Source organism: Flavobacterium algicola, assembly GCF_022399565.1.
In the GTDB taxonomy this organism is placed as follows: domain Bacteria; phylum Bacteroidota; class Bacteroidia; order Flavobacteriales; family Flavobacteriaceae; genus Flavobacterium; species Flavobacterium algicola.
The window spans coordinates 1,318,707-1,376,377 of record NZ_JAJTUT010000001.1 but is presented as its reverse complement, the minus strand read 5'-3'; the positions used below and the strand labels follow the sequence as shown (position 1 = coordinate 1,376,377).

General features: G+C 34.1%; 56 protein-coding genes (2 of these 56 cut by a window edge). 23 read left to right on the top strand and 33 right to left on the bottom strand.

All coding sequences use genetic code 11. From position 1 onward, the window contains the following. From LXH21_RS05880 to LXH21_RS05870, 3 genes are all read left to right on the top strand, one after another. Positions 1–239: the final stretch of a DNA polymerase III subunit gene (locus LXH21_RS05880; protein WP_239863330.1), read on the top strand. Its footprint begins 910 nt before the window's first position; the window shows 239 of its 1,149 coding nt (coding positions 911–1,149); its start codon lies off the left edge, out of view; it ends in the stop codon at positions 237–239. 6 nt (positions 240–245) lie between these two features. Next, on the top strand, positions 246–629 hold the full coding sequence (locus LXH21_RS05875) for a DoxX family protein (protein WP_239863329.1): 384 nt from the start codon (positions 246–248) through the stop codon (positions 627–629). An 89-nt stretch (positions 630–718) separates the two neighbouring features. Further along, positions 719–1,228 (top strand): acyl-CoA thioesterase, encoded by a 510-nt coding sequence (locus tag LXH21_RS05870; RefSeq protein WP_239863328.1) that lies wholly within the window; start codon positions 719–721, stop codon positions 1,226–1,228. Positions 1,229–1,547: 319 nt separating this feature from the next. On the opposite strand, the gene LXH21_RS05865 is transcribed toward LXH21_RS05870, so the two are convergent. From LXH21_RS05865 to LXH21_RS05820, 10 genes are all read right to left on the bottom strand, one after another. Continuing rightward, complete coding sequence (locus LXH21_RS05865; protein ID WP_239863327.1) at positions 1,548–2,297, bottom strand: reverse transcriptase domain-containing protein; 750 nt, start codon at positions 2,295–2,297, stop codon at positions 1,548–1,550. A gap of 182 nt (positions 2,298–2,479) precedes the next feature. After that, complete coding sequence (locus LXH21_RS05860) at positions 2,480–3,079, bottom strand: REP-associated tyrosine transposase (protein WP_239863746.1); 600 nt, start codon at positions 3,077–3,079, stop codon at positions 2,480–2,482. A 317-nt stretch (positions 3,080–3,396) separates the two neighbouring features. Then, positions 3,397–4,206, bottom strand: coding sequence for a hypothetical protein (locus tag LXH21_RS05855; protein ID WP_239863326.1), 810 nt, complete (start codon positions 4,204–4,206; stop codon positions 3,397–3,399). A 5-nt stretch (positions 4,207–4,211) separates the two neighbouring features. Next, complete coding sequence (locus LXH21_RS05850) at positions 4,212–4,409, bottom strand: hypothetical protein (protein ID WP_239863325.1); 198 nt, start codon at positions 4,407–4,409, stop codon at positions 4,212–4,214. Positions 4,410–4,438: 29 nt separating this feature from the next. Next, a complete protein-coding gene (locus LXH21_RS05845) occupies positions 4,439–4,924 on the bottom strand; it encodes a transposase (RefSeq protein WP_317208780.1) in 486 nt (161 codons plus the stop codon). 690 nt (positions 4,925–5,614) lie between these two features. Further along, positions 5,615–6,127: a hypothetical protein gene (locus LXH21_RS05840; protein ID WP_239863324.1), complete on the bottom strand. Its 513-nt coding sequence runs from the start codon at positions 6,125–6,127 to the stop codon at positions 5,615–5,617. A gap of 536 nt (positions 6,128–6,663) precedes the next feature. Beyond that, complete coding sequence (locus LXH21_RS05835; protein WP_239863323.1) at positions 6,664–7,338, bottom strand: hypothetical protein; 675 nt, start codon at positions 7,336–7,338, stop codon at positions 6,664–6,666. Positions 7,339–7,345: 7 nt separating this feature from the next. Continuing rightward, on the bottom strand, positions 7,346–7,561 hold the full coding sequence (locus LXH21_RS05830; protein WP_239863322.1) for a hypothetical protein: 216 nt from the start codon (positions 7,559–7,561) through the stop codon (positions 7,346–7,348). Positions 7,562–7,590: 29 nt separating this feature from the next. Further along, entirely contained in the window at positions 7,591–8,190 is a 600-nt protein-coding gene (locus LXH21_RS05825; RefSeq protein WP_239863726.1) for an REP-associated tyrosine transposase, read from the bottom strand. Positions 8,191–8,628: 438 nt separating this feature from the next. Next, positions 8,629–9,477, bottom strand: a complete 849-nt coding sequence (locus LXH21_RS05820; RefSeq protein WP_239863321.1) for an SDR family oxidoreductase — start codon at positions 9,475–9,477, stop codon at positions 8,629–8,631. A gap of 606 nt (positions 9,478–10,083) precedes the next feature. On the opposite strand from LXH21_RS05820, the gene LXH21_RS05815 reads away from it, so the two are divergent. From LXH21_RS05815 to LXH21_RS05790, 6 genes are all read left to right on the top strand, one after another. After that, complete coding sequence (locus LXH21_RS05815) at positions 10,084–12,417, top strand: TonB-dependent receptor (protein ID WP_239863320.1); 2,334 nt, start codon at positions 10,084–10,086, stop codon at positions 12,415–12,417. A 12-nt stretch (positions 12,418–12,429) separates the two neighbouring features. Further along, positions 12,430–13,470, top strand: coding sequence for a PepSY-associated TM helix domain-containing protein (locus LXH21_RS05810; protein ID WP_239863319.1), 1,041 nt, complete (start codon positions 12,430–12,432; stop codon positions 13,468–13,470). Positions 13,471–14,340: 870 nt separating this feature from the next. After that, entirely contained in the window at positions 14,341–15,348 is a 1,008-nt protein-coding gene (gene recA / locus LXH21_RS05805; RefSeq protein WP_239863717.1) for a recombinase RecA, read from the top strand. 145 nt (positions 15,349–15,493) lie between these two features. After that, positions 15,494–15,907, top strand: coding sequence for a hypothetical protein (locus LXH21_RS05800; protein ID WP_239863318.1), 414 nt, complete (start codon positions 15,494–15,496; stop codon positions 15,905–15,907). Between the two features lie 15 nt (positions 15,908–15,922). After that, complete coding sequence (locus LXH21_RS05795) at positions 15,923–16,465, top strand: RNA polymerase sigma factor (protein WP_239863317.1); 543 nt, start codon at positions 15,923–15,925, stop codon at positions 16,463–16,465. Then, the gene (locus tag LXH21_RS05790) at positions 16,462–17,841 is read left to right on the top strand and encodes an MSCRAMM family adhesin SdrC (protein WP_239863316.1); all 1,380 of its coding nucleotides are present in this window, start codon (positions 16,462–16,464) and stop codon (positions 17,839–17,841) included. Before LXH21_RS05795 ends, LXH21_RS05790 begins: the two co-directional genes overlap by 4 nt. Here the strand turns inward: LXH21_RS05790 and LXH21_RS05785 are convergent. Continuing rightward, on the bottom strand, positions 17,804–18,577 hold the full coding sequence (locus LXH21_RS05785) for a lysophospholipid acyltransferase family protein (protein WP_239863315.1): 774 nt from the start codon (positions 18,575–18,577) through the stop codon (positions 17,804–17,806). The two genes, LXH21_RS05790 and LXH21_RS05785, sit on opposite strands and share 38 nt — an antisense overlap. Before the next feature lie 135 nt (positions 18,578–18,712). On the opposite strand from LXH21_RS05785, the gene trpS reads away from it, so the two are divergent. The 5 genes from trpS (at position 18,713) to LXH21_RS05760 (ending at position 23,695) form a co-directional block, all read left to right on the top strand. After that, entirely contained in the window at positions 18,713–19,687 is a 975-nt protein-coding gene (gene trpS / locus LXH21_RS05780) for a tryptophan--tRNA ligase (protein WP_239863314.1), read from the top strand. A 167-nt stretch (positions 19,688–19,854) separates the two neighbouring features. Next, positions 19,855–20,529: a response regulator transcription factor gene (locus tag LXH21_RS05775; protein ID WP_239863313.1), complete on the top strand. Its 675-nt coding sequence runs from the start codon at positions 19,855–19,857 to the stop codon at positions 20,527–20,529. 1 nt (position 20,530) lies between these two features. Beyond that, a complete protein-coding gene (locus LXH21_RS05770; protein ID WP_239863312.1) occupies positions 20,531–21,919 on the top strand; it encodes a HAMP domain-containing sensor histidine kinase in 1,389 nt (462 codons plus the stop codon). Between the two features lie 76 nt (positions 21,920–21,995). After that, positions 21,996–22,715 carry a hypothetical protein gene (locus LXH21_RS05765; protein WP_239863311.1) on the top strand — a complete coding sequence of 240 codons (720 nt, stop codon included), beginning with the start codon at positions 21,996–21,998 and terminating at the stop codon, positions 22,713–22,715. Positions 22,716–22,747: 32 nt separating this feature from the next. Continuing rightward, a complete protein-coding gene (locus tag LXH21_RS05760; RefSeq protein WP_239863310.1) occupies positions 22,748–23,695 on the top strand; it encodes a bestrophin family protein in 948 nt (315 codons plus the stop codon). A gap of 132 nt (positions 23,696–23,827) precedes the next feature. Here LXH21_RS05760 and LXH21_RS05755 read toward each other — a convergent pair whose 3' ends face one another. The 18 genes from LXH21_RS05755 to LXH21_RS05670 form a co-directional block, all read right to left on the bottom strand. Beyond that, positions 23,828–24,484, bottom strand: a complete 657-nt coding sequence (locus LXH21_RS05755; protein WP_239863715.1) for a CoA transferase subunit B — start codon at positions 24,482–24,484, stop codon at positions 23,828–23,830. A gap of 10 nt (positions 24,485–24,494) precedes the next feature. Then, the gene (locus LXH21_RS05750; RefSeq protein WP_239863713.1) at positions 24,495–25,196 is read right to left on the bottom strand and encodes a CoA transferase subunit A; all 702 of its coding nucleotides are present in this window, start codon (positions 25,194–25,196) and stop codon (positions 24,495–24,497) included. A gap of 84 nt (positions 25,197–25,280) precedes the next feature. Further along, entirely contained in the window at positions 25,281–25,703 is a 423-nt protein-coding gene (locus LXH21_RS05745) for a GNAT family N-acetyltransferase (protein WP_239863309.1), read from the bottom strand. Between the two features lie 22 nt (positions 25,704–25,725). Beyond that, positions 25,726–28,023, bottom strand: a complete 2,298-nt coding sequence (locus tag LXH21_RS05740; RefSeq protein ID WP_239863308.1) for a penicillin-binding protein 1A — start codon at positions 28,021–28,023, stop codon at positions 25,726–25,728. A 14-nt stretch (positions 28,024–28,037) separates the two neighbouring features. Continuing rightward, complete coding sequence (locus LXH21_RS05735; protein ID WP_239863307.1) at positions 28,038–28,517, bottom strand: gliding motility lipoprotein GldH; 480 nt, start codon at positions 28,515–28,517, stop codon at positions 28,038–28,040. After that, entirely contained in the window at positions 28,501–29,847 is a 1,347-nt protein-coding gene (locus LXH21_RS05730; RefSeq protein WP_239863306.1) for a PSP1 domain-containing protein, read from the bottom strand. Before LXH21_RS05730 ends, LXH21_RS05735 begins: the two co-directional genes overlap by 17 nt. A gap of 234 nt (positions 29,848–30,081) precedes the next feature. Beyond that, positions 30,082–31,461, bottom strand: coding sequence for an oxygen-dependent tRNA uridine(34) hydroxylase TrhO (gene trhO, locus LXH21_RS05725; RefSeq protein WP_239863305.1), 1,380 nt, complete (start codon positions 31,459–31,461; stop codon positions 30,082–30,084). 212 nt (positions 31,462–31,673) lie between these two features. Beyond that, positions 31,674–32,903, bottom strand: coding sequence for a TMEM143 family protein (locus tag LXH21_RS05720; protein ID WP_239863304.1), 1,230 nt, complete (start codon positions 32,901–32,903; stop codon positions 31,674–31,676). Positions 32,904–33,052: 149 nt separating this feature from the next. Then, positions 33,053–33,550 carry a hypothetical protein gene (locus tag LXH21_RS05715; RefSeq protein WP_239863303.1) on the bottom strand — a complete coding sequence of 166 codons (498 nt, stop codon included), beginning with the start codon at positions 33,548–33,550 and terminating at the stop codon, positions 33,053–33,055. A gap of 443 nt (positions 33,551–33,993) precedes the next feature. After that, positions 33,994–34,638: a hypothetical protein gene (locus LXH21_RS05710; RefSeq protein ID WP_239863302.1), complete on the bottom strand. Its 645-nt coding sequence runs from the start codon at positions 34,636–34,638 to the stop codon at positions 33,994–33,996. Beyond that, positions 34,619–35,596 carry a YHYH protein gene (locus LXH21_RS05705; protein ID WP_239863301.1) on the bottom strand — a complete coding sequence of 326 codons (978 nt, stop codon included), beginning with the start codon at positions 35,594–35,596 and terminating at the stop codon, positions 34,619–34,621. Before LXH21_RS05705 ends, LXH21_RS05710 begins: the two co-directional genes overlap by 20 nt. A 210-nt stretch (positions 35,597–35,806) precedes the next feature. Continuing rightward, the gene (locus LXH21_RS05700; RefSeq protein ID WP_239863300.1) at positions 35,807–36,589 is read right to left on the bottom strand and encodes a DUF6503 family protein; all 783 of its coding nucleotides are present in this window, start codon (positions 36,587–36,589) and stop codon (positions 35,807–35,809) included. A gap of 150 nt (positions 36,590–36,739) precedes the next feature. After that, the gene (locus LXH21_RS05695) at positions 36,740–37,072 is read right to left on the bottom strand and encodes a 2Fe-2S iron-sulfur cluster-binding family protein (protein WP_239863299.1); all 333 of its coding nucleotides are present in this window, start codon (positions 37,070–37,072) and stop codon (positions 36,740–36,742) included. Between the two features lie 286 nt (positions 37,073–37,358). Continuing rightward, positions 37,359–37,769 (bottom strand): BrxA/BrxB family bacilliredoxin, encoded by a 411-nt coding sequence (locus LXH21_RS05690; RefSeq protein WP_239863298.1) that lies wholly within the window; start codon positions 37,767–37,769, stop codon positions 37,359–37,361. A gap of 111 nt (positions 37,770–37,880) precedes the next feature. Beyond that, positions 37,881–39,029: a lycopene cyclase family protein gene (locus LXH21_RS05685; protein WP_239863297.1), complete on the bottom strand. Its 1,149-nt coding sequence runs from the start codon at positions 39,027–39,029 to the stop codon at positions 37,881–37,883. Between the two features lie 41 nt (positions 39,030–39,070). Beyond that, positions 39,071–39,529, bottom strand: a complete 459-nt coding sequence (locus LXH21_RS05680) for a thioredoxin family protein (RefSeq protein WP_239863296.1) — start codon at positions 39,527–39,529, stop codon at positions 39,071–39,073. 24 nt (positions 39,530–39,553) lie between these two features. Next, complete coding sequence (locus LXH21_RS05675) at positions 39,554–41,806, bottom strand: TonB-dependent receptor (RefSeq protein ID WP_239863295.1); 2,253 nt, start codon at positions 41,804–41,806, stop codon at positions 39,554–39,556. Between the two features lie 225 nt (positions 41,807–42,031). Further along, on the bottom strand, positions 42,032–42,844 hold the full coding sequence (locus LXH21_RS05670; protein WP_239863294.1) for a 5'-nucleotidase, lipoprotein e(P4) family: 813 nt from the start codon (positions 42,842–42,844) through the stop codon (positions 42,032–42,034). 178 nt (positions 42,845–43,022) lie between these two features. On the opposite strand from LXH21_RS05670, the gene LXH21_RS05665 reads away from it, so the two are divergent. The 5 genes from LXH21_RS05665 (at position 43,023) to LXH21_RS05645 (ending at position 47,816) form a co-directional block, all read left to right on the top strand. Next, the gene (locus tag LXH21_RS05665; protein WP_239863293.1) at positions 43,023–44,894 is read left to right on the top strand and encodes an Nramp family divalent metal transporter; all 1,872 of its coding nucleotides are present in this window, start codon (positions 43,023–43,025) and stop codon (positions 44,892–44,894) included. A 44-nt stretch (positions 44,895–44,938) separates the two neighbouring features. Further along, positions 44,939–45,592 carry a metal-dependent transcriptional regulator gene (locus LXH21_RS05660; RefSeq protein WP_239863292.1) on the top strand — a complete coding sequence of 218 codons (654 nt, stop codon included), beginning with the start codon at positions 44,939–44,941 and terminating at the stop codon, positions 45,590–45,592. Positions 45,593–45,646: 54 nt separating this feature from the next. Next, positions 45,647–46,315, top strand: a complete 669-nt coding sequence (locus LXH21_RS05655) for a hypothetical protein (protein WP_239863291.1) — start codon at positions 45,647–45,649, stop codon at positions 46,313–46,315. Positions 46,316–46,754: 439 nt separating this feature from the next. Next, positions 46,755–46,937 carry a twin-arginine translocase TatA/TatE family subunit gene (gene tatA / locus LXH21_RS05650; RefSeq protein ID WP_239863290.1) on the top strand — a complete coding sequence of 61 codons (183 nt, stop codon included), beginning with the start codon at positions 46,755–46,757 and terminating at the stop codon, positions 46,935–46,937. 363 nt (positions 46,938–47,300) lie between these two features. Next, entirely contained in the window at positions 47,301–47,816 is a 516-nt protein-coding gene (locus tag LXH21_RS05645; protein WP_239863289.1) for a PepSY domain-containing protein, read from the top strand. 1,060 nt (positions 47,817–48,876) lie between these two features. Here LXH21_RS05645 and LXH21_RS05640 read toward each other — a convergent pair. After that, positions 48,877–51,000 (bottom strand): Tex family protein, encoded by a 2,124-nt coding sequence (locus LXH21_RS05640; RefSeq protein WP_239863288.1) that lies wholly within the window; start codon positions 50,998–51,000, stop codon positions 48,877–48,879. Positions 51,001–51,051: 51 nt separating this feature from the next. Then, on the bottom strand, positions 51,052–52,368 hold the full coding sequence (locus LXH21_RS05635) for a Fic family protein (protein ID WP_239863287.1): 1,317 nt from the start codon (positions 52,366–52,368) through the stop codon (positions 51,052–51,054). A 99-nt stretch (positions 52,369–52,467) separates the two neighbouring features. Between LXH21_RS05635 and LXH21_RS05630 the strand changes: the two genes are divergently transcribed. Beyond that, complete coding sequence (locus tag LXH21_RS05630; protein WP_239863286.1) at positions 52,468–52,752, top strand: DUF1294 domain-containing protein; 285 nt, start codon at positions 52,468–52,470, stop codon at positions 52,750–52,752. Positions 52,753–52,897: 145 nt separating this feature from the next. On the opposite strand, the gene rpiB is transcribed toward LXH21_RS05630, so the two are convergent. Beyond that, positions 52,898–53,329: a ribose 5-phosphate isomerase B gene (gene rpiB / locus LXH21_RS05625; RefSeq protein ID WP_239863285.1), complete on the bottom strand. Its 432-nt coding sequence runs from the start codon at positions 53,327–53,329 to the stop codon at positions 52,898–52,900. A gap of 679 nt (positions 53,330–54,008) precedes the next feature. Beyond that, positions 54,009–54,248, bottom strand: a complete 240-nt coding sequence (locus LXH21_RS05620) for a DUF2007 domain-containing protein (RefSeq protein ID WP_239863284.1) — start codon at positions 54,246–54,248, stop codon at positions 54,009–54,011. Positions 54,249–54,387: 139 nt separating this feature from the next. Here LXH21_RS05620 and rnr point away from each other — a divergent pair, with 139 nt between their 5' ends. The 3 genes in view from rnr to LXH21_RS05605 are tightly spaced (at most 37 nt apart) and all read left to right on the top strand, a layout consistent with a single transcriptional unit that may run on beyond the window. Next, entirely contained in the window at positions 54,388–56,571 is a 2,184-nt protein-coding gene (gene rnr, locus LXH21_RS05615) for a ribonuclease R (protein ID WP_239863283.1), read from the top strand. 12 nt (positions 56,572–56,583) lie between these two features. Continuing rightward, entirely contained in the window at positions 56,584–57,252 is a 669-nt protein-coding gene (locus tag LXH21_RS05610; RefSeq protein ID WP_239863282.1) for a head GIN domain-containing protein, read from the top strand. 37 nt (positions 57,253–57,289) lie between these two features. Further along, a protein-coding gene (locus LXH21_RS05605) for a LysE family translocator (RefSeq protein WP_239863281.1) crosses the window boundary here: on the top strand, positions 57,290–57,671 show its 5' portion. The gene runs 302 nt beyond the window's last position; the window shows 382 of its 684 coding nt (coding positions 1–382); it begins with the start codon at positions 57,290–57,292; its stop codon lies beyond the right edge, outside the window.

The window sequence follows — 57,671 nt, the reverse complement described above, 5'->3', positions numbered from 1 at the left end:
TCGAAATGTTTCGTCAAGCGTTGCTGCTTAATTATGAAGCGCCTAGTTTGGTTTATTTTGAACCGAAAGTACCTAAGTTTAAATTGGAGAAATTTGCACCTTTTGTAAATGGAAATAACATAGCCGAAATTTATAATGAGATTGGTGAGGCCATGTATCATATAGAACGCAACGGAAATGCCAAAATAATATTGACCGATTTATCTATAAAACTAACACGACTCATTCATAAAAAATAACCAACCATGAACAATCCTGCCTCCTTACTGATCCTTATCTTTTTCGGAATGACTTACTTGCAATCCAGTTACGAAAAACTGTTTTACTGGCAAGATAACATCACTTGGCTTAACGGGCATTTTGCCAAAACTAGATTAAAAAATCACGTAAAACCAGCGCTAATCAATTTGGTTATCATGGAATTGATTTCGACAATATTATGCTTTGTAGGTGGTATCGAATTACTAGTAAGCGACGGTAGACTTTTTGGATTTTACGGAGCAGTATTCTCAGCAATCACATTATTAATGATGCTTTTTGGTCAGCGTCTCGCCAAAGACTATGACGGAGCCAGAACCATTGTGATCTACTTTATCCCTGCTGTAATGGCAGTATATTGGCTCAATTAAAATGATGGCATTGTAAAATTCAATGTTATTACTTATTACAAACTTAAGATTCTGCATCCTAATGATCAGAGACTTTACAATACAAATTTATGGAACCTAAAACACCTTCAGAATCATTAACAATACTTACCGACTTAGTTTTACCAAGTGAAATCAACCATATTAATAACCTTTTTGGAGGAGAGCTTCTTTCGCGTATGGACCGTGCCGCTAGTATCTCAGCACAACGCCACTCGCGCAACATTGCCGTGACTGCTTCTGTAAACCATGTCGCATTTTCTAAACCTATTTTACTAGGAAGCGTGGTGACAATAGAGGCAAAAGTTTCCCGAGCCTTCAACAGCTCTATGGAAGTCTATATCGACGTTTGGGTTGAAGACCGCCTTTCTGGTGAAAAATCCAAAGCCAACGAAGCCATTTATACTTTTGTAGCTGTAAACGAATTAGGTAAACCAGTTCTTGTTCCAGCTATCGTTCCAGAGACTCCTTTAGAACAAGAACGTTTTGACGGCGCACTTAGACGTAAGCAATTAAGTTTGTTATTGGCCGGAAAAATGAAAGCACACGATGCAACCGAATTAAAAGCACTTTTTATTTAAAATTGCTGATTAACGACTTTTGATTTAAGGAAGGCGTAAACTGATAAGTTCAATACTTACAAATTTCAAGAACTAGTTGGGCGTGACCCGCAGAAATCCCGAAGCTTCGGGATTGCGTTAACAATTGTAGAAAAGTGTTTGCAATCGGGCTAAGCGCTAATCTTTGTGGGTAAGGCATACACCCGAGCGACAGCGAACTGATGAATTAATCCCGCACTATCTAGTGTGGATATTGTCAAGTAGGCAAGCGCATTTCAGCCCAAGCCTCTCACAGAACCGTACGTGATACTCTCGCATCATACGGCTCTTATCATACAAATCATAGTGCTTTGAAGAGTTGCCAATGGTAAAACAGCGTGGGATAGGCAATACGTATTGTTTTCAACCCCTTATATGCTTTACTGTAACTTCTCTTCATTGACTTATACTTATTCCGAACCCATTTGGCTAACCGATTTTCTAAATTCCGAAATAGTCTTTGTAGGCTCCAAACTTTAAAATAGCCATAATAACGGGCAATCCCTACTAGTTGCAAATGCAATTGGCTTGCTATTTTTTGAATGCTAACATCTGTTTGCTTATGAAACTTTAGGTCTCGCCATTTGTCTATAATCCGTATTTGTGATTTTTGGCTTATCTCACAATCGTAGCCCAAAAACAATCTGCCTTCTTTGGTGATTTTGGTTCTTGGTTTGAATGTGAAGCCCAAAAAGTCAAACTTCTTGGGATAATCCTTGAATCTTTTTCGGTTGTAAGCCTGGCATTGTACTATTTTGGTCTTTTGCTCGCTCAGTCGTAGTTTGCATTGTTCTAATCTGGTTTTTATCGCATTTAAAACTTCTATACTCTGACCCTCGCTGTAACAATGTACAATTACATCATCGGCATAGCGTACAAAGTTTAATTGTGGGTAGGTTTTCTCCAGCCATTTGTCTAATACATAATGTAGAAACAGATTGGCTAACAAGGGACTAATCACTCCGCCTTGTGGCGTGCCTGTTCCTTGTTTTTGGATTAATGCTCCATTTGAAGTTTGTATTGGACATTCTAACCATCTTACAATATACATTCGAACCCGCTCTTCGAAGTCTTCTGGAAATTATGATTGTTGTCGTTTGTGCTGTGCGAAGTCTCCCGACTTCGTATCCCGCTCTTCGAAGTCTTCTGGAAACCACGATTGTTGTCGTTTGTGCTGTGCGAAGTCTCCCGACTTCGTACCCGTTCCTGTAAGCCATTACAACTTAGTTAAACTCAGTATTCATTATATCGAGTAAAATTATTCAAATTCAAAACATCAACAATAGGAATGTCTGCTTTTTTAATTTTTAATAATCCTATGTCAGAAATGTATTTACTGGCACTAGAATAGGTATAATGCGATGATTTTTCAACAATGCCTGCACGAACAGGATTTAAATGAATATAATCCAACTTAGACCACATAAATTTGTTGCTATAAATCTCTTCAGGATGATTGCCATACTGCCAAAACTGATAGTTTTTGTCTCTGGAATGACTTTCGGTTGCTAATTTAAAACGCTCCAACATCCATTCTCTTCTACTCTCTGGATCGGATTTTATTTTTTCTATAATTTTTGTCGCAGTAAATTTTTTGAAATCTCTTAACAAATCTGATAACTCTCCATCGTCAGATTGTACTATCATGTGTATGTGATTGCTCATAATCACATATCCATACAAAACCATGCCTTTGTTTGCAATGCAGAAATCCAAACATTCAACAACTGAGTCTCTATAGCTTTTTCTTGTAAAAACATCAACCCAATCAACAAGGGTTGCCGTTACAAAATGTGGTAAAGTCTGGTCTCTTATTTTATATCCGTCTGACATAGCTTTTTCATCCAAATATAATGATGTTTTACTACAAATACATACTTGATTTATTTTGCCTGATTAACTGTGTGGATTATTGGAGTGGGTACGAAGTCGGGAGACTTCGCACAGCAACACCACAATTTTTATGCACATCTGTTTTTTAAAGAACACTTCGGATAGCTGGTGAAAGTAGAAAAACTAAACGACCAAAAAAAATCACTCGTTAAAGAGTTTCTAGATGCTTTCATACTAAAATCTAATCTGCAGCAGCAACTTTCTTAATATAAAAAAACCTCGCAAATTGCGAGGTTTTTTGTTGTGTGAAATCAACATTAGTTACATTTTTGATATTGATACTCTTTAATATTTCCTTTAAGGTCTTTATAAATTTGAAAGTAATATAATCCTTCTTTTGTTTTCTTAAAGTAAGGTGATTTCTTAAAAAAATCTTTATCCCCTACATTTGAGTTAAATGTATTTTTACCAGCATATTGTGTGCCTTCAGTATAATCTCCTTTAAGCTTTGTAAAATAGAGCATTTTCATTTGTTCAACGGCTGTATTATAAGCTTCATAACCAATAGCACTAAATTTAGTAACAGGATATATTTCAAAAGGAGTTTCTTTTGTTTGTCTTAATCCTATAACAGCTCTAGCATCATATTCTCTAGCTTTATCTCTAGCTTCCTCTAAATCTTTTGCGTGGCTATATCTTCCTTTTATTACTAAAAAAGCAAAACAAATAAGTTCATCCTCATTATAAACAATAGCATCAGTCGTTACTTCAAGCTGGTCAATTGTTGGAAACGGAGAAGTAACATATCTATCTCTTTTTATATTAAATCTATTGGCATAAGGTTCGAAAAAATTGGCTGGGTCTATATCTGCTCCAATATATTTTGAGTAATATTCTTCTTGTTCCTTTTTAATATTATCAGGAGAATTTACATAAACATCTGTTTCATAATCGTGATATTTTCTAAAATATTCTACTTTATCAATAAAGCAATCTGCTATTTGCTTTTTGTCTTTTTCGAACATTATTTTATCTTTAGGAGCGTCAATAACAACTTTTGCAGGTTCTTTTTTAGCACAACAATTTATTAATGACAAGAATATTAAAATAATTAATCCTTTATACATAGTTGTTATTTTTGAGGTTTTTCTTCCCATTTAGAACATCCAGAACCATTATTATTAGATTGTGGTACAAATTGATTGATCTCTTTTTGGCTAAAACTATCAACAGAATGCTCTGACATTCCTGACCCCCGCTCTTCGAAGTCTTTTGGAAACCACGATTGTTGTCGTTTGTGCTGTGCGAAGTCTCCCGACTTCGTACCCATTCCTGTAAGCCATTACAACTTAGTTAAACTCAATATTCATTATATCGAGTAAAATTATTTAAATTCAAAACATCAACAATAGGAATGTCTGCTTTTTTAATTTTTAATAATCCTATATCAGAAATGTAATTACTGGCACTGGAATAGGTATAATGCGATGCTTTTTCAACAATGCCTGCACGGACAGGATTTAAATGAATATAATCCAACTTAGACCACATAAATTTGTTGCTATAAATCTCTTCGGGATGATTGCCATACTGCCAAAACTGATAGTTTTTGTTTCTGGAATGACTTTCGGTTGCTAATTTAAAATGTTCCAACATCCATTCTCTTCTACTCTCTGGTTCTGATTTTATTTTTTCTATAATTTTTGTAGCTGTAAATTTTTTGAAATCTCTTAACAAATCCGATAACTCTCCATCGTCAGATTGTAGTACATGTGTATGTGATTGCTCATAATCACATATCCATACAAAACCATGCCTTTGTTTGCAATGCAGAAATCCAAACATTCAACAACTGAGTCTCTATAGCTTTTTCTTGTAAAAACATCAACCCAATCAACAACGGTTGCCGTTACAAAATGTGGTAAAGTCTGGTCTCTTATTTTATATCCGTCTGACATAGCTTTTTCATCCAAATATAATGATGTTTTACTACAAATACATACTCTCTCGTGTTTGTTGCCTATTGGAAAGGGTACGAAGTCGGGAGACTTCGCACAGCATCCCAAATTATAAGAAAGATTGTTTTTTTAAAGAACACTTCGAAGAGCGGGAGTAATAATATCAAATATATGAATATTTTTAAGAATTAACTTAAACATCTGTAGCTCACTTTATACAAAAAATTGTTGTAATAAAGTGATATTGAAAGCCAATGTATCCAATGGCGCAGACTTACTTTGCGTAATCACAAAAGTTAGCAAAACACAATAGTACTTCAAAACAAATCTAACAAAGCTGATAGCGCGGATTTGCAATCCGTGCCCACACAGTAAATCAATACAGTATTTCAACTATCTATAACAAATTCAATATAACAACATTCAATTCATTTTCGAATTACTTCTAGCCTTTTTGTATGGCTTAGCTTGGCTTATTGTTGCGGGCACGGATTGCAAATCCGCGCTATCTTTGTCACGACATATCCTAGCCATCGGGTTATTCATTACAAAACCATACTTATTATAGTTCTGGGTATTATAAGGATATTGTATGTTTTCGGAATTTATTCAAAGTATCTAATGCTCTTTTAAAATCGCTATTGTTTTCTAATACTTTTTTAATATCACCTACAAAATTTGTAATTCTATATTCTTTGCTGTCTGGATTTGTTTTTTGCAAAGGACAGTTAGAGTTTTCATTAAAAAAAATAGTCGATTTTAATTTCTGATTTTCATAAATCTCAAATTTATCTTCAAAACTTGGCATTAACCAATTGCAATCAGGATATGAAAACTCTCCTTTAATTTCTTCAATTTTGTTTTTAGAAAAAGAACTAATAATTAGTGAATCCTCAACTTTAGAAATACTTATTGGCAGGATCTTATTTAAACCAGCATAATCTATTTTTAGCATTTGAGTCTCAAAATCAACTGTAATAAACTTATTATATCTAAAAATTATTTTAGTATTATCGATTTTAGAACTGTTTTTATTCAAACACGATGATAGAATAATAATAAGAATTAATATTGTTACATTTTTAACCATAATGGTATTATTTTATTAGAATTTCTCCAAGAGTACTGACTAGGAAAATTTATTATTGCTGGCTTATGTATATTCAAGCCAATTTTCTCCGTAAGCCTTACAATATGCATAACTATATGTTGATGTAGCTCTTTCCGTGTATCTACCGTAGCCACTAGAAGCACTATTCATATACCCGATACTGCGGATTTGCAATCCGTGCCCGCACAGTAAATCGATACAGTATTTCGACTATCTATAACAAATTCAATATAACAACATTCAATTCATTTTCGAATTACTTCTAGTCTTTTTATATGGCTCAGCTCTGTGGCTTATCGTTGCGGGCACGGATTTCAAATCCGCGCTATCTTTGTGACGACATATCCGAGCCATCTGCGTTACAAGATATTTACTGCATATCCGAGCGATCTGGGTTTTTCTATATTCTTTATCGATTTACTTTGCACCACACGAAAGGATTCGTGCGGTAGCGGGGGCATCGCCGTATTCAATCCAGCAACACCAAGTGCTGTAATAGCTCCCTATCCAATTAACTATTTTAAAATCAAAGGCACTTTATTAGAAACTAATTTACCTGTAAAAAATTTACATCCTTTCTTTTCAAGAGAGTTTATTTTTTCTTTAGGTATATATTTTTCAATATATTCTCGCTTTATCATGTATTCGATTCTGGCTTTATATTTTTTTGAGCTGTCTACTTCATAATATTCGTGTACACCATCTTTTATGTATTTAGTTACCAAATTAAACGGAACTTTTAATTTTAAAGATTGTTTTGGCTTTACTGTATAAATCATCAATGTATTTACAAAACCATTTTTATTCAAATCCGAATACAACTTAAATTCATTTACTAACAAGGTATCGCCTTTTCTAGATAAAGAGTTAATCTTATTATGATCTCGTATGATGGAATCGTTAATAGATATATGGTCTTTGATTTCAACATTCATTCCAGTCATATTTCCAGAAATATCATACAAAAAAATCTTCGGATTCCTAAAATTTATACGGTTAGGATAAAAATCTCTACTGTAATAATTTGTGTCTACTACAAAACAATAGTTGTATCTACTATTATTTTTAAACTCTATAAGCACACAACTACCACTGGATATATTAGAATTTAATATATGTAGTTCCGTATCAGAATCTACTAAATTAATTAAACCAAAAAAAATCACAAAATTGTATAATAAAATTTTCATAATCAAACTATTTAAAATCAACAAATTTATTCCAAAGATATTTCTGGTTCAAATAATATTCAATTTCCTCTACATAATAACCCCCACCGTTATTTGCCTCCCAACGATAGGCTTTCAGTTCTCCCATAGCTCTACTATATTCTTGACCCCGCTCTTCGAAGTCTTCTGGAAACCACGATTGTTGTCGTTTGTGCTGTGCGAAGTCTCCCGACTTCCTACCCATTCCTGTAAGCCATTATAACTTAGTTAAACTCAATATTCATTATATCGAGTAAAATTATTTAAATTCAAAACATCAACAATAGGAATGTCTGCTTTTTTAATTTTTAATAATCCCATGTCAGAAATGTAATTACTGGCACTAGAATAGGTATAATGCGATGCTTTTTCAACAATGCCTGCACGAACAGGATTTAAATGAATATAATCCAACTTAGACCACATAAATTTGTTGCTATAAATCTCTTCGGGATGATTGCCATACTGCCAAAACTGATAGTTGTTGTTTCTGGAATGACTTTCGGTTGCTAATTTAAAACGCTCCAACATCCATTCTCTTCTACTCTCTGGATCGGAATTTATTTTTTCTATAATTTTTGTCGCAGTAAATTTTTTGAAATCTCTTAACAAATCTGATAACTCTCCATCGTCAGATTGTACTATCATGTGTATGTGATTGCTCATAATCACATATCCATACAAAACCATGCCTTTGTTTGCAATGCAGAAATCCAAACATTCAACAACTGAGTCTCTGTAGCTTTTTCTTGTAAAAACATCAACCCAATCAACAAGGGTTGCCGTTACAAAATGTGGTAAAGTCTGGTCTCTTATTTTATATCCGTCTGACATAGCTTTTTCATCCAAATATAACGATGTTTTACTACAAATTCATACTTCTCTCGTGTTTGTTGCCTATTGGTAAGGGTACGAAGTCGGGAGACTTCGCACAGCATCCCGAATTATAAGAAAGATTGTTTTTTTAAAGAACACTTCGAAGAGCGGGTCGGGGTAAACTGATAATTTCAATACTTACAAATTTCAGGAACTAGTTGGGCGTGACCCGCAGAAATCCCGAAACTTCGGGATTGCATTAACAATTGTAGACAAGTGTTCGCCATCGGGCTAAGCGCTAATCTTTGCGGGTACGGAATATAATACCCGAACGACAACGAACTGATGAATTAATCCCGCACTATCTAGTGGGACATTTCCGAGCCATCGAGGATAAAAAGGTAAAAATCTAGTTGTGATTTTTACCTTTTTTTGTTTCGAATATTACATTCGAGATTAACCACCTACGACTTCTCCACCGTTGATATGGATAAATTGTCCCGTAATATAACTACTATCCTCTGAAGCTAAGAAAACGTAGGCTGGTCCCACTTCTGATGGTTGTCCTGCTCTTCCCATTGGAGTGTCTTTTCCAAAATCGCTAACATCATCAAATGAAGCTACGATTAACGGTGTCCAAATTGGTCCCGGTGCTACTCCATTCACTCTAATTTTTTTATCAGCGAGCATTTTTGCCAGAGATCGTGTGTAACTTACAATCGCCCCTTTTGTACTGGCATAATCTACTAAATGTTCGCTCCCTCGATAAGCCGTAACTGAACTAGTATTTACAATACAATCCCCCTCTTTAAGATTTGGTAAGGCAGCTTGTACGATATAGAAGTAAGGATAAATATTTGTTTCGAAGGTTTTATGAACTTGATCAGAAGTAACGTCTTCAAAACTGGTCTGTGGAAATTGAATTGCTGCATTGTTTACGACTATATTAATTTTGCCCAAAGTCTTATAACAGTCATCGACTGCCTGCTTACAAAATGCCTCTACTTTTAAGTCACCTGAAAGCAGTAAACATTTACGGCCTTCTTTTTCAACGAGTTCTTTTGTGATTTTTGCATCTTCATCTTCACTTAGATAAATAATTGCAACATCGGCACCTTCTCTAGCATAATGCACCGCTACGCTGCGCCCAATACCACTATCACCGCCTGTGATTAAAGCAACTTTATCTTGCAGCTTTTTGCTGCCCTTGTAGTTTGCTCTTATAATTTCAGGTTCAGGATGCATCAAATATTCTGATCCTGGTAATTCTTGACTTTGTTCTGGAAATTCTTTTTCTTTTTTCATAATTGTTTGAATTTTGTTCCATAAAATTATTCCAATGAAGTCGGGTAAATTAACGCATTTAAACAAAAAAATGATGCTACAGATTATTTCCAAGCATTATAAATCAACTCTTTACTAAATAATTTATTAAAATTCTGAAAATTGAAATCAAATGAAAATATGTACACAGCATTTTAAAAGTTATAATATTATAAAGTTGTTAAAACTTATTAAAATCCGTTTGTTATGACTTTATATATTTATCTAAAATTTTGCTAACAGCGATTTTTGCCACATCAGTGATGACTTTGATGAGTTATCCTGTGGTAAAATTATTTGAAGAAACTATATAAAGAGCCCATGTTACTACAATTTTTTAATCAACCGACGGCACAATCTTGCGTTACCCAACCATTAAAGTTAGCGCTGTCCCAAAGCTTTGAGATACAATAATTACCGGAAATAAATTTTGCATATCGTATTTGATATAAGATGAGCTGTTTACAATTCATGGTTTTTGATCAACATATTAATAATCAAAATTATAAATAAAAATCGTTATTTATTAATAGTCTAAATAAAAATAATAAGTATGTTTGCACAATTAAAACATAAATAATCGATAAAATGAACTTAAAAATTCTAATTACAGCACTTAGTCTATCTAGCTTTTTTGCCTATTCTCAGACAAATTTAAAAGGTACTGTAAAAGACGAAAAGGGAAATCCTTTAATTGGAGCCACTGTAGTATTGAGTCCTACTAAAGGAACAATTACTGATGGTGACGGTACTTATTCCATAACTGTTTTAGAAGATGGAAAATATACTATTAAGACAAATTTTACTGGGTTAAAACCGCAAAATAAAACTGTATCTGTTGTAGGTGAGAAAGAGATTACTGTAGATTTTGTCCTCCTAGGCTCAAACCAAGAATTAAATGAAGTAGTCATTACTTCTAATAGAATGCGTGAAACTTTAGATGAAGTTCCTTCTTCAGTTGCTGTTTTATCATTAAAACAAATTGAGAATTTATCTCAAACTAGTAATTCTGTTGCCGATGTGTTGATGGAAATTCCTGGGATGGCATTAAGCTCCAATCAAACTAGTAGCACAGGACAAACGCTAAGAGGGAGGAATATGTTAGTTTTAATTGACGGTATTCCGCAATCTACTCCACTTAGATCAGGAGGTCGAGATGTAAATACCATCGATCCTAGTAGCTTAGAAAGAGTTGAAGTGATAAAAGGAGCTACCGCTATTTATGGTAATGGTGCCGATGGTGGAATTGTAAACTACATTACAAAAAAACCAAGCAGCACGAAGAGATTCGAAAGCATCACATCAGTGGGTACAGAGGGTTCACTTGTAGGTATTGAGAATAGTGTAGGTTCGAAGCTTACTCAGACTATTTCAGGTAAACTTGACAAATTAGGCTATGTAGCGAGTGGTAGCTTTAGACAAATAGGCGTTTATAAAGACGCTAATGGAGAAGTGATTTCGCCAACATATGGTCTAGGCGAAACAACTCAATACACTTTATTTGGTAAAGTAAATTATGAAATTACTGAGAAACAAGAAATTGAATTGATGTACAATTATTTCAGCAGCAATCAAAATTCTAAGTACACTCCACAATTAGGCGTTTATGGCGAAAGCCCGACGATAGGAGTTTTAGAAGAGCAAGTTGGTGTGGATCAAGGTAACAAGTACAACCACAATGCACAGCTTACTTACAAATATGACGAAATATTTGGTAAAACTGATTTTAGATTGAATGTATACATGCAAGACTTTAAAACAATCTATGATTACTCTGATACATTTTATGATCCTAACTTAGGATTTGATGGTGGGCAAACCTTAATTACCTCATCTAAAAGAGGAGCGCGATTAAATTTCTCAACACCTTACGCTTTTGGTAAAATTGACGGAAACATTCTTTATGGTATTGACATCTTAAACGATAAAACTTCTCAGGATTTAGTAGATGGGAGAAAGTGGACACCAGAAATGAAAATGACCAACTTTGCTCCGTATGCACAATTGAAAACAGCTTACAGCGACTTTATCCTAAAAGCAGGTATTCGATTTGAAAACATAAATATTGATGTTCCTAATTACACCACCATTACCCGATACAATGTAGGACAAACTAGTCCGATTAGTGGTGGTATTGACATAAATGGCGGTGCTATAGATTATAATGCTACAACTTTTAATGCTGGTTTACGTTATAACAAATGGCAATTTATAAAACCGTTTATCAGCTTCTCACAGAGTTTCTCTATCGCCGATTTAGGAAGAACGCTTCGTACTGCTACTGAAAACACAGTTAGTAATATTAATTCAGAATCTGTTATCGCTAATAATTATGAAGTTGGCTTTAATAGCCGTATCGGACAAGTAAATTTAAGTGGAGCGTACTTTATTAGTACGTCTGATTTGGGTTCTACATATAGCGAAACCGAAAGTGGTGCTTTTGTCATCCTACGTCAACCAGAGAAAGTTTATGGATACGAACTTTCTATGGATACTAAGCTTACTAGAGAGCTAACCTTTGGGACTTCTATATCGTATACTGAAGGGAAATTAGATAGTAAAGATAGCGGAGATTATGATACCTATATGGGAGGAGATAGAATTCCGCCGGTAAAAATAGTTTCCTTTTTATCTTATGATTTGGATCACAAATTCAACGCTCGCCTATCTATGATTTATAGTGGTGATAGAGATCGTTTTGAAGCTCCTTACAGTTATGGAAGAGGACCAGTAAATGATTTTACCACGGTAAATCTTTCGACAAATTACCACATCACGCCATCAACCAAACTTAGTTTAGGTATTAGAAACTTATTAAATAAAGACTATTACCCACTGACATCACAATGGAATGCAAGAAGTGCTAATTATGTAAAAGCAAATGGAGCACAATTTAATGTTGCACTTACTGTAAGTTTATAAAAGACGAATTTCATGACTAATAGAACCTTATTAAAATATCATTCCTATCTAGGTATCATTGCTGGAATTTTTTTGTTCAGTTTAGGTATTACAGGGTCGTTTTTAGTGTTTTCAGAGGACATTGATGTACTTCTCTTTGATAAATATGCCACCACCTCAACTACTAGTGATTTGCAATTAGATAAGGCTATTAGCGAAGTACAGAGGAATTATCCTGATTGGAATGCTAGAATTATCCAACTCGAGCGAGGGAAAACGATACAATTTGATTTGAGGAAGCTTGACGCAAAGCAATATGTATTTGCAAATCCTATTTCGGGAAAAATCACTGCTGTCATAGATGCTAACAGCCCTTTGACTAAATGGCTCTTGAAATTTCACTACTCTTTGCATACGGGCATCTTAGGAGAAATTCTAATATTTATAGCTGGGATCGCCTTCTTCTTGTCTTTAATTACGGGAATTATTGTCTATCGAAAAGTCATCTTAAAAACGTTATTATTCCAGAAAAAATTAAATAAAAGCAGCAAGCAACGTTATTACTCTACCTTACATCGTTACGTAGGTGTATGGGCCTTGCTGCTTAATTTACTACTAGTGCTTACCGGAATCGTGTTATCATTTAATATCGTTAGTTCGGGCTTGAAAAAACCTGAGATTCGAAGTATTCCTGTAGTCAAGATTTCTATCGAAAAAGTATTAGAGAATACGAAGAAAGCCTACCCTGATTTTGAAACGACGTATATTAGATTACCGTCTTCTGAAGATGGAAAGCTAATTTTGAATGGATCTTTTATAGGAGATCCTTTTTATTTAAGTAAGTACTACAATAAAATTTCAGTAGCATATAAAACAGGTGAAGTTATTGGCGTTAGTAAAATTGCCGACTCTGGTTTTCTAAATAAATTGCTAAGCAGCATTTTACCAATACATTCTGGTCATTATGGAAATTGGTTTATCAAAATAATTTACTGCCTGGTTGCTCTTTCAGGACCTTTTTTATCTATAACAGGTTACTATATTTGGTTGAAAAGGAAAAAACTACTTAAGTAAAATAAAGCTACAATAAACCTGTTGGATATAATTATTTATAGGTAAGACAGGAATTAGATATTATCCAATATACTGAAAATTAATGCCTTGATAACGCTAAAAAAATGCAGTATCGATGACGATCATAATACAGAATTAAATAAGTTTTAAAAGTTATAAGTTCACTAAATTAGGAATAGGAATTCAAACTGGATGTTGAAACGAAGGAATAAATACTGATTTATAAATTGTTGCGTTAAGTTTAATTGCCTAATTCTTGTAATTGAAAGTAAAAATGAATACAGACAGCAGCTTCGAAAGGGTATTTAATAAATATCCTAAAGAAGTAATCGCATATTGAGCTATTGGTATCAATTCTTATTCTCACTCAATTTCGCTCTTGTAAAATTCAGAATGATCACAAAGTAATTTAGCAATCAAAAATTAAGTTTTAAGTAGAGCTTCAGAATTCGTTTTGAAAATTCTAAAGAAACTTGAAGAGCTAAAAGTAATAATCTTTAAACAACTTAAAACCTTTAACGGATTATGCCCTAATTCAATTGTTCAAGATAGCAGCAAAAAGCTTCTACCTTATGTAAACTACTGAAATTACTATGGAAGAGCGACCAAAGCAAGCTACAAACGTGTCTCCGAATAAAGGTTTGAAAGTCACAAAGGTTGAAACAAATAGCGGGATAAGCTTTTAAAAAATAGATCTTTAAAAAGTGAATAAAAATATTATGAAAAGCGAATATTACATCAAAAATTGAGTATTTTTACGAAATAGTTTTTTATAAAAATCAAACAATTAATACTACAGAAAACTCTAGTTATGAGTTTTTTAAGTAAATAAGATAATAGCAATTAATGAAAGAAAAGGTAAAAGAGACGATGAGTTCAGAGAAAGAAGCCAAATTAAAAGCGTTGCAATTAACGCTTGATAAATTAGACAAAACCTACGGTAAAGGTACGGTGATGAAAATGGGGGACAAAGCAATCGTAGAGGTTGAATCCATTTCTTCAGGTTCTTTGGGTATCGATTTAGCCTTAGGAGTAGGCGGTTACCCAAGAGGTCGTATCATAGAAATTTACGGACCAGAGTCTTCTGGTAAAACAACATTGACACTACACGCAATTGCTGAAGCGCAAAAAGCAGGTGGAATTGCTGCGTTTATCGATGCTGAGCATGCTTTTGATAGAGGTTACGCAGAAAAATTAGGAGTAGATATCGAGAACTTAATTATTTCTCAACCAGACAATGGAGAGCAAGCACTTGAAATTGCTGAGAACTTAATCCGTTCTGGAGCAATTGATATTGTAGTTATTGACTCGGTTGCTGCTTTGACTCCAAAAAGTGAAATTGAAGGAGAAATGGGTGATTCCAAAATGGGATTACATGCTCGTTTGATGTCACAAGCGTTGAGAAAATTAACTGGGACAATTAGCAAAACTAACTGTACTGTTTTCTTTATTAACCAATTAAGAGAGAAGATTGGAGTAATGTTTGGAAATCCAGAAACTACTACAGGAGGTAACGCCTTGAAATTTTATGCTTCGGTACGTTTGGATATTCGTCGTTCTACTCAAATTAAAGATGGTGACAATGTACTAGGAAATAGAACTAAAGTTAAAATCGTAAAAAATAAAGTAGCACCGCCTTTTAGAACTGCAGAATTTGACATCATGTACGGTGAAGGAGTTTCAAAAACGGGGGAAATATTAGATTTAGCTGTAGAGTTTGAAATCGTTAAAAAAGCAGGTTCTTGGTTTAGCTACGGTGATACTAAGCTTGGTCAAGGTCGTGATGCAGTAAAAACGTTAATCAAAGACAATCCTGAATTGGCAGATGAGTTAGAAGTAAAAATCAAAGATAGAATTAAAGAATTAGCAGACAGCTAGGCCTTTATAACTAAATTACAAAATGCTCGAATGTGAATTCGAGCATTTTTTTTTATCTTTAACTATTATTTTATTGCAGCCTCACGCAACCTTTTTCAAATTCATTCATCTTAAGAGTATATTATAAACCTTAAAATTTGAAAAAATGAAAAAATTTTTATTACTACTCGTTTTAACAATTGCAATTTCTAGTTGTAGCATTGATAATAATCCTGGTGACTCTTATACTTTTGAAGTACTTCCGGTGGCTAGTTTTGAAGTTCCCGAAACGCTCAAATTGGGAAGAACAGATACTATTAGACTAACGTATCAAAGACCAACATCTTGCCATTTATTTCAAGGTATTTACTATACAAAAGATGCAAACATTCGCACTATTGCTGTTCAATCAGCTTTAAAAGATGACACAATATGCTCAGCAGATGTTCCTGCGATATCAGAAACCTACTTTACTTTTTTACCAACAGCTTCGGGCTCTTATATCTTTAAATTTTATAAAGGAAAAGATGCTGCTGGCGAAAATATTTTTGAAGATGTAGAAATTCAAGTAACAGAATAATTAATAACAAATTCTGTGGTAGTAGAAGAACTCATAAGACAATGTAAAAAAAACAACCCCAAAGCTCAAGAACAGATTTATAATCTGTTTGCAAAAAAGCTCTTTGGGGTTTGCTTGAAATATTCTAATAACTACGCCGACGCAGAAGATAATTTACAAGATGGTTTTTTAATTATTTTTCGAAAAATAGAACAGTACTCAGGCAGAGGTTCTTTTGAAGGATGGTGCAAGCGTATTGTCATCAACAACGCACTCCAAAAATACAAAGGCATTCACTATATGGAAGTTTTGAATGAATCGATTGAAGAGGTCGAAATTGAGATCGAAAGCGAAAGCCTGCCAATCGAATATTTACTAAAAATCATTGAAGAGCTTCCACATCAATACCGGATTGTTTTTAGTTTGTATGTTCTCGATGGTTATTCACATCAAGAAATTAGTGAAATGCTTCATATTACAACGGGAACTACAAAATCTAATTTGCATCGTGCCCGTCTCCTACTCAAAGAAAAAATAGAAAATAAAATTAATAATCCTCAAGAATCATCGGCACAATGAAAGAGAGAAAAGATATAGACCGATTATTTCAAGAACAATTTAAAGATTTTGAAGCTACTCCTAATGAACAAGTTTGGAGTAACATTGCTGCAGAATTAAAAAAAGATAAGAGAAAAACACGTGTTCTACCACTATGGTGGCAATACGCTGGCATTGCTGCTGCCTTAATTTTAGGTCTCTTTATTATCAATAATTTTGACAGTAAAGAAATAATTTTACCTACTCCTACCGTTGTAAATGTATCAGTTTCGAAACAAAACTCAACGACTCCACCCCAAGAAAAAGTAGTCGTAAGTGAAAAGAAAGTAATTCATTCTAATTCTAGTGTTGCATCTGCTAAAACCAAAGTAATTATAAAACAATCTAGCGTCAAATCGAATACTAAAATTTCTGGAAAAGGAACAAATTTCAATTCGAACAATAAAATAAACGCTGTCGTACATAATAATATAACTCCCTCGAATATTTTTAATCAAAAAGATGTTGCCGATAAAAACAACTCACCACTGGAAATAAGTGAAAAAAGCGATAGCAAAAATGAAAGTTTGCAAAATGACATTGCAGCTACTCAATCTACCGAGGTTGTAAATGAAAAGATTGAAGGTACAAACGAGTTGGAAGCTATTTTAAAAGAAAAACTAAAAAAAGAAAACACCTTAGCAAAAGTCAGCTCGGGCAAATGGCAAATTATTCCCAATATTGCTCCTGTTTACTTGCAAACCAATTCGGGAGGATCTGCGATTGACAGTCAGTTCTCTGATAATGAAAAAAGTGCTGCAACTAACTTAAGTTATGGCTTAGGAGTTCAATATGCAGTGACATCAAAATTAACGGTCCGATCAGGCATAAACAAACTGGGTTTGGATTACAATACCAACGACATTGTATATGCACCAGGATTAGCATCGAATAGTATTGCAAGTATTAACTATGACTCGAATAGCGCGATTGAAGTGCAGAGTCAGAGTACCTACAATTCATTATCCTCAGCAGAAAAGGAAATTCAGAAAACAGAAAATGGCTCGATTAGTCAAAAAATGGGTTATTACGAACTGCCCATGGAAGTATCTTATACTATTGTTGACAAAAAAATTGGGATAAGCGTGATCGGAGGATTTAGTACCTTATTCTTGAGTGACAATAAAGTCTCCTTAAAATCTACATCATCCAATGTTACATTGGGAGAAGCTAATAATCTAAGTAAAATTCATTTAAGTTCTAACTTTGGTGTTGGGTTTAAGTACCAGTTAGTTCCGTCATTACAGTTTCATTTCGAACCTATGATAAAATACCAATTCAATACTTTTTCATCAAATTCCAATGATTTTAGACCTATGTTTATAGGGTTGTATTCGGGTGTGAGTTATCGCTTTTAGTATTAAATTCAAGCAATTGATTGTGAATGACTTCCCAAGTTGCTTCACGTAATGCTTTGCGATCTATTGGTAATTTCCCTTCGGTCTCAATGGGTTTATGAATTTTAGCACGCATAACTCCAGGACTTCCACTAAAAAAGGAGTAAGAGAATCTTTTCTTATTATCGGCGAATGTTATGGGTAATATTGCAATTTGGTGTTCTATTGCCAAACGAAATGCACCATCTTTAAAAGTATCTAATACTAGCGATTCATCTTCGGGTACACCGCCTTCTGGAAAAATACACACGCTCAATCCCCTACTCAATCTCATTTGAGCTTGTTTGAAAACTTCATTCTTGCTTTTTGAACAATTGCGGTCTACCAAGATGCAAGTACGTCTGTAGAAGAAACCAAATAACGGAATCTTTGCTAATTCTTTTTTACCAACAAATACAAATGGATTTCTCACTATTGCTAGCATAAGCATAATGTCGGTCATAGAGGTATGATTAGCAACAATCATATAACTCTTTTTGGGATCCAACCTGTACTCCTTCTTGACAATATAATAAAACCCCATACCAAAAAGGATAAATTTGGCCCAAATTCGCGACATCTTAAAATAGTAGGGATAGCCTTTATAGGAAACTATAGAAAGGATTAAAAACGGAAACATAATTAAAATCGGAATGGCCATAACGACATAAAACCATATCCTCCAAAGTGTCCAAAAAATAATTTTTATACCTTTCATAAGCTCAAAAATAAGGAATACTAGGTTAGTTTTACTAAAAACAATTAAATTTGGGAACAATTAGAATCTTTATAAAATAATTACCAATTTATTTGTAACAACATTTTCAAATTCTACGGTATACAAATTCATATAATGGCAAAAATACTTACCGGTGTTCAAAGTACAGGAACACCACATTTAGGCAATTTACTAGGAGCAATTATTCCGGCAATTGCATTATCGAACAAATCTGAAAACGAATCATTTTTATTTATAGCAGATTTACATTCGATAACTCAGATAAAGGATGGCGAAACATTAAGCAATAATACTTACAGTACAGCAGCAGCGTGGCTAGCTTGCGGACTAGATGTCGAAAAAGTTACATTTTACAGACAGTCTGATGTACCTCAAACTGCGGAGCTCTCTTGGTATTTAAGTTGTTTTTTTCCGTTTCAGAGATTGACTTTGGCACATTCTTTTAAAGATAAAGCAGACCGATTGGATGATGTCAATGCAGGTTTATTTAGCTACCCAATGCTAATGGCCGCTGACATTTTATTATATGATGCAGAAATTGTACCTGTAGGAAAAGACCAATTGCAACACCTTGAGATTACTCGTGATGTTGCTTCTCGCTTCAACCATCAAATGGGAGAAACTTTTGTTTTACCTGAAGGTAAAATTCAGGAAGACGGAATGCTGATTCCTGGTACAAATGGAGGTAAAATGAGTAAATCAGCCAATAATTTAATTAATATTTTTCTTGACGATAAAGCTTTACGCAAACAAGTTATGTCGATAGAAACAGATAGCACTCCACTAGAAGACCCTAAGAATCCAGATACGTGTAATGCATTTGCTATCTATTCATTATTAGCAAGCGAAGAGCAGCTAGCAAAAATGAGAGCAAATTACGAAGGTGGGAATTATGGTTACGGTCATGCAAAACAAGCTTTGTTTGAATTAATTGTGGCAACCTTTGCAACAGAAAGAGAAAAATACAAATATTATATGAACAACCTTGCCGAGGTCGATAGCCTATTAGAAATTGGGGCTAAAAAAGCATCAGCGGTTGCTACTGGAGTTTTAAACAAAGTTCGAGCAAAATTGGGGTTCAAAGCATAGCGTATAATTATTACTCGCATTTTATAATCATAAAGGCTTCAATTTTACTATTGAGGCCTTTTGCTTTTTTAAATCTTTCCACGACTCCTAATTAAATCATAATTTTTGTGACTTGCATTTTAGGATCTATATACAATCCCTATTTTTGTTTTTATACTATTATCGCTATGAAATTGCTCATTGTCGAGGACGAACCTCATTTACTAGCTATTTTACGAAAAGGACTAGCCGAATCAAATCATGACGTTAGTGCATCTTTGGATGGTAAAACAGCGCTTGAAATGATTTCAAACTACACCTTTGATGTTGTGATTCTAGATATTATGTTGCCCGACATTAACGGAATCGAAATCTGTAGAAGAATTAGAGCTACAAAGAATTTTGTGCCCATTTTATTATTGACTGCCCTCGGTACATCAGAAAATATTGTGACAGGCCTTAATGCGGGTGCCGATGATTATTTGGCAAAACCATTTAAGTTTGGTGAATTAGAGGCGCGTATACAAGCGCTACATCGTAGAGCAAATCAGCAAAATGAAAAACCAAATACATTGCTAATTAGCGATTTGGTTATCAATCCAAAAGCAAAAACTGTTGAGCGCGAAGGCACAGCAATTGTATTGACAGCCAAGGAGTTTAAATTATTATATTATTTGGCCAAGAATAAGGATATGATCGTTTCTAGAGAGCAAATCCTAGAAAATGTGTGGGACATCAACTTTGATATGAATACCAATGTTGTAGATGTATACATCAATTACCTGAGAAAAAAAATAGACAAACCTTTTGAACACAAACTAATTCATACCATCAAAGGTTTTGGATACGTTATTAAGTTATAATATGAACATTAGAAAAAAAATAACTTTTACCTATGTTTCCCTTTCGACCTTCAGTACGTTGCTATTATGCGTGCTTGTTTTTATCATGTTTCGTCAAAACAATCAATATCATTTTTTAAAACGATTAGAAGATAGAGCAAAAATTGTGGCATCCATTCATTTTCAGAATGATCCCGAAAAGATTAAGTATTACAGTAATCTTAAGAAAAATGGATTAGAGGAGCTTATTCAAGAAGAAGAATATGTTCTAAAAGTGAACAGTGAAAACAGTTTTGAATACAATATCAAGCTAGACGTTCCCAATGAATTTTTCACACACATATTGCAATCGGGTAAGGACTGGTATGAGGATGATAATAAATACTATCTAGGGCAGATTTTCACAGAAAACAATCAAAAATATATTGTTATTATTGCAGCTCGTGATAGAATGGGGAAAAACACAACCCTATTTATTGTTCGCATTATGTTTTTTGCTGGTATTGGATTTTTACTTTTGGCTTACTTTTTTGGTCGAATCTTGGCCAAGCGTGTCTTTTTTCCAGTATCTAGAATTACAAAAGAGGTAAAACGTATTAGCGCTTCCAACCTGCACAACAGATTACCCGATGTCAAAAATTCTCCAGAACTATCTGATTTAACAGCTACATTCAACGATATGCTGGACCGTTTAGAAACCTCCTTTGAGATACAAGCCAACTTTATCAACAACGCATCACACGAATTAAAAACACCAATTACAACCATTATTGCCGAAGCTGAAATTATGCTTTTGAAAGAAAGAGATGCAGAAGAATACAAACATTCTTTGGGCAATATATACAATCAAGCCTCTCGATTAGGCAACTTGACCGAAAGTCTACTTAAATTGACACAAACAGGTTACGATGGCAAAAAACAAGTGCAGGATATTGCTAGAATTGATGAGTTATTACTGGATGTGAAATCTGATATAGATAAATTACACCCGAATAACAGAGTAGTAATCAAACTAAATTTTGCACCAACAGATTCTAATTTATTGCTGTTACCCTGTAACAAACCATTGTTGGAACTGGCTATTAATAATATTATTACAAATGGAGTAAAATATTCGGATAATAATGAAGTCTTTGTTGTGCTTACCGCAAGTAATGAGGCGATAAAGATTGCCATAAATGACATTGGAATCGGAATTCCTCCAGAGGACATTCCACATCTTTACGAACCATTCTTTAGAGGTAAAATTGCAGCAAAGTATATCGGCTATGGTTTAGGACTACCTCTTGCTATGAAAATTATTCGAATGCACGATGGAGAGCTTCTAGTACAATCTGAGCAGGATAAGGGTACTATTGTCACAATTATCTTTAAGAAATCGAACATTAAAAATTCTAATGTTGAATCTTAGGATATTCTAATTTTAAATTAAGAGCGTTCTAATGTAGGACTGATTAATTTGTATGTATAAACTAAAAGCTATACATATGAAAAACATTTTAATCCCTACAACATTACAATCTGACACTTTATCGGCTGTAAAATCTGCTATATTTCAAGCCAGTACAAAAGATTGCACCATTCTTTTAATGATGACTACTGAGGCACCTGACACCTATTCTGCTAGTCAGTATTTAAGAGAAATGAGAATTGGTTTGACTCCAAATCAAGAAGAAGTTTTAGAAACTTGTCGTTATATCGCAAGCATTCATCCAAACTGTACCCTAAAAATTCACAATCAATCGGGTCTATCGTCTTTGATTTTCAAAGGTATTATTGAGTTTTACGAAATAAAGTTAGTCGTATTTCCACATTCTTACCGACAAGAGACTCAAAAAATTCATCAATATTTAGTTCAATTAGCTACCAATCACAAATGTCCAATTCTTAATTTGGGTAATATAGAATGTGAAGGCAATTTTAACAAAGCGCTTTATATAGAAAACAACACTACTAAGACTGTGGAGAATATTCAGCAGTTCTTAAATGAACATTTCCCGTTAGAAATTGTTAGTCAAACATCCAATTTTCAAGACAATTATGAAGATATGTCGACTTACCTCAACGAAGCGATAAGCAAGCATAGTATTGATATGCTCGTTCAAACTCGTAAAAATCAAAAGATAAAATTTAACAAGGCTAGAAAAGAAGATTTCAATGATAAATTGGGACTTCCCGTTTTATCGCTCTATGAAGAGGCGGTATAAACGAACAAACAGTCAAATCTAAATTATAAAATATGTTATTAAAAAAGAAAATTCCATTAAGATACGTTCTGGGAAAAATCAAAGTAGAATTGGCTCTTGTATTGACGTATACCATATTATTTGAAATATTTCACCACTATTTTATTAATATCAATGTAGAAATACCCATTGCCGTACCCGGAATAATTGGTACTATTATATCCTTATTATTAGCTTTCAAATCCAATCAAGCTTATGACCGTTGGTGGGAAGCTAGAATAATTTGGGGATCGATTGTTAATGAATCTAGAACATTGGTCAGGCAAATGATTACATTTTACAAAGACCCTGATTTCTCGGTACAAGCAGATGAATTTAAGCAAAAATTTGCAAAAAGACAAATTGCATGGTGCTATAGTTTAGGGCAGTCCCTGCGTAATGAAGACGCAATCGAGCCAATAAAAAAGTTGTTATCGCCAGATGAATTGCGATTTGTAAAAAATCACAAGCACATTCCCAATGCATTATTGGTCTTGCATGCAAAAGACTTACGAATTGCACTAAAAGAGAAACAAATTACGACTTATCAACAAGTAGAGTTAGACAATACTTTGAGTAGATTGTGTGATGCTATGGGTAAATGTGAGCGTATTAAAAACACCGTGTTCCCAACTACCTACAGCATATACATTCATTTTACACTTTGTTTGTTTATCATTCTACTGCCATTTGGTTTAATAAGTTTGTTAAGCTGGTTTGCTATTCCATTAATTACTACAATAGCAACTTCTTTCTTTTTGATCGAAAAAATGGCCATTCATTTGCAGGATCCCTTTGAAAATAAACCAACAGATACTCCTGTTACTGCAATTGCAAATACTATCGAAAACAATTTGATGCAGATGGTCAATGAATATCGAAATGAATTTGAGATTAGCGACAACAACGCTATGAAAGCTCAGAATAAAAATTCAGAACAAGAGGCTTATTTTGTTCTGTAAAAAAGAGAAAGCACGATTCTGTCTAGATCGTGCTTTCTCTTTTTATTTTGTATAAAGGAATTAGATACATCGTATCAATTTCTTTATCGAAATCTTTTAACTGGCAGTAATGTCACAAATTTTCTCGGAAACCTATTCAATTACCATTTCAGGAATTTCACCTACTATCAATAATGTAGCCTCTGTAGCTGCTACTATTTGTTCAACAGAAACTCCAGGAGCACGTTCTAATAAACGAATACCTTTATCTGTGACTTCCATAAAGGCTAATTCTGTTACAATCTTTTTGACGCAATTTACACCTGTTAGAGGTAGTGTACATTTTTTTAAGATCTTAGACTCTCCAGCTTTATTAACATGCATCATGGCAACGATAATGTTTTCGGCAGAAGCTACCAAATCCATCGCTCCCCCCATGCCTTTGACCATTTTTCCTGGGATTTTCCAGTTGGCGATGTCGCCGTTTTCAGAAACTTCCATGGCGCCTAAAATGGTTAAGTCAACGTGTTTGCCACGAATCATGGCGAAACTCATTGCTGAGTCAAAAAAGGACGCGCCTGCTAAGGTGGTTATGGTTTGTTTTCCGGCATTTATGATATCAGCATCTTCTTCTCCTTCAAAAGGGAATGGACCCATTCCTAGGACGCCGTTTTCGCTTTGAATTTCGACGTTTATGCCTTCTGGGATGTAGTTGGCAACGAGAGTCGGAATACCGATCCCTAGGTTTACAAAATAACCGTCTTTGAGTTCTTGTGCTATTCTTTTTGCGATTCCGATTTTATCTAACATAATGTATGGATTAGTTTTTGGTACGAACGGTGCGTTGTTCAATTCTCTTTTCGTATTTCTCTCCTTGAAAAATTCGCTGTACAAAAATACCCGGAATATGAATTTGATTGGGGTCTAAGGTTCCAGCCTCTACCAATTCTTCGACTTCTACTATGGTTATTTTTGCTGCACCTGCCATACATGGATTAAAATTTCGGGCGGTTCCTTTGAAGATAAGGTTGCCTGCAGTATCACCTTTCCAAGCTTTGATGATGGAGAAATCAGCTTCAAAAGCATGCTCTAAAATGTGCGTTTTTCCGTTAAAGTCTCGGGTTTCTTTACCTTCGGCTACTTCGGTTCCATAACCTGCGGGGGTGTAGAATGCGGGAATACCTGCTTGTGCCGCACGACAACGTTCGGCCAAGGTGCCTTGCGGAATCAGTTCGACTTCAAGCTCGCCCGAAAGCATTTGGCGCTCAAACTCGGCATTCTCACCCACGTAGGACGAAATCATTTTTTTAATTTGTTTTTTCTGTAACAGTAAGCCAAGACCAAAATCGTCAACGCCTGCATTGTTGGAAACACAAGTGAGTTGGCTAGTTTCTTTTTGAACAAGTTCGGCTATACAGTTCTCGGGTATACCACAAAGTCCGAACCCACCTAGAAGTAGGGTCATGCCATTTTCTATTCCTACTAGTGCCTCTTGAACGGTATTTACATTTTTGTTAATCATGACAGTTGAATTTCTTTGATATCTTAAAATTAGGACTTTATATTCGAAAGAAAAAACATTATTGACAATCAAAAAAGGACATGTCTACAAATTTTTCGAAAAATGAAAAGAAGTAATCGTAAAGTTCTCTTTGAAATACAATTTATGAGCTACTGTGCGATTCGGTCCAGAATCCAGATGTAAGGAAATGCAGTTTTGCTTTAATCCAATATCTTTCAAATGGTTCAAAAGTTGTGAAGCATAGCCTTTTCCTCTCTGGTTTTCTAGGGTAGAAAGGTCATCCAAATACAGCATTTTGCCACAGTATAGCATGGAATAGATGCGATAACCCGCTATAGCTACCGTTTGATCGTTTTCCTGTAGGTACAAAAGGGTGTATCCTTCTTTTTGCATCTCCATAATCTGACCTACAAATTGTTCTTGTTGCAACTTAGGTCGTAAAATAGAAATAGCTTCCCAACAGGAAGCTATTTCTATTTCGGTAATTGCTGTTTTAATATCAGACATACATGATATATTTTGGGTTATTTTAAAATGAAAATTCTTCGGTATCTTGTTGTGTTGCTATTGTATCTTTAATTTTTGGTGCTGTGTAGCAATCTACTTTGATCGATAAATTTGCCGGGCGATCAAATTCTTTTTTAGACACTTTTAATTCGGGATCGTTGTAACACAATTTCATAAAGTAACCCCAAACTGGTAAAGCTGCTGTTGCCCCTTGACCATAGGTAATGCTCTTAAAACGTGCCGAACGGTCTTCACAACCTACCCAAACACCAGTTACTAAGTTTGGTACCATTCCCATAAACCAACCATCGGATTGATTTTGAGTTGTTCCTGTTTTACCTGCAATTGGATTTCTGAATGAATAAGGATAACCTGTCCAACGATTTGATCCACCACCACCACCGGTAGTACGCAGTCGAGAACCAGAACCACCCTCGGTTACTCCCTCTAGTAATTTGATTACAGCAAAGGCAATATCTTTGTTTAATACATCATGCGATTCTGGAATTGGTTCGTAGATTACGATCCCACTCTTATCCTCAATACGATCTAAAAATTGTGGTTTGTTGTATACTCCCTGATTTGCGAAAGTACTGTAGGCTGCTACCATATCTTCTACAGTAATTTCTACAGCTCCTAGAGCAATCGACGGTTGCAACGGAATTTGAGATTTTACTCCCAGTTTGTGTGTTAATTCAACTACAGCCTCTGGACCAACTTTGTCCATTAATTTTGCAGAAATAGTATTGATAGAATTCGCCAAAGCTTTCTTCAATGTTATCATTCCTCTGTATCTGTTGTCTGAATTTCTTGGTGTCCAAGTTGCTGTAACATGATGACGGCCTACCGGAATTGTAAAAGGCGCATCGATAATGCTATCACAAGGAGACATGTTTAATTGCTCAATTGCTGTTGCATACACAAAAGGTTTAAAGGTTGACCCTACTTGACGTGCACCTTGAGCAACGTGATCGTATTGGAAGTATTTGTAATTGATCCCGCCAACCCACGCTTTAATATTTCCTGTTTGTGGCTCCATAGCCATTAAACCTGCTTGTAAAAAGTGTTTGTAATAACGGATAGAATCGATAGGTTTCATGATAGTATCTCTTTCTCCTTTCCAGGTGAAAACCGTCATTTTTGCTTCTTTATAAAAAGAAGCTTCTATTTCTTCGTCTGTTTTATCCATACCTTTCATAACGTTCCAACGATTGGACGTTTTCATGGCTTGTTTTAAGATACGTTGCGTTTCTGAATCTGTAATATTTACAAAAGGAGCATTTTTATTTCCTTTTGCTTGGATAAAAAATTCTTGTTGCAAGTTGGCCATGTGAGAGTTTACGGCTGTCTCTGCATGTTCTTGCATTCTTGAGTCGATAGTAGTGTAGATTTTAAGACCGTCTTTGTAAATGTCATAATCCGAACCATCGGCTTTTTTATTGTCTGCCGCCCATTTCTTCATATAATCACGAAGGTATTCTCTAAAGTAGGTTGCTATTCCCTCACGGTGACTCTCTAATTTGAAATTTAAGGTAATTGGCAAAGCTTGGTATTTCAGCTTTTGCTCTTTGGTAATCATTTTGGCTTTTTCCATTTGTGCCAAAACAACATTACGACGGTTCTTTACTCCTTGCGGATTACGTACCGGATTGTACAGTCCAGAATTTTTGAACATCCCCACCAGAATAGCCGATTCATCAACCGTTAACTGTTTGGGAGATTTAGAAAAATAAGTTTGCGCTGCAGAGCTTACACCAACAGAATAATTTCCGAAATCATATACGTTACAGTACATGGCAAGGATTTCATTTTTTGTATATTGTCTTTCTAATCGAATAGCGATAATCCATTCTTTTACCTTTTGAACGATTCTAAATGGAAGAAATTTTGATCCTTCTCCATGAAACAGTTGTTTGGCTAATTGTTGTGTAAGTGTACTTGCACCTCCACTACTACCTAAGCTTGCAATTGCTCTTAATGTTCCTCTACCATCAATACCTGAATGTTCGTAAAAACGCTCGTCTTCTGTAGCAACTAGTGCATCTACCAAGTTCTTTGGTAAATCAGAATACTTTAATTGTGATCTGTTTTTCTGAAAATATTTTCCAAGAACGACACCGTCTGAGGAGATAATTTCTGTTGCTAAATTAGAGTCTGGATTTTCTAAATCTTCAAATGAAGGCATAGAACCGAAGATTCCCCAAGAAGCAAATAAGAAAAACACGGCTATACTACCGAGTCCGTAAAAAAATATTTTCCAAAAAGTTGCTGTGTACTTTTTGAAACTAGTGTTGGTTGAATTATTCTTTTTTGTAGCCATAAATTAATACTATTCTATTCTTTTTTTTCTATTCTTAAACCGATATCTGTGACACCTTCTAGCTCCGTAACACCTGGTACTTTGCCCGACTCTCTCACTGCTTGTTTGATGTTCAATTTGTATTTTCCGCGAAAGCGAACTCCTTCTTTATAAAACAATTTACTCTCTTTGATGTCTGTGAAACCATCCCCTAGCAAACTTCCGTCTGGAGCAGTCATTTCGTATTCTAATGTATCTACTTTAGTATAACCGTTTGGCTTTTCTAAGGTAACTATTAGAAATAAATTATTGTATGGGTAATTATTATTGTCTCTCAAATTGATAAACAAATCATACCTTTTTGTAGAATCCAATTCAGGCAAATCAAAAGTTACAATACTGTCCTTATGCCACGAACTACCAACCGATTTGTATTCGTCAAAAACTCTTTTTTCGTCACATGAAAAAAGCAGTATAGCCATTAGAAGCAATAAAAAACTATTTTTTATTCTCATTTTTGGTAATAATTATAGGTTTTCTAGGTTGCGGGTTCGGTTTGGTTTCGTCTTTCGGAGCCGCCGATTTGTTAGGATTGTTATTGTTTGGCTTTTTATTATTGTTTGGCCTTGGTGGTTTTTTACCAGCTAGTTTCGCACTAATAATTTTATTTTCATTAGCAGGTCTAATGATGTTTTCAGAACCAACTTTTTCAGCTGCTGGTTTTGGTTTTCTATTAGGTTTCTTCTTTTTCTTAGGTTGGTCAAAACGAGTCAGACTCTCTTGCCCCATAGCATTATTAAAGTCTTTTTCTACTTCTTCTACAATTTCTATTGCATAATCTTCCAGAGAAGAAACTTTAATTTTCTGCTTATTGTCAGCAACGATTTCACGCACTTTGTCGATCTTCAATACATGCCAATTGGCATAATTGCTAGTATAAGCAAACCACATTAACCCTTTGAAAATATCTTGCTTTTGACAAACAGCATCTCCTTTTTCTGTTACTAATCTAGTATCAAAATCTGGAAAACCTTTTAAAGCATCCATGTAAGTGTCTAACTCATAGTTCAAACAACATTTCAATTTACCACATTGTCCTGCTAATTTTTGCGGATTCAATGACAGTTGTTGGTAACGTGCTGCAGAGGTGTTTACACTTCTAAAATCTGTTAACCAAGTTGAGCAACATAATTCTCTACCACAAGATCCAATTCCACCCAAACGAGCCGCTTCCTGACGGAAACCTACTTGTTTCATTTCGACTCTAGTGCTGAATTCTTTAGCAAAATCCTTGATCAATAATCTAAAATCAACACGGTCGTTGGCTGTATAATAAAAAGTTGCTTTTGAACCATCACCTTGAAACTCAATATCAGAAATTTTCATTTCTAGTTTGTGTGCGATTGCAAGTTCACGAGCACGCACTTTCATCGGCTCTTCTTTTTCTCTAGCTACAGACCAAATATCAATATCTTTTTGAGATGCTTTTCTATAGATTTTTGGAACTTCATTGCTTGTAGGACTTACACCTTTTTTCTTCATTTGTACACGAACCAATTCACCGGTCAATGTTACAATTCCGATATCATGTCCTGGCGAAGCTACTGTCGCAACAATGTCACCAATGCTTAGAGTTAATTTTTCTGTATTTCGATAAAATTCCTTACGTCCGTTTTTGAAACGTACCTCAACACAATCAAATGGCGCTTGACCACTAGGTAAACTCATATTTGAAAGCCAATCAAAGACTGTTAATTTATTGCAGCTATCGGTGCCGCAAGTCCCATTATTTTTACAACCCTTAGGTGCACCACCATCAGAAGTTGAACAACTTGTACATGCCATAATTTTATATGTAGTGTTGTGAAAGACACAACTTAAGTTCTTAAAACGTTTAATTCGTAAAGATAGTATTTTTTAAGCGTAAGTTGCAATTGTTGGAATCAGCAATAATTCTTAAATTTTATTCGAAAAAAAGCCATTGCAGAACATCTTTCCCAACTGCTGAAATGCAAAAAGAAGTTCTACCCCATTAACTTATAGGATAGAACTTCTTTGATATTGGTAATAGAAAAGAAATTAAGCTTCTAAAACTTTATATAATTTGTCTGATAGTCGAATTCTAAATGGTAGTTGAAAAGTACAAATATCACCCACCGCAGCTTTATCAGCAGCTTTATCGTTTACTAACATTTCTGTTAGCAACAGCTTTTGTTCGCCCGTGGTCATCCCTTTGATCAAGATCGTATCGCCGACATTGATTTCATTTTCTTCAATTGTAAATTGGCCAACACTTGGTTTTGGGAAAAAGTGAGTTCCTCTACCAATGTATTGTTTTTTAATCTTTGGCTCTTTCTTAGCCAGCGCTTTTGACTTTGTCAAGTCAACCAAATTAGGAACCGAAGCTAACGGGTCTTGATTTGCTTCTCTGTTTTTGAAAGTCAACACATCAGATTTTCCTTTTTTGAATATTTTATTTCCGTTTTTAACACCACGACGTACTGCTTTTTGCTCTTCTTCAGGTAAGTGAATAATATCAATGCAGTCTTGTGAGCAACAGCCTTGCATGGCTTGAGCACATTCCTCACACTGAATAAAAAGTAAGTGGCAACCTTCGTTGATACAGTTAGTGTGTACATCGCAAGGTTTACCGCATTGGTGGCATTGTGAAACGATATCGTCTGTAATTCTTTCGCCTAAGCGGTGATCAAATACAAAGTTTTTACCAATAAATTTACTCTCTAGTTCCTCTTCCTTAATTTGCTTTGCATAGTTAATAATACCACCCTCTAACTGAAATACATTTTTAAAACCCTGGTGTTTAAAATATGCCGAAGCTTTCTCACAACGAATTCCGCCAGTGCAATACATCACTAAGTTTTTGTCTTCTTTAAAATCTTGTAACTGCTCGTTTATAATAGGCAATGATTCTCTAAAAGTATCTACATCAGGAGTAATGGCGCCTTTAAAATAGCCAATTTCACTCTCATAATGATTTCGAAAATCAACAACAATTGTATTGGGATCATCTAAGATAGCATTGAATTCTTTGGCTTTTAAGTGCACACCTATATTTGTAACATCAAAGGTTTCATCATTCAAACCATCGGCAACAATTTTGTCACGCACTTTAATCGTCAGTTTCAAGAACGAGTGATCATCATGCTCTACGGCAATATTCAATCGCATCCCTTTCATAAAATCGTAGGCTTCGATAGTATCTTTAAAAGCATAGAAATTATCTGCCGGAAGCGATAACTGAGCGTTAATACCTTCTTTGGCTACATAAATTCGACCAAGAACCACTAGCGGGTCCCAAGCACGGAATAAATCGTTACGAAATTGTGTTGGATCTTGAATTTGCGCATAAGCATAGAAAGACAAAGTAAGTCTTTGTTTTCCGGCATCATCAATCATGATGGCTCTTTCTTCTGCGCTTAAAGTGTTATACAGTTGCATGCTATAAACGGTTTAAGTGTGAAAAATTATTTTTGCAAAAGTACGGAAAAGGGAATAAATGTCAAAGTTTCTGCCGTTTTAAGTTTTTTGAACCAGCCAGTAATTTACGGCATGAAGACTTGATGAAACTTCGTTTCTAATTAGTTAATTTTTTTTTGGAAGTACTGGTTGCTATTTTTGTATTGATCGCATAACAACAACGGCAGCTGTGATTATTTTTGGTTGTAATCAAAAACGCCATCCCATAGTTCATCTATTTTAATCAGTGCTTCTTCTAGCGGAATAACAGTCCATTTTCCGTTGATTTCGCTGCCTAGTCCCATGTTTTTTAATTGTATTAAAGCATCATGTACATCAAAATCAAGGTCTGTGTTTAAGGTGGTTTGGAACCAAGATTCAATTTGGTTGTCGAGTGCTTCTGCCGTTAATGGGATTTCGCTTCGATTTAAAAAAGAGTAGGCCAATAGCGTTTCTTTCAGCACTTCTTCTTCCGATGCGTTTAACAGAGAATATAGAGCGCCACTATTATTCCCTAGATTTTTAAAGTAAAGACTGTCCGAAAGCATTTTTGAATATCGGATTTTCTTGTTTACAAAATTGTTGTATTGGCGAAATAAGTACGCTCCCAATATTCCAAGTGCAATCAAACCTTGATTTAACGAGGTTTTGCTATTTAATAAATCAATGTGTTCGCCTGATTTGTAGGCGGCATCCATTGTTATTAACGCAGGAATTACCGTGGTACTTAATAACGAAATGACTCCGGCAACTCCAGGAACCCAAAACAAGAGTTTGTCGGTGGTGGACATTTTGGGAATAGCATTTGGAAATACGGTTTCGAGATCGTTTTTTGGGACTCGTTTAAAAACTTTCAGAACAATGCAGCCTGGTTCAATAAGGAGCTTTTTTAAATTAATTTTCTTGTCTTCGAAATATTCGTCTTCATTGTAATGGAGATACACCATGACACGATCATAATATTCAATTTCAATTTCTTTCTTCCAAAAATAATAATGACGTACTTTTTCTTTGGTTGTGTGTTGCCCACGCACATACAACTCATATTCTTTATAAACGGTAAAATCGATAGCAAGATCGAGACCAATCAAATCGGAATCTTTGAGTGCCTTATCCAAAGTTTCTTGATTTACTCGGCTGTAATTACTTCGCTCCAAAACTGTGAGAAGCGTTTCTTTAAAATTCGTAAAATCGGTTTTGTGGCTATTAAGAACACGTTCTTCTGAGCTGACATCTGGATTGAACGAAGCGTAATTGTGTTTTAGAGTACGAATGAGGTTAAAGGCTTCGTAGTGAAAATAATGTTCAACGATATCGAATAGCTTTTTAAAATCTTCAACCGTTTTAGGATTTTTGTCGTAAGCTGCTAATTGTTGTTCGAGCAAGAATTCCTTATCAAATGGGATATAATGTTCTCTTTTCATTCTAAATGGGGTTCATTAATCTTAATTGATTACCCTTTTAAGGTTTCAACAAAGGTAAGATACAAACAGAACTAAAATGAAATGTAAATAGTGAATTTGCCTATTTATGAACATTAGTTTGTTAAAGTGCGGTACGAGGAGTGGTAAAATTATTGTACTCTAGCAAACTCTGTATAATGGTTTTTTAATTGCTTTCCATTAAATATTTCATCGTCTGCATATTCAATTTTAAGAATATTATTTTTATTTGTAAATCTAAGTGTAGTAGGATTATCGTCTGTATAACTAGACCCACTCCCAGTGTAGGTGTATGTTGTGATAAGCCTATATTCTCCATTTGAGTCTTTGTCCCAACTTCCATTTGTTAAAACAGGTTCTAATCTTTGTGTACAAATACCAGTTCTCTGGTCAGTACTGAATTCTTCAATTTTTAAACTTCCATCTTGTTGAAAACTTAATCTCGACATTTGATCACAAGATGAATAAGCATCCTCTGTTGTTGAATTATCAACGTATGTATAAACATCTTTTATTGGTTTCCATATTCCAATCACAGGATCAATATTTACATCATTATTTTCATCCGATGAACATGATAAAAAGGTGAATCCAATAAGGAATACTACTAGTAAATTCAGGTTTTTCATTTAGTGAATCTTGCTTAATTTATTTTCTAATTTCAATTTGTATAAAAAGCGACGCAATACTATTTCGATGCTTATTTTCAGTGTAAAAGTAGTTGAATTAAAACTATAATTTTTAAAGCTGTTTTAGTTTTTTTATTCCTCAACTTCTTCTCTAATTTTCAGTGGCTAATACAAGTTTCTAACTCGTACTCTCAAAGAGTAAGTTTGCTGAGACATTTGGGAGGCTAACTAGTGTTCAGTTATTAATAATATTCAAAGATAATTACTTCATAGATAGCGTCTTTACGGGAAACCGTAATTCGGAAATTTTTATCATAGGATACCTAACCCTCAGAGCAGCGTAATTTTGATGAGCTAGAAGATTTGGAGTTTATGGACGGTTTATCTGTAAATGCAAAAAGCCCAGAATGTACTTCTGAGCTTTTTGTATTGGTGTAATCCAATTATGTCCTACGTAAATATTTTCGATCCAAATAACTAAAGTAAAATAATGGCACTGCTGCTAATACTAGAAAACCTAAAATATAAAATATGTTTTTGGCTTTGAAACCTGTAGTTGCTGTATCTACCCAAATCCCATCTTCGAAAGATAAATTAATACTTTGTTCATTTTCATTTTCTAACACATATTGTTCCTTGGGAAAATTATCAATCAACATAATTAGTCCCATTTTATTGTGAGACATGTCCTTGAACATTGTGTTGGTAAATGTGATTTCATTTACTACTTCTGGAATATTAAGCACTTCTACAATCAATTTTGTTTCATGACCAAGCAAGACTACCGGATCTTTAAATTTTAATACTTCGGTACCATTTACTATAAATGATACGTTTTTATTAAAATAATCGATTACCAGCTTTTTAAACTCCTCAGGCGTTTTATATGCTTTTTGCGTATAGATATAATCAATTTCACCTTGAAAAGCGGTCATTGAACTTGCGATTTGCAGGATATATTTCCCATCGTCAGTCTTTGATAAAAGAGATGATGAAAATTCTGCTTGGTGCGCATGACTTACAAACGAAGCTAAAAACAATATTGCAATCCAACCACTTTTTACTATTCTATTTAACATATTCTCCATGTAAACTGTTTATAAAATTATTTTTTCCGGCATAATCCACATGATAGTGGTAACCTCTTATATCATCATAATGTCCAAGTGACGCATCAAGATCTGTGTATGCAAGACCTGTCGTTGGATTTAGATTTTGAAACATTCCGTATCCATCAAAAGCATATCCAATCATTGCGGCATGACCATCAGCTTGTGCAATTTGAGTTGTTTTACCCATAGCGGCATGATAGTGGTAACCTGCATTCAAATTGATATGACCACCTGCATCATCAAAAGGTGCCAATGTATAGGCTGCCAAAATATTACTTGTTGGCGCTGGTGCATCAAATACAACTCCGTTAAAAGCAATTCCCCTAGAACTAGGTCCAGTTGATTGTGGTCCCGCTCCACCAAACGAAATTACAGAACTTGCTGCAACTGGCGTGACTGGTAGGTAATAAGTTGTGCTTAATGTCCCCAAGTAAGAAGGTAAACACTGCACACAATAATTTTTATAAGCGGTTCCCACATCTGGAATGGCTGCACCGGCACATTCTTCTTTTGTACTCGTTTTTGTTATAGCACCCGTTGTAGCGTTATACATCATCCATTGGGTGTCTTTATAGAAAGTTGCTAAGTTTTTTACAAAAGCACCGTCAACATCATATACCTCTCCGCCTTCAAGCCAGATCCCACCTTGAGTGGCATCATCACTAATATTACCAGGACACCATGGTCCCATATCATGATCTGTTGCCAGACTCGTTACTACAATCTTATAACAGTCAACTGTTTTCCCATTTGATAATGTCTTAGAAACAATTGTAATCGGTTCTGATAATCCTGCACTCAAAAAATTGGCAGATTCTACATCAATAACAACAGCCTCAGTAGTCGATGATGTCGTTTCGTCGCTGTCTTTACTACAAGAGTTTGCAAGTGTTAACGTCATTGTTGCAAACAAGAACAAAGTTACTTTTTTCATAAGATTTGGAAATTAATTGTTAGTTGAATAACCAAAAATAGAATTTAAGTAGAAAAAATAGCTAGAGAATCAGTGAACTATGGTAAGTTATCAGTGAAATGGTAGTAAAACTGTAAATACCCCTTTAAAGCATGTTTAAAAAAACAATTTATTTTATAGTTGATAGATAAACACTGTTTTTACAGCTTAAAATACCAAAAAAATATTTATTTATTTATTATTAACCACGTTTTCAGTCAGTATTTTGGAAGCTTCTTTTAATTTCCCTTGTTCATATAGAGCAGGTAAATCTTTTAAAGGAGTTTTTATTGGAGCTTCATAATTAATATAGTCTTGAAAAGTTACTCCTGCAACAACTCGAGTATTAAAAGCAGCTCTAAAACGAACGCCACCTTCATTGACTTGATAATTATAAGCGAAGTAATCCATTAAATGTGTTTCTTGATTGATCCAATATTGATACTGGTCATCAAAATCTTTTCCGCCACCGTCTTGACCAAAAGTAACCTCGATTACATCGTATTTTTTCCCTTTGATAGTAGTCTCTTCCACAAACTTTTTATGAACTGATGCGTCCTGCAGTTTGTGAGGCAATGTAGCAAAATAAATAACAGAATTCAGTGATTCGCCGTATTTACCAGCATCTTCGGCAGTAAGATTTTGTTTTTGAGTATAATTGTAACGCGCGAAATCGCTGTTGATCATTACATCTTTGATAAGCGAATCTCCTTTTTGTATTGTAGAACTATATTCGTAATTACTACCATCGTTTTTAAAACGGTATGTTTTATCTCTAAAAGTAAATGAATAATCGGCAGTATCATACCGCTTTCCACCATGGGCTTCAATAGCTGTATTTACAATAGAATCTGCTTTTGATAATGATGCAACGGCTTCAATAGTATCGTTTTTTATAGTGTCATCCTGATTTTCTTTTTTACAAGAGATTGTAACAGCCGCTAAAATGCAGAGAGTAAGTATCGATTTTTTCATTTTATAAAAATATTACTTTTTGTGAGTAGTTAAAAACCGATCTAACTATTTGTATTAAGTTTAACTTTGATCAGGCTCTCAACTTATTTATCAAAAATCAGACTTTTGCAATTGTTTTGTTATGTAAAGGAGGTTATGAAATTCTAAAAGTTACTCTTCTAAAATTGTAATTACAGCCCCTTCTAAATCTGCTGTAACAAATAATTGACAGGACAATCTAGTCGTCTCATCATCATACCCCATTTTGCTGAGTGTAGCGGGCTCATTTCGCTCCTTAATAATAGATTTCCCTTTAATTCCAATTGCGTCAACCACACAGGTTGCACAACGCCCTACTCCACCACATTCCCCAAAATAGTCTAAACCCAGTTTGTCTTTTAATAAAAACATTAAGTTGGGATGACTTCCGTGATGGCAAGTTACTGCAGTTTTGTGGCCGTTATCGATAGCGGTAAAATGAATGGGTTGATGTTTTTCTGACAATGGATTGGGTTTCAAGTGAAAGTGAAGATTTTTTTTATTCGAATAATAAAGCATTGGAAATGTATCTATGCAAATACATTCGCGAAAAATTCTAATTATTATTGACTAACGTTAAATATAAATAATTTCTCTTTCTTACACTAAACATTTTCTAGCCCAGATGGGAACGGCATCCTTTTGCTGGCTTCTTTAGCCAGTAAAAGATACAGTGTACAGCTGGAAATAGCTCTAAATAAAAAAACCACGCCGAGAAGACGTGGTTTTAAATAATATGCTTTGGGATGTATTAACAGTATTCGTTAAAAGCATCTTGTAAGTTCTCAGCAATCATTTCAGCTGGACGACCTTCAATGTGGTGACGCTCTAACATGTGAACCAATTCTCCGTTTTTGAACAACGCCATACATGGTGATGATGGAGGGAAAGGGAACATATGTTGTCTTGCTGCATCTACAGCCTCTTTGTCAACACCTGCAAAAACCGTGATTAAATTGTCTGGTTTCTTAGCACCTTCCAAGCTCATCTTTGCTCCTGGACGTGCATTTCTTGCTGCACAACCACAAACAGAATTCACAACTACTAGTGTAGTTCCTTCCGCTTTTATTGCAGTATCAACTGCTTCAGCACTATGTAAATCTTGAAAACCTGCTACTGTTAATTCAGCTTGCATTGGTTTTACCATTTCTTCTGGATACATATCGTTATATTTTAAATATTAGTTTTGAAGGTGCAAAGTTACGAAGTTTAAAAAGAACTCCATTATTTGCTCTATAAAGTTTTGTTATTGTTTGATAGCCGCCTTATTTCATTAGAATAAATAACGAACTGATCGTACTAATGACCAAATAAAAGGCATTTTTGGACATTTTAAAATCACCTTTATATCCTCATAAAAAGACGTTTCTTCATCCAGAAATTTAAAAATCAAAGCAGGGCTTCCATTTTTGAACATCGAAGAAAATATCCCTGATCCTTTTTCGTTTTTTCGATCTAAAATATCTAGTAAAAGTAAATCGTAAAACCAGAATTTGGTGCGTTTATGAAATTTTGTTAAATCATTTTCCTTTTGTAAAAAAGCGATTAATGCTGTTGATTTTTTATCTGATCCTTTAAACGTATAACCCGTACTGGCTTTGGTCCATCCGCCGGCAGTTCCTATGTTGAGAACGCGCTGAGTATTTTTTTTCCAAAAAGGATAGCAGGTCATCGGGATGCTTCCTTGCTCTTTTTCTATGATTTCGTAATCAGTGATGCCCTGTTTTGAGATGTAATTTTGAATCTCATTTTCGTACTCGCTTTTTGCTAACAAATCATGCGAAAACAAGGTGTATTCCAGCAAAGCTTCGGTGGTTGACGTTGGCAAAACATACATAAAACGAGTGTTGCCTTTTTGTTCCACAGAGAAATCCATAAAAGTCGCTTGCTCTGGATTAAAAACTGCTTCTTTACTCTTTATAAACCAACCTATAAAGTGCTGCTGTAAAACCGGATATTGGTTTTGGCTCTCGGCTTCCCCTTTTCGATAAATACTATTGAATAATTTGTCGCCTGTGAAACTTTGACTTTCGGTGGCAACATATACATGCGTTTTTAATTCATTGATATCCGTAACTTTCTCATTGAGGAAGTGAATGTTTTTTTGTTTCGAAATCAAATCAAATGCTTGGCTGTAAAAATCAGAAGCTTTTATACAATTATAAGTGTAGGGTTTCAATTCTAAATCCCGACGAAAATCGGTATTTGCAAACAGAGCCAAATCCCATTTTTTAGTTACCGATTGCTCCCAAGTCGAAGTCCCTTCTTGCCAGAAACACCAAGTACGATCGTTGTTTTTTTTACTGTCGGAATCGATTAATAAAATAGACTTATCGGCAAATTTACCAGATGTAATCATTTTATAAACGGTCATCAATGCTGCTAAACCCGAGCCTGTAAAAATGTAATCGTAGTTTTTCATAAAGGGTATTCCAAATTTACTTCAAAAATAGGGATATTATTTTAGCTTTTGATAATTGAAAGCAGGTCTACAGCGCGAATCAAAGAATGTTGCTGAAAAATAATCGAGTTATCAGTTCCTAAAATTGTTGTCGTAGGATATACCACTTGACCGTTTATTGTTGCTAAAGCTGTCGCCAACTCATGAATCCCAGTTTTCGTTCCTGTGGGTTGAAAACTGAAAGTATGATTGTTGAAAGTGATTGGCTCGGTAGATTCGGCATCAAAAGGAACAAAATAATAGTTGTCGTTTAAAGTCTCAATGACTTGTTTATTTTTAAACGTACTATGTTCCATCATTTTGCAATACTTACACCACGCTGTATGGATAAATACCACAATAGGTTTTGGGTTTTTGATTGCTAATTGCTCAGCTTCTTGAAAAGTATGCGTTTTTAATTGCGCAAAACCAGATGGAATAGCACTAAGTAAAAGGAATAGTAAGAGTATATTTTTTTTCATTTAAACCAATTGTTGTTCTTGATATTATTGCAAAGTATATCGTAATCCAAAAAAGCTGCGAATTCCTTGATTAGGCCCATACACATATGAGGGGTCGAATGTCAATGCATAAGGATTATCGGCAGTTGCTTGTGCGTTACCGTTTGCATCAAACTGTACATTTTTATCAAATGGATCGTTGGCTCTTGCAATAATGAATGGGTTGCTTTTATTGGGCGTCCAGTTTAATAAATTTTTGACACCACCATAGATTTCGATATTCTTAAATTTATTGAATGTAAATTGAATGTTTTGGATGCTCCAAGTTGGCGAGTATTCACTACGCGGATCTAAATCTCCCAAAAGTGGCAAACGCATCGGACCGTAGACATTTCCAGTGTAATCAACGTCAAGAAATAATTTGTTGATTCGGTATGAAATCGCCCAAGTAGCAGAGAATTTCTCGGTCAATATTTGTCTGGTTGTGACACCTTCTTCTGTTTTGGATACATCCATATACGTAGCGCCTAGAATCATTTTCAAACCATTGTTAAAAACGAAGTCAAGATTGGTACTAATACCTTTTGTGACAGCATGACCGTCTAAATTTTTATAGATGATTTGGTTGGGATTGGTATCGTAATCCGGAATAATCGAATTGCTAAATCGTGTGTACCAAGCCGTAGTTTCTAGACCTATGAAATTTCCGTTGTTAGTGTAAAACTTTTTAAGATAATTAATGTTGGCGTTTATTGAGCGTTCTGGTTTTAAATCTTCGAGAACAACAACATCTCTAGATCCAGTTAACGCGGCGTGCTCTTCGGTAAAAAGATTTACAATTCTAAAACCTGTTCCGGTATTGAAACGCAGAATGTTATTGTCATTGATTTTATATTTATAGGCAAATCTCGGTGTAAAAATGTTTCCGTGGTTGCTGTTATAATCGTAGCGCGCTCCCAGCAATATTTTGTGATTGTCATTAAAAGCGATTTCGTCTTGTACAAACAAACTCGGAATCCAATTTACATCTTCGGTTACTGTTGCTGTGGTGTTGTCATCATAATACTGGTAACGTAAAGCAGTTCCAAAAAGCAAATCGTGTTTGTTTATTTTTTTGTCCCAAGTCAATTGTCCAAAACCGATGCGTTGTTGTGCTAAGTATGGAGTGTCTCCATAAACTGAATTCTGATCATGGTCTGTGTACGAGAACGAAAACAACATTTTCTCAACCGTAGGTAATTCATACGCTCCTAATAATTCCCAACGTTTGGTATAAATGCTTTCTCCGTATACTTCATCTCCTCCGCGAAAGCCTTTGTTCCATTCCAATTCGCCACCCCAACGGTCTTCATAAAAAAAACGTCCGGCTAGTGATAGTTGTTTTTGGCTTTTTCGATTAAAATTCCATTTTTGAAAAACTGAGATGCGGTCTTGCAAGGTGACATCAGTAAAATTATCGTTGTTGTTGTCAATTGGATTGCTATAATTAAAGTAATTCACACCCGTTAAGACCGTTGCTGCTTTGCCCACATTTCCCTTAAAACCCAAGTCCACGTTGAGTTCGCCCCAATCTGTAATAAAAGAATCTGCTGAAAATACGGGAGCGTTAGTTGGATTTTTGGTAATTATATTAATCAATCCACCCACGGCTTCGCTACCATAGAGCGAAGACGCTGGTCCTTTTACAATTTCGATACGTTCTAAAAGTGAATTCGGAATTCCAGACAAGCCATAAACCGTAGACAAGCCACTTACAATGGGCATTCCGTCAATTAAAACAAGAGTGTAAGGACCTTCAAGACCGTTAATGTGAATGTCTCCCGTGTTGCAAACATTACAATTGAGTTGCGGACGCACACCGTTTACATTTTGCAAGGCTTCAAAAATATTAGAGGTTGGATTTTTCTTAAAAAACGCGGGTTTGTACACCTCAACAGGTACTGGACTTTCTAAACGACTTACCGGTTTTAAAGTTCCAGTTATGACTACTTCATCTAAGGTGTTATTTTCTCGTAACTGAAAATTAAGAGTAGTTATTGTGCTATCTGCTATAGTTATTGTTTGTTTTTCAGGTTGAAAGCCAGTAAAAGTTGCTACAACCTCATACTTTCCTGCTGCTAAATTTTCGAACAAATAATTACCCTCACTATCTGTTACCACTGCATTATTTGATTTCTTCAAAATTACATTGGCATACGGTAAAAAGTTATTGCCTCCTTGCACTATTCCTTTTATCGAAGACTGTGCTACTGTTATGCTACTAATCAATAAGCCACAACATAGAATTAGGTTTTTCATAAATATATTTTAGATACTATTAAATTTATAATTTAGATAAAACTAAAAATAAATTTTAAATAAACAATAAAATAGTATTATAATTCTATTTACTAATGCTTTATGCAGCAGAAATTGGGGAAAATTGGATTTTGGAAAATTGTATTAAATGAAAAACCCGAGATCAGCAGACTGATCTCGGGTTTAATTATAGTACATAGAACTGTGTTATTTGTATCTCTTGTATTAAAATCCTTTTAATAACTCCATACGCATTTTGACTTTTTCATCATCACTTTTTCTTTCGTAATTATATAGTGCATTCTCCCATTCACCATAATTACAATTAGGAAGTACAATAAATTTATCTCCCCATTTTTTTTGATCTAAATCAGTTTTATCGAATCGATCTTGAATGCTATTTTTTTCGAAAGCAGTGCTAAAATCCGTTAAATTATCTCCCATTAACATGACGATTTTGTAGTTTTCCTCAATCTTTTTTCTGCGTATTTCCTTTGATGAAGTATCCGTTTTGAAAAGACAATGCGCCGCATCTGCGTTTGGAAGTTCAAGTCGCTTAAGATCAATCAATGTATTTTCTACACTAGCGGTATCGCGATTGGAAACATAAAATATCGTAATTCCTTTTTTAGAAGCTTCTTTTAAAAATGCTACCGCACCTGGAACTTCAGTTGCTTTTGAAACTGCCGTCCAACGATCCCATTCGGCACCATTCATTTGTTTGTGCTCCTTTATCAATTGTGCTCCTACATAACTATTATCAAGGATAGTTTCGTCTAGATCGGTAATTATAGCCAAATTTCCCTTTCGGAATTGTCTTCTTGGAATTTCCTTCAAACGAACTGAAGCCAAATTAAATGCTTGATAACATAATGCTCTATATTCTGCAGCAGTTTGTTGCCACAAAATTGAGTAGGCTTTCATTTGACTCTCGTCATAGGTATTGGACTTATCTTGCGCCTGCAAGTTTGGTACGCTTAATACTAAAAAAAGTATACAGATCGACTTTTTTAAATTTGGGCAAAACTTAATTTTCATTTTTTCTCTTTTTTGCAAATATAGGATTGTTCTCTTTCTAAAATGATCATGATACAACATAATTTGCTAGACCACATGAGTCCAACTCATTAGAAATTTAAACTTATTTTTAGTGTAGTCTAAATATATTTTTTTGCTTTTATGTTTAATTGTATATATTTGCCTCAAACAGTTAATAATGAGCAAGTCGTTAGAAGAAGTCAATGAATCGGTTTCTGCACAGAATAAAAAATCAGTTTTTAGAAAAATATTAGCCTTTTTTGGTCCCGCATATTTAATTAGTGTTGGGTACATGGATCCGGGAAATTGGGCCACCGATATTGCTGGAGGTAGCCAATTCGGGTATTCATTACTTTGGGTACTGTTAATGAGTAATATTATGGCTTTGCTATTGCAAAGTTTAAGTGCTCGTCTGGGAATCGTAACTCAACGCGATTTAGCGCAAGCTTCCCGCGAGACTTACTCCCCTTTTATCAATTATATTTTATACTTTCTAGCAGAAGTTGCTATCGCTGCCTGCGATCTTGCAGAAGTTTTGGGTATGGCAATTGGTATTAATTTGTTGTTTGATATCCCATTAATTGAGGGAGTAATGATAACTGTTTTAGACACCTTCTTGTTGCTATTCCTAATTAATAAAGGGATTAGAAAAATGGAAGCTTTCATCATTACCCTTGTTACTGTTATTGGAGTATCTTTTATTTTTGAAATGGTTTTTGCACAACCAGAAATGGATAAAGTGTTGCTAGGACTAATTCCGACAATGCCAACAGAAACTGCTTTGTATATCGCTATAGGTATTATTGGAGCTACCGTAATGCCACATAATTTGTACCTGCACTCTTCACTAGTACAAACTCGAAAATTTGATCGCTCAAAAGCTGGAATTAAACAAGCTTTAAAGTACAACTTTATAGACTCGACCATAGCACTGAACTTAGCATTCTTGGTAAATGCAGCTATTCTTATTTTGGCAGCCGCTACTTTTTACAGAAACGGAATGTTTCAAGTGGCCGAAATACAAGATGCACATCAATTTCTAGAGCCACTTTTGGGTACTAAGTGGGCACCAATATTATTTGCTGTAGCATTGATTGCAGCAGGACAAAGTTCGACCATTACTGGAACGTTGGCTGGACAAATCATCATGGAAGGCTATCTGAATTTAAGAATTCAACCTTGGGTACGACGTATCATTACTCGTTTGATTGCTATCGTTCCCGCAGTTATTGTTATCACTATTTTTGGTGAAGGCGTGACGGGTAAGCTATTGATTTTAAGTCAAGTTATTCTAAGTTTACAATTAGGTTTTGCTATTATTCCATTAATACATTTTGTGAGTGATAAAACGAAAATGAAGGGATTCCATATAAGTAAAATTACGCAAATCGCCTCTTGGATTGTAGCCTCAATAATCGTGATTTTAAATGGAAAATTGGTTTATGACGAAATTACAGGCTGGTTAGAAATATCTGATCATCCAATTATACTGTGGTTGACAGTAGTTCCTATGGCTTTTGGTTTTTTAATATTATTACTTTATATCGTTTTTAAACCTGTTTTTGATAAATCCAAAAGAGTAATACATAATCATTCTCCTCATCATTTAAAATTAAGATTTCCTACTGCAAAAACTTATTCGAAAAGGAATCTTGCAGTAACGGTAGACTTCTCAGCTGCAGATGAAGTAGCACTTAATAATGCATTTGAACTAGGCGGAAATGATGCAAAATATACTTTAATACATATTGTCGAAACTGTTGGTGCTTTGATTCACGGTGAGAATACAGATGACCATGAAACCACTATTGATGAAAAATTATTAATGGAATACGAAGCCATGCTAATCGACAAAGGATTTAAGGTCAGTATTTTATTAGGTTTTGGTTCACCAGACAAAGTGATTCCGACCTTGATAAACAAAGGAGATTTTGATGTATTGGTAATGGGAACCCATGGTCACACTGGTTTTAAAGATTTAGTATTTGGTACAACCGTAGACAAAATACGCCACAAAATTTCGATACCTTTGTTTATTGTTAAGCAATAATAATTGCTTATATTTAAAATAAGTTACTCTACTATTTATATCAAATGACGCAATCAGAAGAAAATTATCTTAAAGCAATTTACCACCTTACCACTATCACAGATACAGATGTAAGTACAAATGCTATCGCAGAAACAATGGAGACCAAGGCTTCATCTGTAACCGATATGATTAAAAAATTGGCCGAGAAGGATCTAGTTAATTATAAAAAGTACCAAGGTGTTTCACTTACTGTAAAAGGTAGTTTGGCTGCCAAAATGATTGTGAGGAAGCACCGTCTTTGGGAGGTTTTTTTGGTAGAAAAACTTGATTTTTCTTGGGACGAAGTCCATGATGTAGCCGAACAACTGGAGCATATAAAATCTGAAAAATTGATTAATAAACTTGCCGATTTTCTAGGAAATCCAACAGAAGATCCACACGGTGATCCTATACCCGATGCAAATGGAGATGTGCAAAAAGTGGAGAAGCAATTGCTATCTGAATTAAACATTGGGCAAAATGGAATTTGTGTGGGAGTAAAAGATACTTCGTCTGAGTTCTTAAAATACCTTGACAAGCAAAAAATTTCACTAGGTTCTCAAATCGAGTTTTTAGAAAGAGAAGAATTCGATTTATCTCTGAAAATTAAGGTGGATCACACTATTTTGAGTATCTCAAACAAGATTGCCAGCAATATATTCATGAAGTTAAATTAGCTTTTCTCCTAGTTTTTTTGTATATTGAGATAGAACAAAATAATATAGATAATTATGAAATACACATTTTTAGCAATAACTTTATTCGCATATGGTGTAGGGTTTTCACAAGATTTGATACCCGCTGCCGTTACACAAACAATGAGTCAGGGAACACAACCAGGAATTAGCGTATTTATACCTAATGTTTCTGATGACAATGTTGAAGATGCGATTAAAGACGTTACAAAACAATACAAAGGTAAAGTAAGGAAAATTAAGCGCAGCGATGAGAATTATATAGATAATGCTCAGATTAAGGAAATTAGCCCTAATTCAATTGATATTCATCAAGTTGTAGAGAAAATTGACAACGGTTATAAATATACTGCTTTTTTTAACCTAGGAGGTAAATTCTTAGACAGTGCTTATAGCTCAGAAAAATTTGCTTACGCAACTTCTGTTGTTAGAAAAATTGCAATGAAAGCTTCTGAACTTAATATGGATGAAGTAATTAAGGACCAAAACAAAGTTTATTCTAAGCTGGAAGACAGTAAAAAAGACTTAATCAAAGAAAACGAGAAAGCAGCTAAGGATATTGAAAAAGCTAAAGATTTAATAGCTAAAAAAGAAAATGAAATTGAGGATAATCTTAAGATGATGGAATCAAGAGCTAGTGATATTGAAAAGCAGCGTCAAAGAGTTATAGAGTACCAAAATCAAAGGTCAGCTTATACTAGATAAAACTGATTTACAGCATTATATAACCGAAAACAACATTAAATTATGTTGTTTTCGGTTTTTTTTTGGACAATTTATTGGTGTTATATGTGTAAAGTTGTAAGTATTTAATGAATATAAGTTCTATCAATTTTTAACAAATGTATTTAAACCTCTGTTTGCATGAGGGATAGAAGCTAGCTACCGAAGTAGCGCGAATAGCCCGACAGCAGTAGTTATATGGGCTATATATGCGCAATAATTGGTAGCCCATTTAACTACTGGTGGCATGCCCATGTATAAATTTGAAATGGCAAATTATAGATTGAGTGAAATGCTTTTAATAAAGTTTTAACTTGTTAGATTATAAATAAATCAGTTTTATTGAGTTTGTATTGAGGAATTCTATATACCTTTGCCGCTAGATTTATTACAAATAGGCTTCGGCATAAATTATTCGATCATGGGAAGATTTGGAGTTACAGAAATCCTGGTTATTTTGGCAGTTGTATTATTACTTTTTGGAGGTAAAAAAATTCCAGAATTAATGAAAGGTTTAGGAAGTGGTCTTAAAGAATTTAAGAATGCATCTAAAGACGAAACTGTTGCAGAAAAAAAAGAAGATAGCGTAAATGAGACTAAATAAGAAATTACTTTTCTTATTTGAATCCCAAAATTTGATTTATAATCGAGTTTTGGGATTTTTTTTGTTTGAGATTTAACTTTAATAATCTTTACTAATTCTATTATCATCTATTTAGATTTATATCTCATTTATGTTTAATTTAGTAGTAATCAATACATTTTATAGCAACTACATATTGATAGTTTATAATTAATACTGAATCGAAAGTCCCATTTTACATAGTATTTAGTTCTCTATTATTGCGAGATGATATGTAAACTGATATAAAATTATAAAAGTTTCTTAAGTGCTATCTAGAATAAATCGTAATCATCTATTTTTATCGCCAGAAAAAATTATACAAAATAAACAAATCTTAAAGAAATGACAAAAAAGAAAAAAACAAGTAATTTAATGCGAATTATTCACCGTTATTTAGGATTTTTTCTAGCCGGAATTATGGCAGTTTATTCATTAAGTGGTATCATATTAATTTTTAGAGATACACCTTTCTTAAAGCAAGACAAAGCAATTGTTAAAACTATTGAGCCTAATTTAACTGGTGAAGATTTAGGTAAAGCATTACATCTTAAAAAATTTAAAGCGGATCGCGAAGAAGGTGATGTAGTTTACTTTAAACAAGGAACTTATAATAAAAAGACTGGTATTGCAGACTATAAAACGAGTAGTCAACCCTTTCTAATCGAAAAAATGAACAAACTGCACAAAGCACAATCAGGCGATCCTCTTTTTGTTTTAAATGTGTTTTTTGGAGTTTCACTATTCTTCTTTGTAATTTCAACTTTTTGGATGTTTGCACCAAAAACTACTATATTCAAAAAGGGAATGTACTTTACCGCAGCTGGAATTGTACTAACTCTTTTAATGTTGTTTTTGTAATTTTTATACATTACAACACAATATTGTCACTCTGAAAGAGTTTCTTCGTAAGTGACTCACAGTTGCTGAGACGATTTCAGCGAGACAAACTATGGGGAATTTGATTGTGGATTATTGTTGTTAAGTGCTTTTTACGCAAAAAAAATAACTATAAAATTGTCACTTTGAAAGAGTCTCTGCATAAGCGAATCAAAGTTGCTGAGACGCTTTCAGCGAGACAAACTATGGGGAATTTGATTGTAGATTATTGTTGTTAAGTGCTTTTTACGCAAAAAAAATAACCATAAAATTGTTACTTTGAAAGAGTCTCTGCACGCGTAACTCACAATTGCTGAGATACATTTAGCGTGACAAACTAGATAGAAGTAATTTATAGAATACTGTTGTCAACAATTTTATAAATAAAACTTTGACACAATACTTATCACCCAGTATTGCCACTCTGAATGAGTCTCTACACAAGTTACTCATAGTTCCTGAGATGCTTTCAGTGTGACAAACGGTGGGGAGTTTTATTGTGGCTTATTTTTGTAGAGTGCTTTTACACAATATTTGTCACTCTGAAAGAGTCTCTACACAAGTTACTCATAGTTGCTGAGACGCTTTCAGCGAGACAAATTGGGGGGAAGTTGATTGTCGGTTATTATTGTCGAATGCTTTTTACGCAACTCTTACTACAAACTTTATCACACAATATTTGTCACTCTGAAAGAGTCTCTACATAAGTGACTCATAGTTCTTGAGATGCTTTCAGCGTGACAAACTAGATGGAACTTAATTCTGGATTATTATTGTTAAAGATTTGTTACACAATTTGTTACTACACAAACCTTATCACACAGTATTTGTCACTCTGAAAGAGTCACTACACATGTGACTCACAATTGCTGAGACGCTTTCAGCGAGACAAATTAGAAGGAAGTTGATTAAGGAATAATGTTGTCAAATCCTTATCACACAATATTTGTCACTCTGAAAGAATCTCTACTCAAGTGACTCACAGTAGTTGAGATGCTTTTAGCGATACAAGCGGTGGGGAAGTTGATTGTACTCTTCAAACTTAAATCACCATCGTCAATTGAATTCGTTTTCTATCCTCGTCCACCTCAGTGACTTTTACGGTAACATGTTGGTGTAACTTAACAACCTCATTAACGTCGCTTACAAAGCCTGCTTTTAGCTGTGAGATATGAACCAAACCACTTTCTTTGACTCCTATATCTACAAAACAACCAAAGTTGGTAATGTTGTTCACAATTCCTGGCAGAATCATTCCTGATTTTACGTCTTTTATTGTTTTTACGTTTGGATCAAATTCGAAAACTTTTGCTGCTTTTCTTGGGTCTAATCCTGGTTTTTCTAGCTCTTTGATGATGTCTTTTAAGGTTAATAAACCAATTTCTGCAGTTATGTAATTCTCTGGTTTGATTAAGGCTGTTTTTTCTTTATTGGCAATCAAATCATTAACAGTCAATTTTAAATCCTTAGCCATTTTTTCCACAATTTTATAAGCTTCTGGGTGCACCGCCGAGTTGTCCAACGGGTTTTTAGCATTCGAAATTCGGATAAATGCAACTCCTTGTTGGTATGCTTTTTCGCCCAAGCGAGGGACTTTTTTCAATTGTTTTCTGTCTTCGAATGGACCGTTTTCTGAGCGGTAGTTTACAATGTTTTCCGCCAGCTTCTCTCCTATTCCACTCACGTAACTCAACAAATGTTTGCTAGCTGTGTTGATATTGATCCCTACTGAGTTCACGCAACGAATCACCGTATTATCCAGCTCTTCTTTTAATTTATTTTGATCCACGTCATGTTGGTACTGCCCTACGCCTATTGCTTTCGGGTCAATTTTTACCAATTCGGCCAACGGGTCTGACAATCTTCTACCAATCGAAACCGAACCACGAACGGTTACATCATAATCTGGAAATTCTTCTCGAGCAATTTTCGAAGCCGAATAAACCGAAGCTCCAGCCTCTGAAACTATAAAAACTTGTACCGGTTTATCAAATGCAATTTTCTTGATGAAGAATTCGGTTTCGCGCGAAGCGGTTCCGTTTCCTATCGAGATCGCATCAATTTTATAGGCATTTACCATCGATTTTATCTTTTTCATCGCCATAGCCGTTTCATTTTGTGGCGCATGCGGATAGATATTTTCATTGTATAATAAATCTCCTTTTTCGTCCAAACAAACCACTTTACATCCCGATCTAAAACCTGGATCAATTGCTAGAATACGTTTTTCGCCCAATGGCGGTGCCAGTAACAACTGTCCTAAATTATTCGCAAATACCTGAATCGAATTGGCATCAGCTTTTGCTTTGGCTTCTTGCAAGGCTTCATTAGAAATTGCTGGATTTAGTAAACGCTTATAACTGTCTTCGATAGCCAATTGCACATGTGGTGTACTCGCACTCTGCCCTTTTAAAACTATTTCGTCTATAATTGCATACGCATCATCAATGTCAACTTCGACTTTAAACTTAATAAATCCCTCATTTTCGGCACGTAACATCGCCATTAAACGGTGCGATGGTGCTTTGGTCAACGGCTCTGACCACTCAAAATATTGATTGAATTTTTGTGCTGCTTCGTCGTCTTTTTTAGTTTTAACGACCTTAGTTGTAATGGTCGCCTTGCGCTCGTACAAACGTCGCAACTGCTTTCGAACATATATATTTTCATTGATCCACTCCGCTACGATATCACGTGCGCCCTGAAGTGCAGCTTCTTCGTTTATTACATTTTCGTTCAAATATTTAGTCGACAAGAAATCAACATCATCCTTGCCTTGTGACATAATAATTTTAGCCAAAGGTTCTAACCCATTCTCACGAGCGACATCAGCCTTCGTTTTTTTCTTCTTTTTATAGGGCAAATAGAAATCTTCTAACTCTTGTAAATCAAAACTTTTGTCAATTTTAGCAAACAAGGTTTCGTTCATGGCTCCTTGCTCCATAATTGATTTCAAAATTGCATCTTTGCGCTTTACAATCACTTCATATTCCTTTTGAAGCCTGGCTATATTTTCGATCTGTACTTCGTCTAGATTTCCCGTAGTATCTTTTCGATACCTAGAAATAAACGGAATCGTACAATCTTCTTGTAATAATTGAACTGTTTTTTGAATGTTTATGGCTGCTGTATTAACAGACTTGGAGATGAATTGTATGTTAGTCATTGTTTAATTTTTTAGTAAATAATGCGAGATTCTCGTAAAATTTCGCATTATTTACAACTTATATGATTTTATAATTTTATTAAAATTTTTAGATTTAATGAAATTATGTTTTATTTTATTCACTTGTATTTTTTCTAAAAAACCTAAACTTTCAAGATTATTTAAATCCGCCCTAGCGGTAAAATTTGAAATATTAAATCTGTTTTCTATCTCTTTGCTACTTAAAACTCTATCTGAATCTTCACTTATAATTTTTAAAATCTGTGCTTGTCTGTCATTTACATTTGGAATCTTAATAAACTTTGCAGCTTGTATGACTTCTTTTTGCTTTCGACCTATGTATTCTTTCAAACTAAGGAATGCTTTTTCCATTGTTTTTAAATGATATGTGATAAAATAAGTCATATCATTTTGATCTATTTCAGTATACATAAAAGCTTTCTCATATTGATTTTTAGTATCCATAATGATTGTTGAAATGGCAAGATATTCAGTTAACCAATATCCGTTTTTTAGCATATACCAATAAAAAAGAGCTCTAGCCGTTCGTCCATTACCATCGCTAAAAGGATGAATCCATCCTATCATAAAATGTATAATGATTCCTTTAATGATGGGATGTATAAATATTTTTTGATCTTTATTAAAAAAATCACATAACTCATTTATCAATCCTTCTATTTCTTGATGTTTGGGTGGAGTATGAACAACTTCACTATTAGAATAATTTACAACATAAATTTCATCATTTTCTCTAAATACACCTTCTTCATTTTTATTATCTAAGGTATCATTTGAAATCAAATTATGTATGTAAAGCAACTTTTCTGGAGTTAAATCATCTGATTTATTTTGCACAATATGTTTCATTGTAACAAAATTATTCATAATCATTTGTTCCGATTTACTTTTAGGCTTCAACTCTTTTTGAATCATTTCTTTAGCCTTTTTTCGAGTAGTATTTGCCCCTTCCATTTGACTACTCGAAATAGCTTCTTCCATGATGGAACTAATCATGAACTTTGTCTTATCAGTCTCAGCAATACCAACATTACTTCCTAGATTTCCTCCAATATTTAAATCACAATAATGTAGTAATTGTTGAATAAAATCAGTTGAACTAAATTGAAAACTATTCTTTCCAAAATTAATGGTTTTTGAATTTAAAATTCGAGCCATTTTTATAGCGCTCCAATATTCTTGTGGACTTGCAATTTTAGTCTTATATTTGATCTTATCCCAATATAAATAAGCATCATTTATTTCCTTCAACTCTCCATTATCACGCAATTGATTATACAAAGCAAAAGTTTTTTCATCATATTTATATGCTGGTGGCGACTCTATCATGCAACTAATTTTTTGCAAATTTATGTAAATAATGCGAGATTCTCGTAAAATCTCGCATTATTTACTTGTTTTATATTTGTTATCTAAATAATATCTTTGAAACTTAATTTAAGATAAATGTCAATATTATTCTGCTATTTTTTGATTGTCAATTTTCTAGGATTTACAAGTACTGGATACGATAAATTCTTAGCAAGAAGACGTAAAAGAAGAATTCCAGAGAAAACTCTTTTGAGTATCGCTGCATTTGGAGGAAGTATTGGTTCTGGTATAGGAATGCTAATTTTTAGACATAAGACATCAAAGAGAAGTTACCTTTTGAAGTTTTGGGGAATAATCATTTTACATATTGTAGTTTTGTACCTGCTTTTTACAAACGAAATAATTTCTTTAAAATTATAAATATTTAAATTTACTGACTGAATTAATGTAAAATGAGTCAGTGCTTTAGCTAAATTACATTAATTCAGTCAATAGAAAACAAAAAAAACCGCATAAAAACTACATTAAATAGTTTAGTATGCGGTTTGAAGTATTTTATTATTACTTAACTACATGCAATTTTATTTACTCTATTTTGATGTCTACCACCTTCAAATTCAGTTTTTAAGAAAGTATCAACAATTTCAAGAGCTTGTTCTATAGATGTAAAACGTGCTGGAATACTCACAACATTGGCATCATTATGTAAACGAGTCAAATAAGCAATTTCTTTTGTCCAACATAAACCTGCTCTTACGCCTGCATGTTTATTTACAGTCATAGCAATACCGTTACCACTACCGCAGATAACAATACCAAAATCGGCTTTACCTGTTTCTACATCTGTGGCTACAGGATGTCCAAAATCTGGGTAATCAACAGAATCAACAGAATCTGTACCATAATTTGTAATTACATGACCTTTTTCCTCAAGCATTTTTACAATTGCTTTCTTATACTCTGGACCAGCGTGATCGTTTCCTATCGAAATATTCATTCTCTATATTATTAAGTTGTGTTTGCAAATTTACCAAAACAATATGTATTATCCATAGAATACAAAACTTGTTTACTTGATAAATCGTTTTCAAAAATTGAATTTTTAATAGACTGATATTAAATAGATTATGAGTTATAAACAATTATTAATAACTCATAAATAACTGATAATCAGTAAATAATATTCATTATTTTACAATAAAATTTACATTGTTAATAACGCTTATTAAATCCTTGATTTTCAGTTAACCTTATGTTAATACAAAATGTTGATAAGTTGACATAGAATATTAGAACTATATTTTGGTCGTATCAAATAAAAATGTAATCCAAAATAGGAAATTAATAACCTAGAAAAGTTTGTTCTATTTTTAGAAAAGTTATCAATACTCATTTACTATTTATCAACAGAAAAATTAAAAATACTTATTTACAATTTCTATATCATTTGGTTTATCAACCGTTGTTAATTAAAAATGAATAACAGTTTATAATGAATGCTTTAAGTATAATAAAGGTTGTTGATAACTGTTGATAACACTCAAAAACTAATAAACAATACACTTTCTATTAATTTTATAGTCACTATTAACATGCTATAATACCCATAAATAAATAATTTAAATTTAATTTTTCTTTTTGTTGTATTATATATATGTTGACAACTTTCAAAAATATTAAACGATTCTCAAATTGTTTTCATACTTCATTTGTTGCAGAATCAATTTTATGTTGTCAAAATCATTCGGATGAACTTTTAATTTGATTCCACCCAACGCTGTTGAATACATCGGTGCAAAAGAAGACATGATTTCGTTTTCAAAAAAGTATTGAAATCCTTCAATGTCCAATCGATGTTTTATAATTTCAATTTGATGTGTATAATCAAATATAGCAAGGGTTACAAAGGTTTCCATATTCTTTCGTTTGTTCATAAAGATAGTTCAAATAGAAATACTGCTAAACTCACTTTTACGTTATTATTTATTTAAAACTTAGATCAATCGACTTTTAACTGTTAACAATTTTGTAATTTCGAATTTTAAGAAAAGAATTATGAGTAAAAAATTAAGAAAACCGACTAAGAAAGAATTGGATTTCTCAGACAAAATTATAAAAATACTATCCAATAGTGCTAATAAAGAATTCACTTACAAGCAAATAGCTGCTAAATTGGAATTGGATGATACCCAAAGTCGTAATCAAATCATTAAAGATTTGAAGTTATTAACGGCCGATAAGAAAATTGTTGAAACTGAACCTGGTAAATATTTAATAAAAACCGAGAGTAGAGAATACTACGAAGGTAAAATTGACATGACTAGTCGTAAGACGGCTTATTTTGTATGTCCAGAATTTGGAGAGGATGTCTTTATTCCTACCAATAATTTAAATCATGCACTTGATAAGGATATTGTAAAAGTATATGTTTATAATCGAAGAAGAGGTAAACGTCCTGAAGGAGAAGTAGTTGAAATTATAGAAAGAGCCAAAACAGATTTTGTAGGTGTGATTGACATTCAAAAGAATTTTGCTTTTGTATCTACTGCCAACCCTAAGATGTATACAGATATCTTTATTCCAAAAGATAAGATAGGAGAGGCTGAACAAGGAGATGTTGTACTAGTTCATATTGAAGATTGGCCTCGAAAAGCAGACAGTCCATTTGGTATAGTTTCAAAAGTACTTGGTAAACCCGGAGAACATGATACCGAAATTCATGCTATTTTGGCAGAGTATGGCTTACCGTCTGAGTTTCCTATAGAAGTAGAAACTTATGCTCAAAAAATAGATACCTCTATTACTCCAGAAGAAATTGCCAATCGTAGAGACATGCGTGATACGCTGACGTTTACAATTGACCCTAAGGATGCTAAAGATTTTGATGATGCATTATCATTTAAAAAGTTAGAAAACGGAAATTACGAAATTGGTATTCACATTGCAGATGTTTCCTATTATCTTGAAGAGGGAACTATACTTGATGATGAAGCATATCAACGTGCAACATCCGTTTATTTGGTTGATAGAGTAGTACCTATGTTGCCAGAAGTACTTTCAAATTTTGCCTGTTCATTACGCCCGCAAGAAGAAAAATATACTTTTTCTGCTGTTTTCGAAATTAGTGAAAAGTGTGAAGTTATTAACCAATGGTTTGGTAGAACAGTTATATTTTCTGATCAACGTTTTGCTTATGAGGAAGCACAATATATTATAGAGACTAAAGACGATACTATTCCCGAAGATATTTCGATTACGGGTAGTTCTTATCAAGTTTCTCCAGAAATTGTCTCAGCGACGCTTAAATTAGATGAATTAGCAAAAATCTTCAGAAGAAAGAGAATGCAAGATGGAGCGATTTCATTTGATAAAGTAGAAGTGAAATTTAATTTAAGTGAAGCTGGTGAGCCAGAGGGTGTTTATTTTAAAGTTTCCAAGGATGCCAATCATTTGATTGAAGAGTTCATGCTTCTTGCCAATAAGAAAGTGGCCGAATACATAGGTAAACAAAAGAAAACATTTATCTATAGAATTCACGATGAACCAAATGAGGATAAATTGTTTGCTATGCAAGCTGTTATAGCAAAATTCGGTTATAAAATTGATTTCAAACAAGGTGATGTTTCCAAAGCTTTAAATAAGTTAATGGAAGATGTAAACGGTAAGAAAGAACAAAACCTTATCGATACACTAGCAATTCGCTCTATGAGTAAAGCCAAATATTCAACAGATAATATTGGTCATTATGGTTTGGCATTCGATTATTATTCTCACTTTACCTCTCCAATACGTCGTTACCCAGATGTAATGGTACACCGTTTATTGCAATTTTACCTAGACGGAGCCAAGTCTGCAGACGAAGAATTGTATGAAACTAGGTGTTTACACTGCTCTACGATGGAGGGATTAGCAACAAATGCAGAAAGAGACTCTATTAAATACATGCAGGTTAAATACATGCAAGATCATCAAGATGAAGAATTTTTAGGAGTTATATCTGGTGTTACAGAGTGGGGTATTTATGTCGAAATTATCGATAATAAATGTGAAGGTATGGTGCGAATTAGAGATTTGAAAGACGACTATTATACTTTTGACGAAAAACAATATGCTATGGTTGGAGCGACTTCGGAACAGTTATTGCAACTAGGTGACGAGATCTATGTAAAGGTTAAAAATGCTGACTTAGTCAAAAAGCAGTTAGATTTTAATTTTATACGTAGAAACGACAAACTATAAAATAAAGACAAAATGAAAAAATTAATGATGATTGCCTTTGTGTTGATTTCGCAAATCACATTGGCACAGGTTACAAAAAACTTAGGGGACTTTAATGCTGTTAGTGTTTTTGATAAACTAAATGTTAAGTTGATTCCAGGATCAGAAAATAAAATTGTAATCACTGGTTCTAGGGCCTCAGAGGTAGAGACTGTGAACAACAATGGAGAGCTCAAGTTAAGAATGCCTTTTCCAAAATTATTATCAGGTGATGATATTAAAATTCAATTGTATTTTAAAAACATTGACGGAATTAGTGCTAGTGAAGGTTCGTACGTTGGTAGTGATGCTATATTTAAAGCTACAATTATGAACGTTAGTGCACGTGAAGGTGCTGAAATAGAGGTGGAGCTAAATGCTGATAAAGTTAATGTAAAAGCAGTAACAGGCGGAATTATTGGATTGTCAGGTAAAGCCAGTAATCAAGACGTTACTATCTCTACAGGTGGTATACTTCAAGCAAGTGATTTTCAAACTTCGCAAACAACCATTACAATGTCTGCAGGAGGGAACGCCGAAATCAATGCTTCAACTTTAGTTGATGCAAAGGTAAGAGCAGGAGGTTCTATTTACATCTATGGTAAGCCAAAACAAATTAATAAAGCAACCGTTCTTGGTGGGAAAATTGAAGAAAAAAATTAAATTGCACATTTCATATTAAAGTAAATTTAAGATTTTGATGATAAATGATATTCTAGCTGGTATTCCTTGGGGTATTTTTTTAAGTTTTATGATCGGTCCTGTATTTTTTATACTGCTAGAAACTAGTATTGTAAAAGGTTTCAGGGCTGCTTTAGTATTTGACTTAGGAGTTGTTCTTGCAGATACTATTTTTATATCTATTGCTTATTTGGGTAGTTATCGAATGATTAAAAGTCTAGAAGATAAACCTTCGCTTTTCATTTTTGGAGGTATTATCATGGCAGCTTATGGTATAATTTCTTTTTTAAATCTTCATAAAGAAAAGAGAATCAATACTAAAGAAATTGATAACGAAATCATCAAAAAGAATTACCTCAGTCTATTTTTCAAAGGTTTTATCTTAAACATAATTAACATTG

What these genes read in the sequence shown, in the direction of transcription:
- LXH21_RS05875 (WP_239863329.1), top strand. Translation starts at nt 246, where the DNA reads ATGAACAATCCTGCCTCCTTACTGATCCTTATCTTTTTCGGAATGACT.
- LXH21_RS05870 (WP_239863328.1), top strand. Translation starts at nt 719, where the DNA reads ATGGAACCTAAAACACCTTCAGAATCATTAACAATACTTACCGACTTA.
- LXH21_RS05865 (WP_239863327.1), bottom strand. Translation starts at nt 2,297, where the DNA reads ATGTATATTGTAAGATGGTTAGAATGTCCAATACAAACTTCAAATGGA.
- LXH21_RS05860 (WP_239863746.1), bottom strand. Translation starts at nt 3,079, where the DNA reads ATGTCAGACGGATATAAAATAAGAGACCAGACTTTACCACATTTTGTA.
- LXH21_RS05855 (WP_239863326.1), bottom strand. Translation starts at nt 4,206, where the DNA reads ATGTATAAAGGATTAATTATTTTAATATTCTTGTCATTAATAAATTGT.
- LXH21_RS05850 (WP_239863325.1), bottom strand. Translation starts at nt 4,409, where the DNA reads ATGGGTACGAAGTCGGGAGACTTCGCACAGCACAAACGACAACAATCG.
- LXH21_RS05845 (WP_317208780.1), bottom strand. Translation starts at nt 4,924, where the DNA reads ATGTTTGGATTTCTGCATTGCAAACAAAGGCATGGTTTTGTATGGATA.
- LXH21_RS05840 (WP_239863324.1), bottom strand. Translation starts at nt 6,127, where the DNA reads ATGGTTAAAAATGTAACAATATTAATTCTTATTATTATTCTATCATCG.
- LXH21_RS05835 (WP_239863323.1), bottom strand. Translation starts at nt 7,338, where the DNA reads ATGAAAATTTTATTATACAATTTTGTGATTTTTTTTGGTTTAATTAAT.
- LXH21_RS05830 (WP_239863322.1), bottom strand. Translation starts at nt 7,561, where the DNA reads ATGGGTAGGAAGTCGGGAGACTTCGCACAGCACAAACGACAACAATCG.
- LXH21_RS05825 (WP_239863726.1), bottom strand. Translation starts at nt 8,190, where the DNA reads ATGTCAGACGGATATAAAATAAGAGACCAGACTTTACCACATTTTGTA.
- LXH21_RS05820 (WP_239863321.1), bottom strand. Translation starts at nt 9,477, where the DNA reads ATGAAAAAAGAAAAAGAATTTCCAGAACAAAGTCAAGAATTACCAGGA.
- LXH21_RS05815 (WP_239863320.1), top strand. Translation starts at nt 10,084, where the DNA reads ATGAACTTAAAAATTCTAATTACAGCACTTAGTCTATCTAGCTTTTTT.
- LXH21_RS05810 (WP_239863319.1), top strand. Translation starts at nt 12,430, where the DNA reads ATGACTAATAGAACCTTATTAAAATATCATTCCTATCTAGGTATCATT.
- recA (WP_239863717.1), top strand. Translation starts at nt 14,341, where the DNA reads ATGAGTTCAGAGAAAGAAGCCAAATTAAAAGCGTTGCAATTAACGCTT.
- LXH21_RS05800 (WP_239863318.1), top strand. Translation starts at nt 15,494, where the DNA reads ATGAAAAAATTTTTATTACTACTCGTTTTAACAATTGCAATTTCTAGT.
- LXH21_RS05790 (WP_239863316.1), top strand. Translation starts at nt 16,462, where the DNA reads ATGAAAGAGAGAAAAGATATAGACCGATTATTTCAAGAACAATTTAAA.
- LXH21_RS05785 (WP_239863315.1), bottom strand. Translation starts at nt 18,577, where the DNA reads ATGAAAGGTATAAAAATTATTTTTTGGACACTTTGGAGGATATGGTTT.
- trpS (WP_239863314.1), top strand. Translation starts at nt 18,713, where the DNA reads ATGGCAAAAATACTTACCGGTGTTCAAAGTACAGGAACACCACATTTA.
- LXH21_RS05775 (WP_239863313.1), top strand. Translation starts at nt 19,855, where the DNA reads ATGAAATTGCTCATTGTCGAGGACGAACCTCATTTACTAGCTATTTTA.
- LXH21_RS05770 (WP_239863312.1), top strand. Translation starts at nt 20,531, where the DNA reads ATGAACATTAGAAAAAAAATAACTTTTACCTATGTTTCCCTTTCGACC.
- LXH21_RS05765 (WP_239863311.1), top strand. Translation starts at nt 21,996, where the DNA reads ATGAAAAACATTTTAATCCCTACAACATTACAATCTGACACTTTATCG.
- LXH21_RS05760 (WP_239863310.1), top strand. Translation starts at nt 22,748, where the DNA reads ATGTTATTAAAAAAGAAAATTCCATTAAGATACGTTCTGGGAAAAATC.
- LXH21_RS05755 (WP_239863715.1), bottom strand. Translation starts at nt 24,484, where the DNA reads ATGTTAGATAAAATCGGAATCGCAAAAAGAATAGCACAAGAACTCAAA.
- LXH21_RS05750 (WP_239863713.1), bottom strand. Translation starts at nt 25,196, where the DNA reads ATGATTAACAAAAATGTAAATACCGTTCAAGAGGCACTAGTAGGAATA.
- LXH21_RS05745 (WP_239863309.1), bottom strand. Translation starts at nt 25,703, where the DNA reads ATGTCTGATATTAAAACAGCAATTACCGAAATAGAAATAGCTTCCTGT.
- LXH21_RS05740 (WP_239863308.1), bottom strand. Translation starts at nt 28,023, where the DNA reads ATGGCTACAAAAAAGAATAATTCAACCAACACTAGTTTCAAAAAGTAC.
- LXH21_RS05735 (WP_239863307.1), bottom strand. Translation starts at nt 28,517, where the DNA reads ATGAGAATAAAAAATAGTTTTTTATTGCTTCTAATGGCTATACTGCTT.
- LXH21_RS05730 (WP_239863306.1), bottom strand. Translation starts at nt 29,847, where the DNA reads ATGGCATGTACAAGTTGTTCAACTTCTGATGGTGGTGCACCTAAGGGT.
- trhO (WP_239863305.1), bottom strand. Translation starts at nt 31,461, where the DNA reads ATGCAACTGTATAACACTTTAAGCGCAGAAGAAAGAGCCATCATGATT.
- LXH21_RS05720 (WP_239863304.1), bottom strand. Translation starts at nt 32,903, where the DNA reads ATGAAAAGAGAACATTATATCCCATTTGATAAGGAATTCTTGCTCGAA.
- LXH21_RS05715 (WP_239863303.1), bottom strand. Translation starts at nt 33,550, where the DNA reads ATGAAAAACCTGAATTTACTAGTAGTATTCCTTATTGGATTCACCTTT.
- LXH21_RS05710 (WP_239863302.1), bottom strand. Translation starts at nt 34,638, where the DNA reads ATGGAGAATATGTTAAATAGAATAGTAAAAAGTGGTTGGATTGCAATA.
- LXH21_RS05705 (WP_239863301.1), bottom strand. Translation starts at nt 35,596, where the DNA reads ATGAAAAAAGTAACTTTGTTCTTGTTTGCAACAATGACGTTAACACTT.
- LXH21_RS05700 (WP_239863300.1), bottom strand. Translation starts at nt 36,589, where the DNA reads ATGAAAAAATCGATACTTACTCTCTGCATTTTAGCGGCTGTTACAATC.
- LXH21_RS05690 (WP_239863298.1), bottom strand. Translation starts at nt 37,769, where the DNA reads ATGTATCCAGAAGAAATGGTAAAACCAATGCAAGCTGAATTAACAGTA.
- LXH21_RS05685 (WP_239863297.1), bottom strand. Translation starts at nt 39,029, where the DNA reads ATGAAAAACTACGATTACATTTTTACAGGCTCGGGTTTAGCAGCATTG.
- LXH21_RS05680 (WP_239863296.1), bottom strand. Translation starts at nt 39,529, where the DNA reads ATGAAAAAAAATATACTCTTACTATTCCTTTTACTTAGTGCTATTCCA.
- LXH21_RS05675 (WP_239863295.1), bottom strand. Translation starts at nt 41,806, where the DNA reads ATGAAAAACCTAATTCTATGTTGTGGCTTATTGATTAGTAGCATAACA.
- LXH21_RS05670 (WP_239863294.1), bottom strand. Translation starts at nt 42,844, where the DNA reads ATGAAAATTAAGTTTTGCCCAAATTTAAAAAAGTCGATCTGTATACTT.
- LXH21_RS05665 (WP_239863293.1), top strand. Translation starts at nt 43,023, where the DNA reads ATGAGCAAGTCGTTAGAAGAAGTCAATGAATCGGTTTCTGCACAGAAT.
- LXH21_RS05660 (WP_239863292.1), top strand. Translation starts at nt 44,939, where the DNA reads ATGACGCAATCAGAAGAAAATTATCTTAAAGCAATTTACCACCTTACC.
- LXH21_RS05655 (WP_239863291.1), top strand. Translation starts at nt 45,647, where the DNA reads ATGAAATACACATTTTTAGCAATAACTTTATTCGCATATGGTGTAGGG.
- tatA (WP_239863290.1), top strand. Translation starts at nt 46,755, where the DNA reads ATGGGAAGATTTGGAGTTACAGAAATCCTGGTTATTTTGGCAGTTGTA.
- LXH21_RS05645 (WP_239863289.1), top strand. Translation starts at nt 47,301, where the DNA reads ATGACAAAAAAGAAAAAAACAAGTAATTTAATGCGAATTATTCACCGT.
- LXH21_RS05640 (WP_239863288.1), bottom strand. Translation starts at nt 51,000, where the DNA reads ATGACTAACATACAATTCATCTCCAAGTCTGTTAATACAGCAGCCATA.
- LXH21_RS05630 (WP_239863286.1), top strand. Translation starts at nt 52,468, where the DNA reads ATGTCAATATTATTCTGCTATTTTTTGATTGTCAATTTTCTAGGATTT.
- rpiB (WP_239863285.1), bottom strand. Translation starts at nt 53,329, where the DNA reads ATGAATATTTCGATAGGAAACGATCACGCTGGTCCAGAGTATAAGAAA.
- LXH21_RS05620 (WP_239863284.1), bottom strand. Translation starts at nt 54,248, where the DNA reads ATGGAAACCTTTGTAACCCTTGCTATATTTGATTATACACATCAAATT.
- rnr (WP_239863283.1), top strand. Translation starts at nt 54,388, where the DNA reads ATGAGTAAAAAATTAAGAAAACCGACTAAGAAAGAATTGGATTTCTCA.
- LXH21_RS05610 (WP_239863282.1), top strand. Translation starts at nt 56,584, where the DNA reads ATGAAAAAATTAATGATGATTGCCTTTGTGTTGATTTCGCAAATCACA.